The following is a 57,671-nucleotide window of genomic DNA, read 5'->3' as shown; positions in this document are numbered from 1 at the left end:
TTTTTGCTTTGGCGCCGACTCGTCTTGGAAATTCTCTGGTTGAATGATGGTGATTACCCGATCTTGCCCTGTACCAGTACTTTCGGCAATCAGCTCTTGAGCACTGATGTTGTACTTGATTTTATTACCGGTAACCTGGCTACCTGATTGATCAAGTTTGGCGTTGCCAGTCAATGTGAGTGTAGTGGTGGCAAGGTCATAGCTAATTTCGTTAGCACTTGCGGTACCAATTTTACCGTCATCTAATTCTTGTGAAAATGTAGCCGGGGTGCCAGTAGCAATTAATCTCTTACTGGTGGTGTTTTCAGGGGTAAACGCCCGTAACTGATCTGCATTGATATTAATCGTGCCTTGGACAATCGTTACCGGACCATTAAAAACAATTTGATTATTCTTAATGTCGGCAGACTGACTGACTGAAGCGATTTTCAATTCTTGTTTCAGATCCCCTTGTTTCGCTATGGCAGGCAAACTCAATATACAAAGTATGCTACTTAATAACATAACATTGGCGCGAGTGTGGAGACGATTAATGTGGCTCATATGTTCCTTCTACCTGGCTTAGTAGCGATAATTTTTGCGAATTCAAGTCAGCATGTAGGCCTAAACCTTGAATAATAAACCCTTTACCTTTGATGTACACCATCTCTTGTGAGGATCCTATCATAGTGGTTAAATCCACCGTAATAGCTTGGGTACTCAGTGACTGCAGGGGTTCTTCTATATCAATGGCATCAATAATAACATTATTTTCTAATGTGACTTTGCTGGTATTTTTATTCAATTGCCCACGGTCTGCACTTAATTGCCATTGTGCTTTACCGTTTTCAGGGTAAATGAGGTAAATAGGTTTGGTAAAGTGAGTGATGTCACTTGAGGCGTAATGCTCCATGTGTTCGGCGCTGACTCGACTTTCGACGAAACCTAGTTGATTGAATTCTGTAGTGCGTAGGTTATCTGCAACAAAATCTGGGCGCTCAATACCGCGTATTTGTACCGCATCCATTTCACTGCGTTTTACTTGTGCTTGCCAGTACAATATAAAAGCAAGCCCAAAAAAAGCAATAATACCTAGCGTGACTCTACTCATATACTCATACCATGAGCACTGGCAAATTTATCTTGGCTTAATAGTAATAAATCGGTGAGTTCACGCAGTGCGCCGTGGCCACCATTGAGGGTGGTTGTCATATGGCACTGTTGTTTGACAAACGGATGACCATCACCGACACAAACGGCTAGTCCTACGGCTTTCATTACTGGTAGGTCTACCATGTCATCGCCAATGTAAGCCACTTCATCAGCAGTCACATTATAGAGCGACAATAATTGCTCAAAAGGCTCAAATTTATTATCAATACCTTGATAAATATGTGTTACACCTAATGCCGTCATGCGGTTTTCAACAATCTTGGATTTACGTCCTGTTATCACGGCAACATGGATACCACTGGTAAGCAAAGAACGCACACCATAACCGTCACGAGTGTGGAACGCTTTGAGTTCTTCACCTGCATTACTGAGGTAAATACGTCCATCTGAAAATACTCCATCGACATCACAGATTAACAGTTTGATTTTTTGAGCTCGTTGCCAAATATCATTGCTGACAGGGCCGTAAAATCCTTGGTGAAACGAGGTTGATTCTGACATGATTAAATGACTCCAGCTTTAACCATATCGAGCATGTTTAATGCTCCGATCGGTTGATGTTTTTCATTAACGACAATCAGTCCGTTGATGCTCTTTTCATCCATGATTTGCAGTGCTTGTGCGGCTAAAATCCCCGCAGGGCAGGTCACACAATTTTCGGTCATAACCTGGGCAATAGGAGTGATTCGAAGATTCACGTCTGCATCGATAACCCGGCGTAAATCACCATCGGTAAAAATGCCCACAAGTTTATTGGCATGGTCGACTACTGCCGTCATGCCAAGGCCCTTTTTAGATATTTCATAAAGTGCCTCAGTAATACAAATATCATCATTGACGATCGGTAAATCATCGTCTTTATGCATGACATCGTCGACTTTTAGAAGTAATTTTCTTCCAAGAGAGCCACCAGGGTGTGATAAGGCAAAGTCATCACGAGTAAAACCTTTTGCTTGTAATAAAGCAATGGCTAATGCATCGCCCATAGCAAGTGTTGCAGTGGTGCTGGAAGTGGGTGCTAATCCTAATGGACATGCTTCTTCTTGCACTTGAATGCATAAATGGATTTTGGATAAACGCGCCATATTGGAGTCTGGTTTACCGGTCACCGCAATCACTGGTACACCCATACGTTGGATAACAGGCATTAATGTCAGTATTTCGCTTGATTCACCAGAGTTGGAAATGGCGAGTACAATGTCATTTTTGGCTAATGCGCCCAAATCACCATGACTGGCTTCACCAGGGTGAACAAAAAATGCCGGTGTGCCGGTGCTGGCAAAGGTTGCGGATATTTTGTTACCAATATGACCTGATTTGCCCATCCCCATGACAATCACTTTACCTTTACACTGCATGATCAATTGACATGCTTGGTCAAACTCAACCGAGTCTACATATTGATATAAATTATCTAAGGCAGCTTTTTCTATATCAATGACTTTACGACCCCATTGTCGAAATTGAGTGTGATTTACCATACGACTCTCTCTGTTAGCTTAATACTTTACCTTCATGCTCCAATCTAATGCGACTGAAAGACAACAATTTGGTACGCAATAAAGGTGATTAATAATAGTGCGCCATGCCAGCGAGTAAGTTGTTGCTTAGCGCCACTGGATAATACTAAAACGGCTAATGCTGCACTGGTGCCTAATACCATATAGAAGTCTCTTCCACTGGCTGAAGCATCTATTTCACCAGGGGAGATCAATCCTGGTAGTGCCAGTACCGCAAGAATGTTAAACAAGTTAGACCCAACAATGTTACCAATGACAAGGTCGTGTTCTTTTTTTAATACTCCAGCAATACAGGCCGCTAATTCTGGTAGGCTGGTTCCTACTGCGATAATGGTTAAGCCAATCACCAGATCTGACAACCCATAAAACGTTGCAATACCTACAGCGCCATCGACCATCCAACTTGCTGATAGGGGGAGCAATATAATACCGACAACCAGCCAAATGATAGCATGAAAGGTTGGCACATTTTTAGGGATCTCAGATTCAAGTTTATCATCTAAGCTGTCTGGGGTTTTGTCATGAGTAGCTTGCCAAATGAAATATCCCATCAACAACAAAAGTAATGCAATAAGCATGATACCTTCTGTTTGTGTCAACACATTATCATGCAAGGTGTAACCGGCAAATACCGTAGCAGCAAGCATGATAGGTATTTCGCGTTTTAAGGTCTTCGAATCTAAGCTAATGGCACCTAGTAAGGCTGTTAATCCTAAAATTAAGGTAATGTTAGCAATGTTTGAGCCCAATACGTTACCAATGGCGGTATCACGCATGCCATCCATTGATGCGGTGGCCGCAACAAACATTTCAGGTGCAGAGCTACCCATAGCAACAATGGTGAGTCCAATTAACATCGGAGGTAAGCCTAAGTTGCGGGCAAATGCCGCCGCTCCATAGACAAATCTATCCGCACTCCAAACTAAAACAGCAAGGCCAACAACTAACATTAGGATATTAACTAGCATGTGATTCCGATAGTAGTATTTAATTAACGACTATTTTCGCTGGATTTTTATCAAATTGAAAGCATTGCACAGTAATTGCTCCGGTAATGAAGCGTGTTGATATGGATATAGTTGTCGCTTAATCGACAATTACAGTACAATTTGCGCTTCAACTTAAAGCAAGGAAGGCTGTTATCTCCTCAACGCCAATGTCTGATATGAGCAAATCAAGTAATAAACCTTTGGTCGAAGTTAACCATTTAGCGTTTAGCCATGGTTCACATGTGATTTATGAAGATATTTCTTTGTCGATTCCCAAAGGTAAAGTAACCGCTATCATGGGTCCCAGCGGTATCGGTAAAACCACCCTATTAAAATTGATTGGCGGACAGTTAACCCCCAACAGTGGGCAAGTTTTATTCGATGGCCATGATATACATAAGCTTAAACGCAAAGATCTGTTTGAATTGCGTAAGCGCATGAGTATGCTATTTCAAAGTGGTGCAATGTTTACCGACCTTAATGTTTTCGATAATGTCGCGTTTGCATTAAGAGAGCATTCTGGATTACCTGAAGAGATTATCCGCTCCATTGTATTGATGAAGCTGCAAGCTGTCGGACTTCGCGGTGCCGCGTATATGATGCCTAATGAGTTATCTGGTGGTATGCAGCGTCGAGCCGCATTGGCGCGAGCGATTGCACTTGAACCTGAGATGGTGCTGTACGATGAGCCCTTTGCCGGACAAGATCCTATTTCAATGGGCATGCTAGTAAAACTTATTCGTGAGTTGTCGGATTCATTAAAACTCACTTCAGTAGTGGTTTCTCATGATGTAGATGAAGTATTAGGTATTGCAGATTATGTCTATGTGATAGCCGATAAAAAAGTCATTGCACATGGAACACCAGAGCAATTACGTCAATCTGACAATCCACAACTGGTCCAGTTTATCAAAGGCGCGCCAGATGGCCCTGTGCCATTCCATTATCCTGCAGAGGATTATCAAGAGGAGCTACTTCGTGGGCGTAATTGATTATATTGCCGACACCGGCAAATATGCACTGAGATTGGTGCAGGGTTATGGTCGAGCGGGCATCATGTTATGGCGCGCGATTGCGCATTTTCCTAACATCAAAAAAGGTACCCCATTACTGATTAAGCAAGTTTATGTGCTTGGTGTTCGTTCAATGGTCATCATTTTAGTGTCCGGTTTGTTTATTGGCATGGTATTGGCTCTGCAGGGATATAATATTTTAGTTGGGTTTGGCACTGAAGAAAGCTTAGGCCCAATGGTAGCGTTAAGCTTATTACGCGAACTTGGGCCTGTCGTTGCTGCATTATTATTTGCCGGACGAGCAGGTTCAGCGTTAACCGCCGAAATAGGCTTAATGAAATCGACAGAGCAATTGTCGAGTTTAGAGATGATGGCGATAGACCCATTAAGGCAAATCATCGCACCGCGTTTTTGGGCGGGTGTCATTAGCATGCCATTACTGGCGTTAATGTTCAGTCTAGTGGGTATTTTAGGTGGGCACTTAGTCGGTGTTGAATGGAAGGGCATTGATAGTGGTGCGTTTTGGTCTATTCTTCAAGCATCGGTTGAGTGGCGACAAGATATTGTTAACTGTTTGATAAAAAGTGCTATTTTTGGTGTGGTGGTGACATGGATAGCCTTGTACCGAGGTTATGAAGTTCAACCCAATCCAGAAGGCATCAGTCGTGCGACAACCTCAACGGTTGTGCAGGCAAGCTTAGCTGTTTTAGCGCTGGACTTTTTGCTTACGGCAATCATGTTTGGAAATTAAGATTTTTTCATTGTTTAGATTAATTTAAGTGGTTTAATAGTATGTTGACACGGAAAATAGAGTTATTAGTAGGTGTATTTTTATTGTCAGGTTTGTTGGCATTTTGCGTATTAGTATTCAACGTTGCTAATGTGAAAGTAAAATCCAATGCCCAGACTTATACCTTGGTGGCTGAGTTTAATAATATCGGTGGCCTAAAAGTACGTTCGCCGGTAAAAGTTGGCGGAGTCGTTGTCGGACGCGTGACTGATGTTACCCTTGATAGTCATAAATTAGTGCCTGTTGTGACGTTAACAATGGATAAGCGTTTTGATAAATTCCCCGAAACCAGCAGTTTGGCCATTTTGACTTCAGGGTTACTTGGGGAGCAGTTTATTGGTCTAACACCTGGATTTATGGACGATGATATTTCGATGCTTGCCGATGGTGATAAAGTACATGACACGCGTGGTGCATTGATTTTAGAAGATTTAATTGGTCAGCTGTTATACAGCATGTCATCTAAAGATAAATAGGATCCCTATTATGAAAACGTTTTTTAGTCGTGTTATAGCTTTATGCCTAGTGGGCAGCGCTGTTATCAGCCAAGGTGCTACGGCTGCTAATGATGAGGTGAATACTAGTGATCCTTATGAGATGATCAAACAAGTAGCCAATATGACCTTTGATCGGTTTAAATCAGATAAAGAATTAATTAATGCCGATTTAAGTCATTTAAAAGTGATTGTACGTGAAGAGCTTATGCCTTACGTCGATTATAAATACGCTGCGTATAAAGTCATGGGGCAGTATTTAAGTGATACCACCGTAGATCAACGTAATCGTTTTGTTGAGGCTTTCGAAGGCTATTTAGTCGCAACTTATGCTCAAGCATTAACAGAATATACCGATCAAAAAGTGGCCTTTGATCCGCCGAGTGATTTTAGCGACGAAAAAATAGTTGAAGTAAACGTGCAGATTATCGAAAAAGGTCGTCCACCGATTAAAATTCAATTTAAAGCGCGTCGTCTGAAAGACAACACTTGGAAAGCATTTGATTTAGTGGCGGAAGGGGTGAGTTTACTCGCCTCTAAACAGTCTGAAATTTCAAACTTAATCCGTCAGCAAGGTATTGAAGCGGTGATTACAATGTTGAATGATAAAACCCAACAGAATATTGATCGCCAACCAGCAAAAGAAGCAGCAGCTGCGTGATTACCTTTAATCAACAAGAGCAACGTTGCATTGTCAGCGGTCGGTTAACACAAGATGATGTAAAACAATTGTGGCCTAAACGCCATGAATTGTTTACTGCATCTACTCAAGTGGTAGACTTATCAGCATTGGAATACGTCGACAGTGCAGGTGTTGCATTGTTATTAGCGTTTATCAAACTACATGCTTCAAGTAGCCAAGAAACAAGTGTGTCACGTCAATTGGTTAATCCAAGTGATCAGCTCAAGAAAATGATTGAGCTTTATGATTTAGACGCTTTTTTCAGCCAAATATAGTCTCAAATAGTAAAGGTAATTGATTTCATGGAATGCAAGGTTATTGAACAGATTTTAACAGAGGCGTTGTCGCTAACAGAAGCACATGTGACCTCTGATGGCAGCCATTACAAAGTGGTCGCCGTGGGTGAATGCTTCGAAGGCATGAGCCGTGTAAAACAGCAGCAGGCGATTTATACTCCTTTAGCTGAGCAAATTGCCAGTGGTGAATTGCACGCGTTAACGATTAAAACTTTTACGCCTACCCAGTGGAAGCGTGAAAAACTTTTCAATATGTAACAACTGAGACTCACAGTGGATAAATTAACTATTAAAGCCAGCAACCCTTTAGCTGGCGAAGTCGTGATCTCTGGTGCAAAAAACGCAGCATTGCCAATTTTAATGGCTGGCGTATTAGCTGAAACAGATTTTATTGTCTCAAATGTGCCTAACTTACGTGACGTGATCACCAGCTGTGAACTACTACGCTGTTTAGGTGCAGAGGTTGAAGACTTAGGCGGTAGCCGCATTCGTATTTCAACCACCAATTTAAATGAATACTGCGCCCCTTATGATTTAGTCAAAACAATGCGCGCTTCTATTCTTATTTTAGGTCCATTGCTTGCCCGTTATGGTACTGCAGATGTTTCTTTGCCTGGCGGTTGTGCTATTGGCGCACGTCCGGTGAATCTGCATTTACATGGTTTAGAGTTAATGGGAGCTAAGATTGAAGTCAAAGAAGGCTACATCAAAGCGCGCGTAGATGGTCGTTTAAAAGGCGCACATATCTTTATGGATATGGTCAGTGTCGGCGCAACTGAAAACTTGCTTATGGCCGCTGCGTTAGCTGATGGCACCACAGTGATTGAAAATGCTGCCCGTGAGCCTGAAGTCACTGATTTAGCACATTGCTTAATTGCTATGGGTGCAAAGATTACTGGTGTAGGCACTGCGACCTTAAAGATTGAAGGGGTTGAGCGTTTATCGGGTTGCGAATATCGTGTTATGCCTGATCGCATCGAGACCGGTTCCTTCCTGGTTGCCGCAGCTGTAACGCGTGGCAAAATTCGCTGTGTATCTGCAGACCCTAGTGCATTAGAAGCGGTGTTATCAAAGCTTGAAGATGCCGGTGCTGAGATCACGACCGGCGAGGACTGGATTGAGCTTGATATGAAAGGCCAACGTCCAAAATCAGTCAATATTAAAACTGCACCTTATCCTGCGTTTCCAACCGATATGCAAGCGCAATTTTGTGTGTTGAATGCTCTTGCTGAAGGCACTGGCCGTGTTACAGAGACGATTTTCGAGAATCGTTTTATGCATGTACCAGAGCTTAGCCGCATGGGAGCTAATCTAGAGCTTGAAGGCAACACTTGCATTATTCATGGTATTGAACGGTTAAATGGCGCCCAAGTTATGGCGACAGATTTACGTGCATCTGCCAGCTTAGTCATTGCAGGCTTAATGGCTGAAGGAACGACAACAGTAGATCGTATCTACCATTTAGATCGTGGTTACGAGCACATTGAAGCTAAGTTCCAAGGCTTGGGTGCTGAAGTCGTCCGGGTTAAATAACTGGTGTGAAATAGATCAAGTGCAGTCGTCATAAACATTACTGCTGACGCATAAAAAAACCATTCATTTGAATGGTTTTTTTGTCGAAATACATTGTGAATATTTACGTCTGCTACTCTGCGGCAGTGATCTTTTCTGAAATAATCACTGGTAGTGTTTGCTTTTTACCTTCACGAATAATGGTCATGTTGACTTTAGTACCCGGGGTAGTTTCTGCAATTCTGTCCATTAACATTTCAACACCTGGAACATCTTCGTCATTATATTGAGTAATAACATCTCTAGGAGATAAACGAGCACGTGCTGCTGGTCCGCCAGGATCAATACCTGTAACCAACACACCTTTTAAATCAGGTAAGTTGAGTATCTGGGCCATTACGGGATTAAGTGGTTCACCAGAAATGCCTAATGCACCGCGGATAACTCGACCATGCTTAATCAATTTGTCCATGATACTGTGAGCTAACTTTATCGGAATCGCGAAACTAATCCCATTACCCCCATTATCACCACCCACTTGGAATGCGGCAGTATTGATACCAATTAATTCACCACTGGTGTCGATTAATGCTCCACCAGAATTGCCAGCATTAATGGCGGCATCAGTTTGTAGGAAGTCTAAGTAACCTGAACTTAAGCCGTTACGTCCTGTTGCACTAATAATCCCTTGGGTAATGGTTTGGCCAATATTATAAGGATTGCCAATGGCCAATACAACATCGCCTACTTGGGCGAGTTTATTAAGATTAATCGGTACGATAGGTAAAGTGTCACCTTCAATTTTGAGTACTGCTAAATCAGTTTCGGGATCGGAACCAACCACTTCGGCGGTAAATTTACGCCCATCTTGCAGCGCAATCACAATCTCATCGGCTTTTTTTATCACATGGTAATTGGTTAATACATAACCTTCTTTACTCATTATTACTCCAGAGCCGAGACCTTGAAGTGAACTTGAATTGAGTGGGTTATGTTGATCAATACTAAGGCTATAAATATTAGCAACGGCAGGGGCTGCACGGCGGACCGCTTTAGCAAAAGATAATTCTGAGCCATTATTGCTGACATTCGTTAAGCTATGGTTGAGCGAGGAGTTTTGGAGCAAGGAGGTTATGGCTAAAAAAACTGCTGCCATGATCAGACCAAATACCACAGCTTTAGTTATATAGATGCAAGTGTCTTTTAGGTTCATGGCATGAATAATTGTTAAAAAAAATGGCTGTTATATTAACATAGCTCAAAAAATTAAGCATCGACCAAACGGTTGTCGATGCTTAATTCCTTAACTGAAGTCACACTCAATAAACTCATGGTTGTTATCGAGTGCGATTCTAGTAGTTTGACAATATTAACGTAAAACTAGGTAGAGCAAGTTGTTGTCACGTAATATTTTTAGCGCTACAGAGCTTTGATTGTCTTTCAACATTTCTTTTAATGTTTTAAGACTGGTCACTTTGTTGCGGTTAAGTCCCACAATTAAGTCTCCTTTTTGCAAACCGCTCATTGCAGCTGGTGAGCCTTGAGCAATCTCAGTGATCTGGATGCCTTTCTTGCTGTCTTCTAACGTTGCGCCTTGTAACATAGGGTGGACGTTACCCGCTTCAGCTTCGACTTTATCCGCTTCGCCTAAGGTCGCTTTGATGGTCTTTTTATCACCGTCACGAATAATCCCAAACTCTACTTCTGCACCCGCGCCCATAGTGGCAACTTTTGCGCGCAGTTCTTGGAAAGTCTTAATGCTGCGGCCATTCAGGCTGGTAATAATGTCACCCGCTTTTAGTCCGGCTTTGTCAGCTGAACTTTTTGGCATAACTTCATTCACAAAGCCACCATGCTGAGTGTCTAAACCAAAGGCTTTAGCAAGTTCATTGTCAAGGTCTCGTCCTGATACTCCCAGTACGCCACGTCTTACTTCACCGTGTTCAATAATTTGATCAACAAGGTTATTAACCATATTGGCAGGAATCGCGAAGCCAATACCGACGTTACCACCATTAGGGGCCACGATTGCGGTGTTAATTCCGATGAGTTCACCTTTTAAGTTAACTAATGCACCGCCCGAGTTACCACTATTTATAGCGGCATCGGTTTGGATAAAGTTTTCTAGCATTTCAATGCCTAAACCACTGCGGCCTAGTGCGCTGACTATCCCTGACGTGACGGTTTGTCCAAGACCAAATGGGTTACCAATGGCCACAGCAAAATCACCGACGCGAATTTCGTCAGAATCAGTTTGTTTAATAGCAATTAAGTTTTTTGCTTCAATTTGAAGCAGGGCAATGTCTGATTCTTTATCTGCACCGATTAGCTTAGCTGTAACTTCACGACCGTCGTGTAAGCCGATTTGAATGTCGTCAGCGCCATTAATGACATGGTTATTGGTTATGATGTAGCCTTTGTTGGCATCAATAATAACCCCTGAACCTAAACCTCTAAAAGGACGTTCCTGAACTTGTTCTTGTGGTGCATTAGGACCAAAGAAGTAGCGAAACACATCTGGTACGCGTTGCTTGGAAACTTGGGTACCCGATACTGCTACCGACACAACAGCTGGCGTTGTCCGTTCTAACATTGGTGCTAAGCTAGGAATGGCTTGCCCGTCGACAGCTTGTGGAATGGCAGCAAATGATAGCGTGGGTGTCATGGCTAACGATGCAGTTAATAACGCGGCAGAAAGTAAGCTTAATTTGGTTTTCATCTATGGATAGCTCCTGTATGCATTCAAGCTTGATAACATAAAATATGTGGCTTGATGGCATGATTTCAAAGTTAAATATCGTTAATCATTTTTGTTAGTGTGTTGTCGTGAGCTTGTTTAATGATGTTCTACAATGGCGAGCAAGTCAGCACAATGATAAGCAAACAATTAGCAAATTTACGTTAATCAATCAGAGTAACGGTCATCGTGTTAGTTCCATTTTTATTAACAAAGGTTAATTTGATCCGTTGAAGCCATTACTCGTATTTATTATTTAATGTTATTATTCGCAGCAATTATTTGATGCAAGAGAGTCGTAATCGTGTCGCAGTTAACCCCTTGGCAGCATTATCAGCAAGACCTTACCCGAGATGATTTTTCACATGATGCCGCACAAGAACAAGCGGTTAAGTCACTACAGCGAGTCTATGATGAATTGATTGTCGCTGCTAAACCCGCATCTGGCGTCAGTAAATTGTTTAGCGCAATAGGGATTAAGTCTACACCTCCACCAGTAAAAGGTTTGTATCTTTGGGGGGGGGTTGGCCGGGGTAAAACCTATCTAATGGACACCTTTTTTGATGCATTGCCTACAGAGCTAAAATTACGCGCTCATTTCCATCGATTCATGCATCAAATTCACCATGACTTAGGTGAACTCAAAGGCGTACAAGATCCTCTGCTTACTATCGCTAAAAAGATGGCGTCACAATATCAAATTATCTGTTTCGATGAATTCTTTGTGTCGGATATCACCGATGCCATGCTGTTAGGGACGTTATTTCAAGCATTATTTAAAGAAGGGGTTGCCCTCGTGGCAACCTCAAACATCATTCCTGATGAATTATATAAAAATGGCTTACAACGGGTGCGTTTTTTACCTGCCATTGCCTTGATTAATCAGCACTGTGAAGTCTTAAATGTCGATTCTGGAATTGATTACCGTTTGCGAACTTTAGAGCAGGCGGAGATTTATCATTATCCCCTCGATGAACAAGCTGACATCAATCTAATACATTATTTTGACCAACTGGCGCCGGAATCTGAAAAGCTTACCACTTCTATAGAAGTTGATGGGCGTGCAATTCGTATTCGTCAACAGTCACAAGGAGTACTATTAATAAACTTCCGTGATTTATGTGATGGGCCTCGCTCGCAACGTGACTACATGGAAATGGCTTGCCTCTATCATACCGTGCTGGTGAGTGGTTTAGAGCAAATGGGATCGCAGCAAACGGGTGATGATATTGCCAGACGCTTCTTAGCCATGGTAGATGAATTCTACGAAAGAAATGTCAAATTGATTATTTCAGCCCAAGTCGAATTGGAACATATTTATACCGATGGCCAGCTAAATTTTGAGTTCAGACGCTGTCGTTCAAGGCTGATTGAAATGCAATCAAGAGAGTATCTGGCGCTGGAACATTTACCTTAAGCCTGCAAACGGTACTTTTTGAAAACTCGGGCATATTTTGTTCAGCACTCATTGAGTAGTTTATTTGAAATATTATCAGAAAGCAGGTGATCTTTGCTGTGGCTTTGCGTATAATCTGCGACCTGCCCGCGTTAATCCGCCAATTTGGGCGGAAGTTGTAAGCCAATATTCATGTTCGAAGGGGCAAGAATCGGTAATTTTGTGTTGATTGCAACCTGCAGTCAGCATGTGAGACAGAAAATTAACTTTGGGTTTTTGTAATAATGAAGACTTTTACTGCTACACCAGAAACTGTAACTCGTGACTGGTTTGTTGTTGACGCTGAAGGCAAAACTTTAGGCCGTATCGCAACTGAAATCGCAACTCGCTTACGTGGCAAGCATAAGCCAGAATACACTCCACACGTTGACACTGGTGATTATATCATCGTTATCAATGCTGAAAAAGTGACTGTAACTGGTAATAAAGCTGCTGGTAAGATTTACTACTCTCATTCAGGCTTCATTGGTGGCATTAAGCAAATCAGCTTTGAGAAGCTTCAAGCTCATAAGCCTGAAATGATCATCGAGAAAGCAGTTAAGGGTATGTTACCAAAAGGTCCTTTGGGCCGTGCCATGTTCCGTAAGCTTAAAGTTTACGCTGGCACAGAACATAACCACGCTGCACAACAACCACAAGTTCTTGATATCTAAACGGGAGGAGTAAGCAAATGTCTGCAACTCAGTACTACGGCACTGGCCGTCGCAAAACATCTACAGCTCGCGTTTTCGCTAAAGCAGGTAGTGGCAATATCGTTGTAAACCAACGTCCTTTGGATGTATATTTTGGTCGTGAAACTGCTCGTATGGTTGTTCGTCAACCATTAGAATTAGTTGAAATGACTGATAAGTTAGACATCTATGTAACTGTAAAGGGCGGTGGTACTACTGGCCAAGCTGGTGCAATTCGTCACGGTATTACCCGTGCATTATTGCAACTAGATGAAGCTTTACGTCCTACTCTACGTAGCGCTGGTTTTGTTACCCGTGATGCACGTAAAGTTGAACGTAAGAAAGTTGGTCTACGTAAAGCACGTCGTAAGCCACAGTTCTCTAAGCGTTAATTCGTTTTTTGGATTCAAAAAACCCAGCATTTGCTGGGTTTTTTATTGTCTAAAATTTATCGTGTAAAATGTGCTGTGTGGGTTAATGATGTTGTATAGCATCAATGTGAATAGGCCAGAAACATCGGCCGAAAGGTACATAGCCTGAACTTGAGATAACAAACGCCTCGCAAGCAGTCCTTTGTCTTGCTAACTGCGTTATTCTTTATACAAGCAGGCTTGCAATAGGCCAGCTATTGACGCGTCAATTTGCCTTGTTAGTAAAATAAATGACAAGTTTGATAGTGGCTAATGACTAAGCTTTAATTTTTATAATGATGTAACCTCATTTATATGCCGAGTTGAGGTTACATAATTAATGGAATTGGTATCAGTTAAAAAGAGGCTAAAACATGAATTTACCATTGTTAATGACCGCATTTGGCTTAGTTTTAATTATTGAAGGGCTTGGTCCGTTACTTTTTCCTAACAAGTGGCAAAAATATTTATTAGAGCTTTCTACACAAAAGCAAAATGTTCTCAGACGCTTAGGTGGATGTTTAGTTACTGCAGGAATTGTTTTATTGATCATTTTTCAATAAAACACTTGCCTATAACCCCCTAAAATCTGTTAAAATTCTATTTTATACCACAAGACGTTGCAGCTAATAATGGGCAAAAATGTAGTCGTACTCGGCACTCAATGGGGTGACGAAGGCAAAGGTAAGATTGTCGACCTTTTAACAGAACAGGCAAAATACGTAGTTCGTTACCAAGGCGGTCATAATGCCGGTCATACTTTGGTAATTGATGGTGAAAAAACCGTTCTTCATCTTATTCCGTCAGGCATTTTACGTGATAACGTAAAATGTATTATCGGTAATGGTGTGGTTGTTGCTCCTGATGCGTTGATGAAAGAAATCAACATGCTAAAAGGACGCGGCGTACCTGTCGAAGAGCGTTTATTAATTTCTGAAGCATGTCCGCTTATCCTTCCATTCCATTGTGCATTGGATGTTGCTCGCGAGAAAGCTCGCGGTAATAAAGCCATTGGTACAACTGGTCGTGGTATTGGTCCTGCATATGAAGACAAAGTTTCTCGTCGCGGTTTACGCATCGGTGATTTGTTTAATGCAGAACTTTTTGCGACTAAGTTACAAGAAGTGATGAAATATCATAACTTCATGCTAACTGAGTACTACAAAGTTGAAGCCGTTGATTACCAGCAAACACTTGATGATGCATTAGCGATTGCTGATTATCTAAAAAGCATGTGTACTGATGTTAGCGAAATGCTTGATGTTGCGCGTAAAGCGGGTGAGCCAATTCTTTTTGAAGGCGCTCAAGGCACATTATTGGATATCGACCACGGTACTTATCCATTTGTGACTTCATCAAACACGACAGCTGGTGGTGTTGCGACCGGTTCAGGTTTTGGTCCTCGTCATTTAGACTATGTTTTAGGCATCATGAAAGCTTATACGACTCGCGTCGGTGCTGGTCCTTTCCCAACAGAATTAGCCAATGAAATTGGTGATTATATTGGTGAGAAAGGCCAAGAGTTTGGTGCAACAACTGGTCGTAAGCGTCGTCCAGGTTGGTTAGATGCTGTGGCAATGCGCCGCGCAGTTCAAATCAACAGTGTTAGTGGTTTTTGTTTAACTAAATTAGACGTTTTAGACGGCCTAAAAGAAGTTAAAATTTGTGTTGGCTATCAATATGCTGATGGAACAGTTTCAAAGGTTACGCCTTTGGCTGCAGAAGGTTATGATTTAGTTACCCCAATATACGAAACCATGCCTGGTTGGAGTGAAACCACTTTTGGTGCCACAACAATCGAGCAATTGCCTCCAGCGGCAATAAATTATATCAAGCGTATCGAAGAGTTATTAGAAACGCCTATTGATATTATCTCTACAGGGCCGGACAGAAATGAAACCATGATTTTGGTTAGTCCGTTCAAGTAAACCAAAAAGGCCGCGATAAGCGGCCTTTTTAATGGATGCTATTAACGGTTGTAACAGTTTCTATTCAAGAAATACGCTATACTGCCGATGGATAAGTCATGAAAGTGCCATTGAGAATCCTTATGTTGCGTATCTGTTTATTGTTGTTGAGTGTGGTTTCGATCAATGTATTTGCGGTGACAGAAGCCGTCGATATCTATAGCGATCAACAATTGATTTCGCTCATCCGCTCAAATCAATATTTACAACGCGTAAAAGCAGACGACTGTCAGCTGGTTCAAGACATTGAAGCCCGTGCTGAAGTATTACAGCAACCCATGTACCAATTTTTATGGGCTGAAATGCTTAATAACGGTGTTTGTGTCAAGGCTCATCCTTCTCGCGGCATGGCGCTGCTGCAAACCTCAGCTGAGCAGGGTAGCGCTGAAGCGATGGTAAAATTGGCAGATTATTATTATCGCGGTAAACTAGTGGTTAAAGATCCCAATCGTGCAGTGCAATATATATTGCCTGCGGCAGCTAATGGGGATTTAACCGCAAGAATGACACTGGTTCATTTATTTGGTGAAGGCTACGGAAGTCCTGCCGATTATGAACTTGGCTATCATTGGTTATATAACAGTATATTTGATGACGACGCCCAACAGAAAAAGGCCTCGTCTTTACTGCAGATGCTCGCTGCAAAAATGCCCGCCAGTATTGTGGCCAGGGCACAGCAGCCTCAGCTGTACACACGTTAAAGGCTCCAAAATATGGAGCGAATTATTTGGAAATTGAATGATCAACGATCCTCATTTTGAGAGAGAACAAGACAAGTACGACAATCCTATTCCTAGCCGTGAGTATATTTTAGAATACTTGCGCGCCCAAAAGTCTCCTGTTTCCCGCGATAAAATAGCTGAAGCATTATCCATTACAGATGAAGTGCCATTAGAAGCCCTCCGCCGTCGTTTACGTGCAATGGAGCGTGATGGCCAGCTAGTCTTTACCCGCGGACAAAGCTATGGCTTACCTGAACGGATGGATTTATTGTCTGGTACCGTTTTAGGCCATCGCGATGGATTCGGCTTTTTTAAGCCAGATGAAGGCGGTGACGATTTATTTATTAATAATCGCGATATGCTGATGTATTTCCATGGCGATAAAGTGCTTGCTCAAAAAGCAGGTACTGATCGTCGTGGTCGTCGCGAAGCACGAATTGTGCGCTTAGTTCATGAGCGAACAGCTGCATTAGTTGGCCGTTATCACGTCGACGGCGGCATGGGTTTTGTTATTGCTGATGACAGACGCATCACCCAAGAAATATTAATTGCCAGCGAAGATACACTAGGCGCGCGCGCCGGTGATGTTGTCGTGGTTGAGTTAACCCGTCGCCCTGGTCGTTTTGTTAAAGCGGCAGCGAAAGTGACCGAAGTCTTGGGTAAGACAATGGCACCGGGTATGGAAATTGAAATTGCGTTACGTAATTATGATTTACCACATACTTGGTCAGCGATTATTGAGAAAAAACTCAAACGTATTCCTGACGAAGTCACCGAAGAAGATAAATTAGGTCGCGTCGATTTACGTCATTTACCGTTAGTCACTATTGATGGCGAAGATGCCCGTGATTTTGATGACGCGGTGTATGCTGAAGCAAAACCAAGTGGTGGCTGGCGTTTATGGGTAGCAATTGCTGATGTGAGTCATTATGTACGCACTGATTCAGCATTAGATACTGAAGCGCGCTCACGTGGTAACTCGGTATATTTCCCATCGCAAGTTATCCCAATGTTGCCTGAGAAAATATCTAATGGCTTGTGTTCATTAAAGCCAAAAGTCGACCGTCTATGTATGGTCGCTGAAATGACCATTTCTGCAGCGGGTAAGTTATCGGGTACTAAGTTTTATCCCGCGGTAATGCACTCTCATGCACGTTTTACCTACACCCAAGTTGCCGACATGCTAGAAGGTGGTGCAATTGCCCCTGAGCATGAAGCATTATTCCCGCATTTATTGTGTTTGCAGTCGTTATATCTGATCTTAGATGAGCGCCGTGCAGAGCGTGGGGCGATTGCTTTTGAAACGCTAGAAACGCAATTCATTTTTAATGAACAACGTAAAATTGATAAAATTGTCCCTAGAGGTCGCAATCAAGCGCATAAAATCATTGAAGAATGTATGATTTTAGCCAATGTGGCGTCGGCGAAATTTGTTAAAAAGCACAAAGGTGAAGTGTTATATCGTGTTCACGAAGCACCATCAGAGCAAAAACTGGCTAATTTTAAAGAGTTTCTTGCTGAGCGTGGTTTAAGCATGGATGGCGGATTAGAGCCGACCCCGACTGACTATCAAAATCTGATGTTAAAAATTGCTGACCGTCCTGACTTTGAGTTAATTCAAGTGATGTTATTGCGCTCAATGCGCCAGGCCGTTTACAGCCCAGACAACGAAGGTCACTTTGGTTTGGCATTAGAAGCTTATTCGCATTTTACGTCGCCAATTCGTCGTTATCCTGACTTAGTTTTGCACCGAGTGATTAAATATTTACTCGCAAAAGAGCAGGACAATGTTAACGATAAATGGACTCAAGATGGTGGTTATCTCTACCAGATTGAAGAGTTAGATGCATTAGGTGAAGAATGTTCCACCACTGAGCGTCGTGCAGATGAAGCTACCCGTGATGTGAGTGATTGGCTTAAATGTGAATATATGCAAGATCACGTCGGCGACACTTTCGATGCGGTTATTGCCTCAGTCACTAGCTTTGGGTTATTTGTCAGATTAAACGAATTATTTATTGATGGGCTGGTACATATTTCAAGTCTTGCCAGTGACTATTATCAATTTGATCCAATGCGCCAACGGTTAATTGGTGAAAATTCTCGCCAAGTATATCAAGTAGGCGATCCTGTGACGGTTAAAGTTGCGGCGGTGAATCTTGATGATCGTCAAATTGATTTATTGATGGTGGGTGACAACACTAAAGGTGCGGGTAAAACAGCGCGTAAAGGCAGTAAGCCAACAACAGCGCGCCAACGAGTGAATGCTGAAGGCGCTAAGTCAGCACGAGGTAAGTCATCTGCAAAGTCTGATAAACCTAAATCAGATAAGCCTAAGTCTGATAAATCAAAGTCTGACAAACCAAAGTCTGATAAGCCTAAAGCCAGCAAGCGTCGTTCAAGCGGAAAAGCTTCATCTCCAGCAGCAAAACCAGCGACGGTGAAAAAATCTTCTGCAGTTGCACAAAAAACGGATGCAGCAAAACCAGATTCTAGCGTTAAGAAAAACCCTGCCAAGCGCAGCAAGAGAAAGTAATTAAATGAAAAAACAAGATACCATTTTTGGCATTCACGCCGTTCAAGCTTTGTTAGATAACAGCCCTGAACGTGTCATTGAACTTTGGCTACTACAAGGCCGTGATGACGAACGCTTAACCCCGTTAATTAATCTAGCGTCAACCTTTGGTACAACACTACAACGTGCAGCACGTAAAGTGTTAGATGATAAAGCGGGTAGCTCACAACACCAAGGTATTGTGGCTCGCGTTAAGGCTGTTAAGCCGTTGACTGAAAAAGATTTAGATGAGTTACTTGATAAAACTGCAGTGCCTTTCTTATTAATTTTAGACGGTGTAACTGATCCACATAACCTTGGCGCATGTTTACGTAATGCTGATGCTGCTGGGGTACATGCGGTTATCGTACCAAAAGATAACTCAGTAGGGTTAACCTCAACCGTAAGCAAAGTTGCTTGTGGCGCAGCAGAAACCATACCGTTATTTCAAGTGACTAACCTTGCTCGTACTATGCGTCACTTGCAAGATAAAGGTGTTTGGATTGTAGGTACTGCAGGCGAAGCCGAAGGTAATGTATACCAAGCAGACCTCAAAGGGCCGCTAGCGATTGCTATGGGCGCGGAAGATAAAGGTTTACGTCGTTTATCACGCGAAGGTTGTGATTCACTTGTATCGATTCCAATGTCTGGAAGCGTGTCGAGTCTCAACGTGTCTGTTGCCACTGGTGTTTGCTTATTTGAAGCGGTTAGACAGCGTTTAGGTTAATCACCTATCCATTAGCGTTGTTGCTAGCGAAAATAGCAAAGAATGCGATCAAAAAACGGCGATATTAATCGCCGTTTTTTATTATCTCGAGCTCAGGATATTGAGTGTTTTACATACTGCTTTAACGTTTTTATTAATTCAAAACGGCTAATGCGCTCAGTTTAAACAAGTGCACTTTAAATAAATACACTTTATATATGCAATTTATGACATCAATTAACGTCTACCGATCTCATTATCGACATCTTCGTCATCCAATTCCTCATGCCCCAAACTATCATCGTTTACTACGCTAGCATAAGCAGTATTATAACCGGCTTGCTCATCGGCATCTTCAAGCTCATCGTCGGTTGAATCTGGCACGCTATCAAATGCATCCTCGGCAGGATTGATCATTTGCTCGTTGACCATTTCTATATCCACACGTGGATCGAATGATGCTGCCAACGGCGAGCTGACTAAATCACCACCTGCCATTATGTAATCTCCAGTGGCAGTTTGTTCGGCTTTTTGGCGTAAATTAATCCACAGTAGTCTTACTAATAAGGTAAACGAACAGATTGCCATAAACCCATACAGCATTTGGTCACCTAAGACCTGCATTAAACCAGAAGCAACTAAGGGGCCAATACTTGCTCCGATACCGAAGGTCACTAATATAGTGGCAGACAGTCCAACTCGTTCGTGTTGGTCTACGCGTGAGTTTGCTAAGGCAGTTGCTAATGGGTATAAGGTGAACGCTAAAATACCAAATAAACCGGTTAATATTAATGAATACACTGAATGGAATGGAACGACCGTAATAATTAATACGATAACCCCCAATAACGTACAGTTAATGCGAATTAATAAGCTACGAGAAATAATGTCAGATAATTTACCCATTGGCCATTGGGCTAACAACCCGGCAAAAATGGTACAAGACATGTAGAGTGCAACATGTTCAGGATCAATACCTTTGGCAGTCGCATAAGATGGCGCTAAACCATAAAAACAACCTACAATCATGCTTCCTAACGCTATTGTCGTTAAGGCTTGAGGGGCTCGTTTCCAATACAGACCCATTTGTAATGGTGCCGGCGTTAACGGTTCTGGGTGAATTCTTCGAGTGATTGAAATAGGCACAATGCATAATGCAAAACATATGGCGATTAACAGCAGTGGTTCTATGCCCAAATCAGGATATAAGCTAATGGCTCCCTGGCCAGCCATTAACCCTAAATAAGATACAATCATGTAACTGGCAAATACGGTGCCGCGTTGATTATTTTCGGCCTGTTCATTGAGCCAGCTTTCTAACACCATATATTGGCACATCATTCCCATACCAACGGCAAGGCGCAATACTAACCATATGGTTAAGTTGTCGATGAGAGCATGACCCAGTGCTGATGCGGTGACGATTCCAGCACAGGCAACAAAAGCACGAATATGGCCAACTTGAGCGATAAGTTTATGGCCAACTTTGGAACCGCACACAAGACCAATATAGTAGGCAGACATCATGCCACCAATCCATATTTGTGGCACTTGCATGGTGGTCAGGCTTAAGCCCAGGTAGGTTGTCAGTAGACCTGCAGCAAGTACCATTAAAAAAGTGGTGCTATATAAGGATGCAAAACTGCGAAGCGGGCTGTCCATAACTGCGCCTTTATTGGTTCAGTAAGGCTACGTTAGCCCTACTGATTGATTGTCTTGTTACGCTTCATTTACGATCAATAATTATTGAAACGTGTACAACAAGTTGAATGTGGTGACTGTATCGGTGTTTTTACTTTCATCAGGCACCACTTCAGTGTACTTGATGTTCATACCGATTTTAAATGCCCAATCTTGAATAAATGTATTTTTATAACTCATATCAAGGGTTAACGTGTTGTTGTCTAAACCTGTTTCGGCTGTTACGTCGGCGTTGAAGCTAGTATATTCTTGCAATTTTACCGTATATTTAGCCGCTGAACGTAATATTACATCACGATTTTCATCAGGGTTTGGTTCAGCAATACTGGCTTGCGGTTGGTCGTAACGATAACCAGGGCCGGCTTCAAGGCTCAATTTGGTTTTATAGTTTTTAATTAAGTCAAAACCGTAACCAGTAGAAATAGTAGAAATACGGGTATAAGAACCAAACTCGTTCCAGGTAAATTCGCCACGACCAAATACATAACCACGCTCTAATTTATAGTTAGACTGTAAAAACAATTCGTACTTTTCCGCAGTAGACTCATTTCCATCAGAGGCATAATAAGCCTTTAATGTCGCTTCTTGTTTGGTGCTCGGCGAGTCGTAAGTTAAATAAGTACGGCCGTTAAAGTTTTTAGTTTCGTTGTTACCACTGTTTAGCTGTAAACCAGCTTCAACTTCAGCATTAAAATTACTAGGCGGTTCTTGATAATCTGGTGGTACTAACGCCCATGCCGGAGCAGACAATAAAAAGAGGCAGCATGTTGTGACTATGTTTTTCATGGTTATCATTAGACTGTTTTATTCTTGACGGCGTAAACGCGGTATTTTGGACTGTCGCCATCATACCTGTATTCAAGATTGCTGAAAAGAGTGAGTTAGTGCTTGAGTTTATAGCGCACTTTATGTATCATCGCGCGCTCAAATCAGTCACTTTAATTCGTTCCTTGCCTCCACATTGGTCTGACTGAGCCAGAAAAGAGGCTACTTAACCGTAAGGAGCAATAAATGCGTCATTATGAAATCGTATTTATGGTTCACCCAGATCAAAGTGAACAAGTCCCTGGTATGATTGAGCGTTACACCGGTGTTATCACCGCTGCTAATGGTACAGTCCACCGTTTAGAAGATTGGGGCCGTCGTCAATTGGCTTACCCGATCCAAGACCTACATAAAGCTCACTATGTTCTTTTGAACGTAGAAGCATCTGCAGAGTCTATCGAAGAACTAGAAACAGCTTTCCGTTTCAACGACGCTGTTCTGCGTAACATGGTAATGCGCACTAAAGCTGCAGTTACTGAAGCTTCTCCTATGGCAAAAGCAAGAGACGAACGTGATTCACGTCGTTCACCTTCTGATGACCGTAATGTAGAAGAAAGCGCTGAAGAAAACGCTGAATAATTTTTTGTGAATAATCACTTAATGTTGTCTGGAACGATAACTCGTTCAAGACGATTAGATAGCCCTAGCGGTATAGCCCATGTGGTCATAACGGTAGAGCATAAATCACAAAGACAAGAAGTAGAAATGTTGAGAAACGTCTACTGTTTGATTCAAGTGGTATTAAGTGGTCCGCGCTTTGATAGCGTAGCAAATAAATTACAAGCAGGTGTGCAAGTTGATGTTGAAGGGTTTCTTTCACTACAACAAGGGCGAAATGGACAAAACCGTTTAGTCTTGCATGCTGAAAATGTCGAATTGAAAACTTAGGAGACTGTCAAAATGGCACGTTATTTCCGTCGTCGCAAGTTCTGTCGCTTCACCGCTGAAGGTGTTGTCGAGATTGATTACAAAGATATCGTTACTTTAAAGAACTACATCACTGAAAGCGGCAAGATTGTTCCTAGCCGTATCACTGGTACCAGTGCTAGATATCAACGCCAACTAGCTCGCGCTATCAAGCGTGCTCGTTATCTTTCTCTACTGCCATATACTGATTTACATCAGTAATATTGCAGTATTAATTATTCCTAACAGAATATTGAGGATTTGATAATGAACGTTATTTTGCTAGATAAAGTTGCAAACTTAGGTAGCTTAGGCGACCAAGTTTCTGTTAAAGCTGGTTATGCTCGTAACTTCCTTTTACCTTATGGTAAAGCAGTTGTAGCAAACACAGCAAACACTGAAGTATTTGAAGCTCGTCGTGCTGAATTAGAAGCTAAATTAGCTGCTGAATTAGCTACTGCGACAGCTCGCGCTGATAAATTAACTGCATTAGAAGCTGTTGTTATTGCTTCTAAAGCAGGTGATGAAGGTAAATTATTCGGATCAATTGGCAACCGTGATATCGCTGATGCAGTTACTGCAGCTGGCGTAACACTTGCTAAATCTGAAGTTCGTTTACCTTTAGGTGCTTTACGCACTACTGGTAGCTTCGAAATTGAAGTTCAAGTACACGCTGAAGTTAAAGCTGTAGTTAAGATTGCTATTGTAGCAGAAGCTTAATTACTGTTTAGCTCCATAAAAAACACCGCCTCCGGGCGGTGTTTTTTTATGTCTGCGATTTAATCACTAGCCTTGTTAACACCATCTGTTTAGGCCGCATGGCCAGCTGTTTAGGATCTTTCAATGCCAGAGAATATTCCAGTGAACCTCTATTTGATGGTCACTGGAATATTGTTTACTAGGGCTAGTTTAGTTCTTTTTTAGTCGCTGCTTCAGGCGCTACTACAACAGTCGCTTTGGCCGGTGCTTTGGTTGCAACTTCGGCAGCTGCTTCAGGGGCTACTACAACTGCCGTTTTGGCTTGTACTTTGGTTGTAATTTCTGCAGGGGCTTCTGGTACTACTACAACTCCGGCTTTAGCAGATGCTTTGGTTGCAACTTCGGCAGCTGCTTCAGGGGCTACTACAACTGCTGGTTTGACTGGTATTTCTGTTGTAACTTCGGCAGCTGCCTCAGGGGCTACTACAACTGCCGCTTTGGCTTGTACTTTGGTTGCAACTTCTGCAGCGGCTTCTGGTACGACTACAACTCCGGCTTTAGCAGATGCTTTGGTTGTAACTTCGGGGGCTAGTTCAGGCGTTACTGCAACTACTGGTTTGGCTGGTATTTCTGTTGTAACTTCGGCAGCTGCTTCTGGTGTTACTGCAACCACAGCATTGGTAGGAACTTCAGTCGCTGCTTTTATTGCAACATCGGGTGCAACATCGGGTGCAACTTCAATTGCCGCTTCTGCAGGTATTTCAGTTGCAGTTTCTATTGCAACATCAGGCGCTACTTCAGTTGCCACTTTGGCTGGTGCCTCAGTTGCCGCTTTGGCTGGTGTCTCAGTTGCCACTTTGGTTGGTGTCTCAGTTGCCACTTCGGGTGTGACGACTGTTACTGCTTCAGTTGCAATTTCAGGCAATATTTCGGTTGTTGCTATGGCAGTAACTTCAGTTGCTACCTTTGCTTCTCCTTCAACCTTGGTCACTAAGGTTAACTCTTTTATCAAATTATCAGCGTGATCGACCTTGTCCATCATCCACAAAATGTAGCGAATATCGACATGTACGGCACGGGTAATCGTTGGGTTAAAGAACCAGTCTTTAGTGATGGCTTCATAAGTTGAGTCGAAGTTAAGACCAACTAACTCACCTTTACCATTTAACACTGGTGAGCCTGAGTTACCACCAGTAGTGTCAGCACTTGATAAAAAGTTAACCGGTACAGAGTTAAAATCGGCGGGCTTGTCTAAACAAGACATAAATTGACAACTGCTTTGCTGCTTATATACCGATGTGACGCGATGTTTACCTAAGTCGTCAGCTTTAATTGCCGCTAACAGTTTCGCGGGAGCATTATACGGTGCTTCACCGGTGTTTTTGGCTAGGATGCCAGCTAAGCGAGTAAATGGCTGCTTGTATAATGCATCTTTAGATTGATAGCCATCAACCATACCGTAGGTAATACGTAATGTACGGTTAGCATCAGGGTATACAGGCCAGTTATTTGATTTGTAATAATCAATAATCGCCTTCATATATTCAGGACGAACAGATGATAATTTACCTGCAAGTAGCTTTTCGCTCTTTTCCAATGCCATATTGGTGTCATGAATGGCCACCGCTAAACGAATAAATGGGTCATCGCTAATCTCAAAATCTTCAGCTCTTTTACTCATCCACGCTAGGCGTTTAGCTTGGTCGGTGAGCTCTGTTAATGCATACAAACCTTCCACTTTAGACTCTAGCTGTTCAAAATTGTCTGAGCTGCTTAAGGCGTTATCAAACACTTCAGTTTTTAACGGTTGTCTTACATAGGCTTGTAAGTCTTGTAACCATAAAATTTTATCGACCACGGGATCGAAGCTGCTATCGATACGTTTAAGTGCTGCTTTAAACATTTTCATATCACGCAGCTGAAACCCTGACTCACGTTGGTCATTGGGTTTCTTCCTTTCTTTAGCTAAACGGTACAGTTTGCTAGCAGCCTGAAGCATTTCGCTTGATTGGGCATTTTTAAAGAAATAATTGGTTTGCATTTGCTGATGTTTTTCAGCAAGTAGTGCTTCAAGATCACTGATGAGATTTTGGTTAGCACCAGGATCTTTTTTAAGCCAAGCGAGAAAGTCATTCTCACGTTGCTGTTTAATACCAACAATATCAGTGGCGTTAAAGCCATCTAATAAGCCATTAAGCTTTTTCATCCGGTTAGCCATTGAGGCCATAGTGCCGGCATATTTAAGCGCGATATCTTTATCTACATCGCCCATTAAGGTAATGGTATCAATTTGCAACTGGTAGCGTTTTGCGTAGGTTGGATATATCCAATCACTGGCAAACTGTAACTCACTGGTTAAGTTGTAACGGCTGGTAGAACCTGGATAACCGGCCACAAAAATACCATCGCCTGCTTTTACACCGTCTGCGTTCACTTTTAAGTAGCTTTTAGGCTGATATGGCACATTGCCTTTTTTAAACGTTGCAGGCTTACCGTCTTTACCCACATAGGCGCGTAAAAAGGTAAAATCGCCAGAATGACGAGGGTATTCATAATTGTCGATATCGCCGCCAAAGCCGCCAATACTTTTAGGTGGCGCATACACCAAGCGTACATCTCGAATGATTAACTGTTTCGTCAGATAATATTCTAAGCCGTGGTGAAAACTGTTAACTGAGCAACGGTAGTTGTCATCTGATTCGCAGATTTTAATTAATGCTTTTTTATTCGCTTGGATATCTTCAAAGCGTACCAAAGGTTCGGTGCTTAAGTTAGCCATAACGCTATCGGTCACGTTGGTAACTTCCTCGGTAATGTATAAGCGTTCGTTTGGCCCAGCAGAAGGTTCTTCCGCTTGGGTGTTTGCTAAAAAGCCATCTGCGAGGTAATTATGTTCTTTTTTGCTGTTATATTGTATGCCGCGATAAGCACAATGATGGTTTGTGACAACTAGGCCTTGGGGGGATACAAAACTGGCGGTACAATACCCCAAACTGACGACAGCATTCATTGGGTACTGTCCCAAATCTGCCAGTTGTGATGCGGGAATATCAATACCACGTTGCAGGAGTTTGTCGGCAATGGATGGCATTTGATACGGTTGCCACTGGCCTTCATCGGCACAGGCAAAACCAGATGTCAGCACAAGTGCTGCAACAAGTGCTATACGCATGTATTTTCCTTAAATAATTATTTTATTTCCGTTTGACGGAGCTGTTATTCTAATCGGTCATGACGGCAAATTAAGCTAGACCACGGTGTTATACCATATTTTATAAAGTCGTTGGAAATTGGGAGTGTTAATGTCACAGCAAGGTGCTTTTAAAGCAAGAAACAGGCAAAGAGACGTAGAAGTTAATGCATTAAAATTGCCTCCTCATTCAATAGAAGCAGAACAATCCGTTTTAGGTGGATTGATGCTAGATGCTGAAGCGTGGGATCGTGTTTCTGAAGCGGTTGTGCCAGAAGATTTTTATTCTCGTTCTCATCGAATGATTTTCACGGCTATGCAACGTTTAATGGAATCGGGCCAACCGCTGGATTTAATTACCGTATCCGAACAGCTCGAAATTGAAGATCAATTAGACGATGCTGGCGGCTTTGCTTACTTAGGCGAAATTGCCAAAAATACCCCCAGCGCCGGTAATATTTTATCTTACGCAGACATTGTGCGTGAACGTGCCGTAGTACGTGACATGATTGCCGTTGCCCACGAAATTGCCGATGCGGGTTATAACCCAGAAGGCCGTGATTCAAGTGCATTATTAGATTTGGCTGAAACCAAAGTCTTTAAAATCGCAGAAATGCGTACCAATGCCAATGAAGGCCCGGAAAACATTAAAAGCATTCTTGAAAAAACCGTCGATAGAATTGAGCAGCTTTATAACAATCCCCATAACGGTGTGACAGGTGTTTCAAGTGGTTTTAATGATTTAGATAAAATGACCGCAGGTTTTCAGTCTGGCGACTTAATTATTGTAGCCGCGCGTCCTTCTATGGGTAAAACCACCTTCGCGATGAACTTGTGTGAACAAGCCGCCATGAATGAAGACAAGCCAGTACTTATTTTCAGTCTCGAGATGCCGTCAGAACAGATTATGATGCGTATGTTAGCCTCGCTTGGCCGTGTAGACCAAACCAAAATTCGTACAGGTCAATTAGACGATGAAGATTGGGCGCGCGTGTCTTCAACCATGGGTATTATGCTTGAACAAGGTAAAATGTACATCGATGATGGCTCAGGGTTAACCCCAACCGAAGTGCGCAGTCGTGCCAGACGTATTGCGCGTGAGCATGGCGGGTTATCAATGATCATGATCGATTACCTGCAATTAATGCAGGTACCGTCGTTAAAAGATAATCGTACCTTAGAAATTTCAGAGATCTCTCGTTCATTAAAAGCCTTAGCCAAAGAATTAGAAGTACCTGTTATTGCATTGTCGCAGCTTAACCGCTCGCTAGAGCAACGAGCCGATAAACGCCCAATTAACTCTGACTTACGTGAATCGGGTGCGATTGAGCAGGATGCCGATTTAATTATGTTCATCTATCGCGACGAAGTGTATAACGACAGCTCCGAAGATAAAGGCACCGCAGAAATCATTATCGGTAAGCAACGTAACGGACCTATTGGGCGTATTCGTCTGGTATTCCAAGGTCAATTCTCTCGCTTTGATAACTATGCTGGGCCGCAATTTGAAGAAGATTAATCATTGATTAGACTGTATTTGTGTTTTTAGTATCGTTATTTATGATATTAGTTTATCTCTGTTAATGAGGTTGCATTCATGGCCCTAAACCTCTTAACAGACAGCAAGCCGCGCCATGTTATTTATTGTTAATTAAGGCAACCTATTGAAACCTTTTCCTCGTGCAGAAATCAGTCGTTACGCATTGCAAAGTAACTTGGCACAATTGCGCCTTATTGCACCCAATAGCAAAATTATGGCAGTGGTTAAAGCCAATGGTTATGGCCATGGGTTATTAAATGTGGCTGAAAGTGTCGGCTTATTAAATTATGTAGAAAGCGTCGGCAAGTATCATGGCGGCGCAGATGGGTTTGGTTTGGCAAGGCTTGAAGAAGCATTGCAACTCAGAGAAGGCGGCGTAAAAGGTAAGCTTTTATTATTAGAGGGTTTTTTCCGTCAGTCAGATTTACCCACACTAGTTAGTCATAATATCGATACTGTGGTTCATCATGAATCGCAATTGCAAATGCTTGAAACTATCACGCTAGATAAGCCTGTCACCGTATGGATAAAAATTGATACTGGCATGCATCGTATTGGCTTTAGTCTTGAGCAGTTCGACAGTATTTATCAGCGTTTGCTGGCTTGTCCGCAAGTGGCTAAGCCGATTCATTTAATGACTCACTTTGCCTGCGCCGACGAACCCGATAATATCCTTACTCAAACGCAAATGAATGCCTTTGAGCAATTGATTAGTGGATTAGAAGGCGATCGCACCTTAGCAAATTCTGCAGGTACCTTATTTTGGCCAACAAGCCAAGCCGACTGGATAAGACCCGGCATTGCGCTTTATGGTGTATCTCCGGTGGTGGGTGATAGGGGCGTTAATCATCGATTAATTCCGGCGATGGAATTAGTATCCAATCTGATAGCTGTGCGCGAACATAAAGCCGGCGATAGTGTCGGCTACGGTGCAACTTGGACCGCTAAAAAAGACACTCGCTTAGGGGTTGTTGCCATTGGTTATGGTGATGGTTACCCACGTAATGCCCCAGAAGGCACACCGGTATGGATTAACGGCCGCCGAGTACCGATAGTCGGTCGAGTGTCTATGGACATGTTAACCGTAGACCTAGGTGCCGATGCACAAGATAACGTCGGCGATAGTGTTCAGCTGTGGGGTAAAGCGCTTGCAGTAGAAGAAGTGGCCGAACACATTGGTACCATTGCTTATGAATTAGTCACTAAGCTTACGCCACGAGTGTTGGTTGAACTGCTCGATTGAGCATGAGATTGATATAAACAATGCCCAATACGTAGATAATGTGTTGGGCATTGTTGTTTTAGATACTTTTTTAGGTGCTGTAGTTTTGAGGCTCTGTTTTTTTAAGAATTGGGTGCCAGCGTTAGATTCAGTTTTTCACTTTGGCGTTAACTTCTAATGTTTGATTAAGAATCTTCAAAGCAAATTTCAATAAAAGCGTTACCGAATTCGTGGCTAAAAGGCATCATGATTTTTTTACCGCGCGCTTTATGAGAAATAGTATGGTTTTTACCAGACACCACAGCCGGTGTTGCCATATCAAAGTCGTAACCTTTTTCGCTGAGTAAGTTTTTGGCACCGCCAGTCACCATGTTAGTTATTTCACCCACTAAATCAGTTACTTCATCATTAATAACCCCCGGTTTTTCACCAAGCATTTTATTCATAATTTCAAGGATAAGTGATTGCTCAAAAGTAATCGACAGCGAACCGCGAGTTTTAGGACCCACCATACCAATCAAGCCAGATACGTCACCTTTTGCAAGGTCATGGTTTTTTAATTGAGGTTTACCAGGCTTAAGATCCATTGTTGCCATGGTAGAGATTACATTGATTAAAGACACAAGAAATGGGTTGATGAATTCAACGTTCATAGGCAAAGCAATCCTTCTACATTTTAAAGGGTGGCATAGTATATAGAGAGGGCATAAAGAGTGCGTAACGCTACACGGCCCTATCATTATAGTAGCTGACTAACACAAATACTGACTATATCAGCAAAGTGAAATACAGGTTTAAGCTTAGAGCACAAAAAGGAAATTGATAGTGGCATTAACGGTAAAAATATTTTTATACAGTTAATTCATGTAACAAAAATCTAGAATGAGCCATTAATTTACTATGGTAGGTCTAACGCTACAAGGGCTGAGCTGAGCATCAATTGATTGCGCTACTGACTAAGGTGGTTTCTAGTTGGAGCGAGTATTGATTACCCATGGACTTAAAGCAATTAGCGCGACAGCGAAGACTGCAAACGTTGATTATCCAATGATGATAAATTCGGTTAATGCCACATCAAAGCGAGGCTCACCAACGGATAAGCACAGCAATAGCTATGCTCGTGCGCTTCTTTTCCATTATACCGATGTTGGATAGTTCATTATGTTAAGTCGCTGACTGTAATTGTAATGATTCAGTTTGGAATTTCTATTAGCTAGTTCATGTTTTTAACGCTGTGTTGGCTACCTGAAAAGCTAAGATGATTTAATCGCTTTACATCAATAAGATGGCAAATGTAGGATAAATCAATAATGCAATGACTAAACGTCATGTACCACAAGGATCGAGCAAGTGTCGAAATCTGTAGCAATCACAATAAATGATCAATTTTCACGAGTTGATTTTCTGAAACATAGAACGCCAGAAACCACTAATGAACAAGCAAAAAATGCTTTTGCGCTATTATCTGAATATAGAGACGGTGGAATATATATCGCTCATTATTCCGGTTTTAGTGAGTGGGAGAAACACCCAAAAGGTGATGAGTTCGTTCAGATTTTAGGTGGAGAAACGACATTAGTCCTTCTAGTTGATAACGTAGAGCAACGTTACCTTTTATCGACGGGGCAAATGTTGGTTATCCCCCAAGATGTTTGGCACCGTTTTGAATCACCAGAAGGTGTTAAAATTATGACAATAACACCGCAACCAACAGAGCATAGTATCGAGAAGCCAAACGGAACATAACAAATAACGATAGGTCGGCTGAAGCCGTATTAAGTACCCATTAGCGCGAGCAGCCCGATTCGGTTAAGCAAAAATGCTGTCGTGAAATGTGCCGTTGTGCAATGTGCCGTTGTGAAAGGTAGTAAGAAGATAAACCTTGGATTACTCTGCATATTTAAACTTTAAGCTATTGTTTTAGATTGTTTTTTAATTTCATGAGAAATCATATCGTTGTACAATAAAAATAACTAAATAAGAGGTGTTCTATGGATGGAAAATCATTAATCGTTATTTTAATAATGGTGTCAGCTTCAGCTTCAGCTTCTGCAGAAGTCTATAAGTGTGCAGATGGTAAGTATCAAGCAGACCCGTGCGACAACCAAAGCGAACTGTTAGATTTAAGTAATGTAGGCAGCGTGGTTGCACCATCGAGAGGTTACCCTGAAAGCCTAACTAACGAGACCATAGATGCAAGGCAGCTGGATAGTGCTGTTAATGCGCGTGATAAAAAAGCTGAAATCGCTCAATACTTACGTAAACAAAAAATTGAACGTGACATTAGAAACCTCGAAAAAGAAAGGAAAAAAGCGTTCAAAGATCGTGATGATAAAATCGATCAATTGCGTACCACTGGTAAGCGAGCTAACAATAATTTAGCGGGTGCAACTTGGCAGCAAAGTCTAGCGCAAGAAATGACTGCAGTTATGCAACAGGGAAGTACAGAAGTCGAATCAATTGATCGTCAAATATCTGCACTCAGGTCTGAATTAAAACAACTGTAAACCAAACAAACTAATCAATAACCGTAGCTACCAATTGGTGGCCTTTCTTTACGCGAATTAAGCAACGGTACTTACATGCACCATCAGCTTTATCATGTTTATGAATGCTATAAGACGCCATAATTTTGGTTCCCCACTTTCATTTGCCCAATGCATTATGGTTCCCCTGGCCTCTAAAAACGTCTTAAAATGTGTGAAAAACTCAAAAACGTGAGAGGTGTTAATTCAGTGAATACAACGTCAAAGCTAGCCATACCAACGTATACACTCTATCGCACCGTGATCTTTCCCTAAATCAGTAGACACTTGCTTCTCGATGATGGGTTAATGATATAATTAGACATTACTTAGGGCAGCCCAGTTGTTTTAGCCTAATTTATGACTTTTTTACTGGCTCCTTGTGCAAAAACTATTACCTAAAATACACCTAAAAAGGTGCATCAATACCGCAAATTATGAGTATAAAGAATTCAGTGAATACAACACCAAAGCTAGTCATACCAACAGATACGCTTGATCGCACCTTTTCCATTGCGCCGATGCTGGATTGGACTGACCGCCACTATCGCTACTTTGCACGCCTTATGTCGAGCAAAGCCTTGTTGTATACCGAGATGATCACCACGGGTGCTATATTACAAGGTAAGGGCGACTATTTAGCTTATAACGAGCAAGAGCATCCTGTAGCGTTACAGTTGGGTGGTTCTAACGCTGTGGATTTAGCGGCGTGTGCCAAATTGGCTGCTGAGCGCGGTTATGATGAAGTGAACCTCAATGTAGGGTGTCCGTCTGATAGAGTGCAGAATGGTCGCTTTGGTGCGTGTTTAATGGCTGAACCTGCGTTAGTAGCGCAATGTGTTGATGCGATGAAGCAGGTAACCGATATTCCGATCACGGTAAAAACCCGTATTGGGATTGATGAGCAAGACAGTTATCAGTTTTTAACGGATTTTATTGAAACCGTGAACGCTCAAGGTTGTAGTGCATTTACTATTCATGCGCGTAAAGCCTGGTTACAAGGGTTAAGCCCGAAAGAAAACCGTGAAATTCCGCCGCTAGATTATGATCGGGTTTACCAGTTAAAGCGTGATTATCCACACTTGAACATCAGCATTAACGGTGGCATTAAAACCCTTGAAGAATCTAAGCTGCATCTAACCCAGCTAGATGGAGTGATGGTGGGGCGTGAAGCTTATCAAAACCCCTATATATTGGCGCAAGTTGATCAGCAATTGTGTGGACTCGATACAGTGGTGATTACTCGTCAGCAAGTGATTGAGCAAATGTTGCCGTATATTGAGGCTCATTTAGCCCAAGGCGGTCGGTTAAACCACATTACTCGTCATATGATTGGTTTATTTCAAGGATTGCCGGGTTCACGTGGCTGGCGTCGTCATTTAAGTGAGAATGCTCATAAGCCTAATGCTGATATTGGGGTAGTGCTTAAAGCCGCTGAGTTTGTTGATGCCGAAGCATTGGCCAGTGACGAATCGACTTTGATATAACACTTTATATTAATAGGTTATATCGAGAAGTTATATCGCGAGGTATTTCAATAGAATACGTTGTCAAATAAACGCCCAGACGGTTATATTAACAATAGCCGTTAGCAGATCAAAAGCGTCTTTTATTAGGCGCTTTTTGATTTTTAACTCGCTTGTAAAATCAGCTCGAGAATCCATAAAGCCTGCTAGACAAAAGTGGCCAAGACAATTACCTATGATAAGACCTAGAAAGACTAGACCGTCACTGACTATTGTCAGTAACGATTGTCACGAATCCAGTTACTAAACCTGTCACTCACGCTGTCGTTTTTTCAATTATTATCTCACCCATTATCTCAATCATTAACTCTGTCAGCGTAACCATCACATTCATCAACTATTAATCTCGCCGTTAATTTAACCTCTACTTCAGCCACTCATCTAAGCACTTACTTCGCTGTAGCTTTTCGGTGGGTGGTAATATTGGGCTATTTCTGACGACGTTTTAGTCTTGCTAAGATGCTTAATAAAAATCACTGGTCATTTTCACTAACTATATGGTTAATTTTACTACCTGTTGGTTTTTTGCTCACGACTTTAGTTCAGTTATATAAACGATAATTAATTTATTTATTTTATAAATTAAGTGGTTAGAGTGGTTTTTAAAAGTTGGCACGCAGCTTGTAATACCTATTGTGTAATCAACTAGACGGGTGTTTAGTTGCCATTAACCAACACAAGAAAGGATGCCATTATGTCTACATTAACTTCAACCAACGTGATTCGCCGTAGTGTTCAACTATCAATTGCTGCAGCATTATTGGTTACCGCCAGTGTTTCGGCACAAGCAGATGAAATTTCAATTTCTAATACAGTCGCTGCGCTAGAACAGAATATGACGCAAGCGAGCCAAGAGATGATTTCAAATGTGAAGCAAGAGTTAATGCTGTCGTTGCAAACTCAAATTGCTGAACAAGTTTTTGAAATTAATTCAGCTTTAGAGTTTGCTAGCTTTGAACAACCACAAGTGAGTACCGCTGTAGCTGCTGAGAATAAGTAATGGATGGGGCGATGAATATAGGCTTGGTGCTGCCATTAATGTCGTTATTGTTATTGCCAGTTATCAGTTTTGCATTGTGTGCGATGTTAGTCAGCTGGCTGTTTTGGCCAAGCATTAATGACCAAGCTTAATCTTAACTCATTGCTTTTAGAATAAACCTTATTAAGTACGAGAGGATAATATGAACCGTTTAATCAATAGATTACAAGATGAAACTCGAATTGTATGTGGCGTATCTGCGAAGTTAGCAAAACAATATGGCTGGTCATTACTTTGGACTCGTATTGTGACAGTAGGATTAGTGCTAACCAATCCAAGTATTAGTTTACTTGCGTACTTTGTGATTGCAGTGGTGATGAGTCAAAAAACATCTCGATTTTAAGGCTTGCCCAGTAATGAGTAAGCGGGGGAAGTTTGATTACCCCGCAGATAGGTTATGTATTGATGTATGTGGTTATTTTTTTAAGAAAGCTTGGAAGCGTTGTTTTGCTTCGTCACTTTGTAAGCGTTCAGCAAACTCAACTAATTCTAATTTCATCTGAGCTTTAACTTCTGCCTGGTTATGACGTAAAAGCCGTTTTGATGCTTGCATAGATAATGGTGGCAGAGCTGCCAATTTTTTTGCTTGCGCTAGACTGAAGCTAATGAGCTCGTCTTGCGCAACCACGCGGTTAATAATGGTTAATTTTTCAGCCGTCTCTGCATCAAAGGCTTCGCCCAGTAAAATCAGTTCAGCCGCTTTTTGTTGGCCAACAATTAAGGGTAACAAGATGCTTGAGGCTGCTTCTGGTACTAGCGCTAAATTGACAAATGGCATTTGGAATTTAGCCTGATTGTCGGCGTACACTAAGTCGCAATGCAATAGTAGAGTTGTTCCTATTCCCACAGCCGCTCCGGTTACCGCTGCAACCACAGGCTTTTTAAGATCTAACAAACAAAACAAGAATTTAACGGTTGGATGATTGTCATCTAAGGCACCACTTTGCAGAAAATCGACGATATCATTGCCAGAGGTAAAACAGTTTTCGGTACCATGGAACAGAAAGGCACGAATATCATTGTCGGCTTCACCTTGGATCAGGTATTCTGTGAATTGCTGATACATTTCTAGATTAAAGGCATTGCGCTTTTCTGGACGATTAAAACTGATGATACGCACGCCTTGATCATCTCTTACCTGAATATGACTCATTCGTAGCTTCCTGTTGTGAACGCGAGTGGGATTACATGGAGTTTAAGACATTGAAAGCAATATTCAAACATCTGTTTAACTTTTTAGTGTTATCATCATTATCATTCGCCGCCACTGCTAACGTTGTCCTGGTCGATGGACATGTTAGAGCTATGCCTGCGAGTGTGCCTAATACCGCCGCTTATTTTACGTTAGAAAATCATAACAACAGCGATGTTAAGTTAGTTGAAGTGAAGACCAGTGCGGCAAAAGTAGCGCAGTTACATACAATTTTAGAAGAAGATGGCATGGTTAAAATGCGTCAAGTCGAAGGGTTTACTATACCGTCTCACGGTTCGTTAACACTTCAACCTACTGGCGACCATGTGATGTTGTTGTCGTTAACTGCGCCATTGGTTATTGATGATAAAGTGCCTTTAGAATTAATTTTTGAAGATGGTCAACATCTTATGATTGAGCTTACAGTGCTTAAACAGACCGCGGCTCAACATGATGAACATGTCGAGCATCATCACCATCATTAAGGAGCAATATTGATGCAAGTAACAAGGAATAAAATTTTAGCCGTTGTTGGTGTGCTGGGTTTAGTACTTTACTTTGTTAGCGTGTGGTGGAGCGTTGAGCCGGATCCCATTAAGCCGGTCTCGTCGCAAACCGATAACGGTAAGTTAATTGTGGGTTATGCCACAACGACTGCATTAATTGATACCATGGAAACCTTGCTGGATAAACCAGGTGGTTGGCTATCTAATGATATTATGCCTCCGTCGGTAATGATGGATAACATGCCTGCATTTGAATTTGGTGCATTAGAGCAAGTGCGTGATTTAGCATTGACTATGCGTAAAGAGTTTAGTCGTTCGCAGTCGCAGTCGACGGCGGACACTGATTTGTTAGCCGCTCATTCGAAGTTAAACATTGGTCATACTAGTTGGTTAGTGCCAAGTGCTGAAGGTGAGTATCGTGATGCGATCAAATTATTGAAACTTTACCGTGCTAAAATCAACGACGCTGATAACAATAATGCTCAGTTTTATGCTCGTGCAGATAATCTCAATGAATGGTTGAAAGAAGTTCAGAAACGCTTAGGCAGTATGTCGCAACACTTATCTGCCAGTGTGGGCCAAGAACGCTTAAATACTGATTTAGCAGGTGATAAGTCTGCGCGTCAATCTACACCGGGTTTATCGAGTAATGAAATTAAAACCAGCTGGTGGAAAATTGATGATGTATTTTATGAAAGCCGTGGTTCAGCCTGGGCATTATTGAATTTTATGCGGGCTATTGAAGTTGATTTTGCCGATGTGTTAGAAAAGAAAAATGCTGAGGTCAGTTTACGTCAAATTATTCGTGAACTTGAAGCAACTCAGCAAACAGTTTGGAGCCCTTTGGTTCTTAATGGAAATGGTTTTGGTTTAGTGGCTAATCACTCGTTGGTGATGGCTAATTATATTTCGCGTGCAAATGCCGCGGTAATTGATTTAACTAATTTACTCTCACAAGGATAATGATGAAAAAGACTCTTCTTGCCACAGTTGTAGTGGGCCTTTTAAGTGTGTCATCGGCTCATGCGGCAACTGTATTGGGTTTTAAAGTAGGCGCCGATTATTGGCAGGCAGACACCACAAATGCATTTAATGATGATAGTGGTGTTGCTCACAGCTTTAATGATGATTCTTCACAAGGTAGTGTGTGGATTGCTGTTGAGCATCCATTGCCGTTTGTGCCTAATGTTAAAATTCGTGAAAACCGTCTTGAGTCGAGCACGAGTCTTGCTAATGCCGACTTTAACTTTAACGGTCACAATTTTACTGGCGAAACCTCAGTGACTAATGACTTAAGTAATACTGACTTTGTATTGTATTACGAAATTCTCGATAACGACTTAGTGTCTGTTGATTTAGGTGCGGCATACAAGTTAATGAGTGGTTCATTACGTGTTGCTGATGCCGGTCACCCAGAAGAGGTGGATATCGATAGCGGTATCGTGATGGGATACGCCAGTGCACAAGTCGGCATGATTGGTTTAGGTTTGTTTGGCTTTGCTGATGTAATGATCGGTGTAGATGAATCTAATGTATATGACTATGGTGCAGGTTTAGGATGGCAGTTTGACGGATTAGCTGTCGATACTTCTATCCGTGTTGGTTACCGCGAGTTCAATTTTGATGTAAGCAACTTCTCTGGTGTTTCTCAGAATACTGACTTTAGTGGTGCATTTGCTGGTGTTGAATTAGTTTTCTAATTCGGTATCGAGCTTAACGATTATATAAATAATTGTAATGCCTATAAAAAAACCGCCAATTGGCGGTTTTTTTGTGGGAGCTTATTTTTGTGTAAGCTTAGTGCTTAGTGCTTAGTGCTTAGTGCTTAGTGCTTAGTGCTTATTGAGCAATAAGTCCGCTGTTAATCGAGATAACATCATCTTCATTCAACGTACCCGCAGCCTGTTTAAGCGCTAATATAGAGTTAATATAACCATAACGAGCTTCAGATAGTTGACGCTTTGAATCATATAAGTCACGTGTACGGTTTAGCACATCAACAATTGTACGCGTACCCACTTCAAAACCAGCTTGGGTTGCTTTTAGCGCGCTTTCAGATGAAATAACTGATTGCTCATACGCTTTGATTGAACTGATAGACGCATTCACGTTGTTAAAGTTATTACGCACGTTTTTGGTAACGCTACGATGAGTTTGTTCTAATTTCTCGCTAGCTTCCACATATCGGAATTGCGCTTGCTTCACTTGAGAGGTGACTTTAAAGCCTTCAAAAATTGGAATGCTTAACGTGATACCAACATTGCTGTTGTCATAATCTGGACCAGGCGTTTGATCAACGCCTTTGTTGTAACCAGCATTGAAGTTCAATGAAGGCATATGGCCAGCTTTGTACAATTTAATGGTTTCATTGGCGATATCTTTAGCGATACGTTGAGTCATTAAATCGATACTATTGGTTTCGGCCATTTTTAACCAAGCAGCAGACGATGCAGGGGCAGGTGTAACGGCTGAAAAACGGTTAGTATCAAGAATATCAATTGATTTATGATCTATACCAGTAATTTCACGTAATGTTTCGTAGCTATTGTCTAGGGTATTTTGAGCCAAAATTTCTAATGCTGATGCTAAGTCATATTGTGCTTGAGCTTCATGTACATCAGTAATTGCGGTTAGGCCGACTGCAAAACGTTGCTTAGTTTGTTCAAGCTGACGTTCAATGGCGGCTTTTTCTGCACCTTGGAACTCGTAGTTATCTTTAGCCGTTAATACGTCAAAGTACGCTTTAGTTACGCGAGTGATTAACGATTGTAATGACGATGCATAAGTTGAGTCGGCTTGAGATGCTGCCATTTCAGCAAGATCTAAACCAACCCATGCACTATGATCGTAGATAACTTGAGTTAAGCTAACACCACCCGTTAAACCGTCGGTGTCTGCTAAAGGATCGTTCCACGCTTTGGCATAACCAACGTTTGCACTGATGGTTGGCAATAACGGTGCACGGTTTTCTTGAATACTCTCGTATAACGCATCACGTTGTGCTTTGGCTTGTAAAACGATAGGGTCGCTAGTGAGTGCTTGCTGATATATTTGAAGTAAATCGTCAGCTTGTACTGCTGGTGCTGCAATAGCAAATGCTAATGCTGCGTATAATGAACCAATTTTGAATTTCATTTGCTGCCCTTTTTAGACAATTCCTCGGTAATTTGAGGTGTTGATTAACTTATAATTTGGTCATGCTCTTGGTTAATTGAATGATTTATCATCATTTAATCTTAACGCGGCAATCAGTGTTAACTCACTTGCTTAATGAATATGCACAATAATTTACAGATGATAGCGTCGTTCAATGTCGACATATCATCGTTGATTACATATTGCTCACAATATATCGATTATGTCATGTCGATTACTACATATTGTGCACTACTTAATAGTAGTGATTTTTTCATTTTCAAGTCAAATTTGAAGTGTAACAGATTTTATTTTAATTAGACCCGTTTTTGCTTTTTCAAGCTCAAATGCTTAGTTCTTAATTATGTTAATTTAAACTGTTAAAATGACCCGTTAGTTTATGTTTTGATAGACAAGGATAAATATGTCTGAGCAATCGGTGTTAACAACCTTTGACGCAGAGTCAGGTTTTAGTTTGATATCTAAAAAAGTGTTGTATAAAGGTTTCTTCCAGTTGGACGAATACACCTTTAAGCATAAGTTGTTTAAAGGTGGCTGGAGTGGTGAGATTACCCGTGAGGTTTTTGAGCGCGGTAATGCGGTGGTTGTACTGCCTTATGACCCCGTTCGTGATGAAATTGTATTAATCGAACAAATTAGGGTACCTGCATTAGCAACTACTAAATCAATCTGGCTTCTTGAGTTAGTGGCAGGTATGATTGAGCCCGGCGAATTTCCAGAACAAGTTGCAGAGCGAGAATTGGCCGAAGAAGCTGGATTAAGTCTATTAGGTTTAACACGCATAAACAGTTACTTAGTCAGTCCTGGTGGCACTTCTGAGCGTTTTCATTTGTTTTGGGGGCAGGTTGATACGACCAAAGCTGGCGGAATACACGGACTTGAACATGAAAATGAAGATATTCGTGTGCATGTTGTTAGCCGTGAACAAGCCTATGAATGGATTAATAATGGTCGCATTGACAATGCATCGACGGTATTAGGCATCCAATGGTTGATGCTAAACTACCAACAGATTCGTGACGCACTTTAGTTTATTGAACATGGTGATAAGCAAGATAGGAATGATTGAGTGGCAGAGTTTAACCAGCGAAACAAGCAAAAATATCAACCCAATATCAGCGCGTTTTTAGCGGTATGTGGTCGAAATTATGCACATATTTTAAAATGGTTACCCGATCAAATTACGGTCAATGTGCCTTGGCAGGTTGAAGGTGAGTTTGGCCAGTTGTCGATCAATCTTCTTGAGAATACTAAATATACTCAGTTAATCGAAATATCGCGCCCTATACCAAATGGACATTTTTTTAAATCTCCAAACGCAATTGTTCGTGTCTATCATGATGCTCAATTAGCAGAAGTGTTAACTAGCCAACAGATTTATCGCTTAAAGCCAGTGTATGATTACCCGAATATACATATGCATCATAGCGATGAAAAATTTCAGGTGAATGCATTCCTTGAGGAGCTGTTGAAGATTGGGTCTCTGAGAGTGACTTGCCAATCGTAGCTTTTTTCTTCTTTTTACCATGTTAGGAATATTTTGTGCTTAAAGACGCAGTGCATTATTCTGTTGCTGAAAATGAGCCTGTGCGATTAGTACAAGTGACGGATCCGCATCTTTTTGCTGATCCCGAAGGTCAATTGCTTGGTGTTAATACGGCACAAAGTCTTCAAGCCGTGTTGAATACGTTTATTGCAACCCAATATCCCGCCAATATTTTATTGGCTACGGGAGATATTAGCCAAGATTATTCACCTGAGTCTTATCAGCACTTTGTGCAGAAGATTGAGATGTTAGATCTGCCTTGTCATTACTTACCCGGAAACCACGATGATCCTCGCTTAATGAGTCTGCGTATGCAGGGTGAAAAAGTGTTTGGTCAACAACGGATAATTATTGGTAACTGGCTAATATTAATGCTTGATTCAACTGTTCGTGGTAAGCCTGGTGGCTATATGGGCGAACAGCAGTTTGCATTGATCGAGGCTTCAATTAAGGCGACACCAGATAAACATGTGTTATTAGTGATGCACCATAATCCTATTTTAATGCAGTGCGCTTGGTTAGATCAGCATTGCATGATGAATGGCGAAGACTTTTTGCAACGAACAAGTCGCTACCCGCAAGTGAAAGGCGTTCTTTGGGGGCACGTACACCAACAAGTCGATAATATTCATCGTGGACCGCATGGTCCTATTCCACTAATGGCGACACCATCGACGTGTATTCAGTTTAAACCATTATCCTCCTATTTCGCCTTAGATCATCGTCAACCGGGTTATCGTTTGCTGGAGTTGGCAGGCGATGGTAGCATTCGTACTAATGTGTATCGCGTGCCTGGAAATCGATTTGCACCCGATAATGAGGCCAGCGGATACTAGTTTAGTGCGTCATCTTATGTTACTAAGGGACGTTAAGTATTGATTAACCGTCTCGCGAGGGAATATGCTGCTTTATATACATGGTTTTAATAGTTCTCCTCAGTCGGATAAGGCCGTTCAAACCGCACACTATATTCAGCAACATTATCCACAAGTCGACTTTCACCAACCACAATTACCTTCATCACCCTCTGCTGCTATGGCTTTATTGTGCAACATCGCTGAGCAAGCGAAACGGCAAGGGCAGATATTGCGCTTTATTGGCTCGTCGTTAGGTGGCTATTTTGCCAGTTATTTAACCGAAACGTATGGTGGCAGAGCTGTTTTGATTAATCCGGCGGTAAAACCGTTCGAATTATTTGAAGAGTTTATCGGGCCTCAATATAATCCTTATACCAATGAGCATTATCAAGTGTTGCCGCAGCATCAAGATGATGTCGCCCTGTACAATACTCACGTGATCCGGCACCCGGATCGTTTTCTGGTGCTGTTGCAAACTGGTGACGAAGTGTTAGATTATCGACAAGCATTACATAAGTACCATAGCTGTGAATTACATTTAGAGCCTAATGGCGATCACAGTTTTGTCGGCTATGAACAACAATTAGACAAAATATGTAAATTTATTCAGTTGTAACTTTCTACCGTTACAAACAACGATCAATTTGAGCTAACTTTGGCTCTATTTAACTCCAAATGTGTGGATTATGAGCAACCAATATACTTCTGACGCTATTGAGGTCCTTAATGGACTTGACCCGGTAAAACGCCGTCCAGGTATGTATACCGACACCTCTAGACCAAATCATCTTGGGCAAGAAGTCATTGATAACAGTGTTGATGAAGCTCTGGCAGGACATGCGACTAAAATTGAAGTTGTACTCCATACTGATAATTCCCTTGAAGTGACCGATGATGGCCGCGGTATGCCGGTGGATATTCACGCTGAAGAAGGCATTCCTGGGGTTGAACTGATCCTAACTAAATTGCACGCTGGCGGTAAGTTTTCCAATAAAAACTACCAATTTTCGGGCGGTTTACACGGGGTTGGTATTTCTGTTGTTAACGCCTTATCCACCCGAGTTGAAATCAGCGTTCGCCGTGATGCACAAATATACGAAATGGCCTTTGAGAATGGTTTTAAGGTCGAAGAGTTGGTGGTGACGGGTACTTGTGGACGTCGCAATACCGGGACCCGAGTGCATTTTTGGCCCGATGTAAGTTATTTTGATTCACCTAATTTCTCGGTCAGTAAATTAATTTATATTCTGCGAGCTAAAGCGGTATTGTGTCCTGGTTTGCGGATTAAATTCACCAATAAACAAAATGGTGATGTGCATGAATGGTTTTATGAAAGTGGCTTAACTGATTACCTCAAAGAAGCGATAAAAGACTCGGTTTTATTACCTGAAGAGCCTTTTGTTGGCAGCTTTAAAGGCAAATTAGAAGCTGCTGAGTGGGCTATTACATGGTTACCAGAAGGTGGCGAAAGTTTAAGTGAAAGCTACGTTAACTTAATTCCGACACCATTAGGTGGTACTCATGTGAATGGGTTTAGACAAGGTTTGCTTGAGTCTATGCGTGAGTTTTGTGAATTTCGCAATCTTGTTCCTCGGGGAATTAAGTTGTCGCCCGAAGACATTTGGGACCGTGCGGCGTTTATTTTATCGATAAAAATGCAAGATCCACAATTTGCTGGGCAAACCAAAGAAAAATTATCGAGCCGTCAAAGCTCTGCATTTGTTTCTGGTATTGCTCGTGATGCCTTTTCGTTGTGGTTAAATTCTAATACTGAGTTAGCAGAGCAGTTGGCAGAATTGTGTATTGGCAATGCATTGCGGCGCTTAAAGGCAGCCAAAAAAGTCGCGCGTAAAAAAGTCACTTCTGGACCTGCGTTACCGGGCAAGTTAACCGATTGTAGCGGCCAAGACCCAATGCGAGGAGAGTTGTTTTTAGTAGAGGGTGATTCTGCTGGTGGTAGCGCCAAACAAGCACGAGACCGCGAGTTTCAAGCGATTATGCCGCTAAGAGGTAAGATTTTAAATACCTGGGAAGTTGATTCCGGACAAGTGTTAGCGTCGCAAGAGGTACATAATATTTCGATTGCGATTGGTTGCGATCCTGACAGTGATGATATTTCAGAATTACGTTATGGTAAAATTTGTATCTTAGCCGATGCGGATTCTGATGGGCTGCATATTGCGACATTGTTGTGTGCGTTGTTTTTAAAGCATTATCGTGTATTAGTTAACAATGGTCATGTGTATATTGCAATGCCACCGTTATTTCGTATTGATATCGGTAAAGAGGTTTTTTACGCTTTGGATGAAGCGGAAAAAACCGGTATTTTAGACCGTATAGCGGCAGAAAATAAAAAAGGTAAAGTGCAAGTGACTCGTTTTAAAGGTCTGGGTGAAATGAACCCGTTGCAGCTACGTGAAACCACTATGGATCCCAATACTAGACGCTTAGTGCAATTAACCATTGATGATGCCGATGAGACCGTGGCATTAATGGATATGTTACTTGCCAAAAAGCGTGCACCGGATCGTAAAAGTTGGTTAGAAACCAAAGGTGACCTAGCGTTACTTTAGCCGTGTTTCTTAGTGCCAATAATAATGTATAACATAAGGCAAAAGATAATTAGCATGCAATATATTAGATTACGATCTTACGTAAATTTGGGCGGTAAATTCGCCTTCATGGGGGTTATGTTTTTAGCCCTGACGCCTATTTTAGCCTCTGCTGCGCAATCGGTGATGATTACCGTTACCAAAGGTTTTGGATTAAGTTTATATGCTTCCGATTTAGGTGATATTAAGCAATTAACTGTAGGCGATGAGGGTACTCTTTTTGTAGGCTCTCAAAAAAGTGGCACTGTTTATGCGCTAGTTGATAGCGATCAAAATGGCCAAGTTGATAAACGTTATCTTATTGCCAGAGGCCTAGATTATCCTGAAGCGTTAGCCTTTCATGATGGTTCATTATACGTCACTGAAGACGATCGCATTATCCGTTTTGAAGAGATTGAGTCTCGCTTGCGTCGCCCTAGCCGTGCGCGTGAAGTGTATTCAAATTTACCAAGCTTAGACAAAAAGTATTCGCGTTCGATGCATTTTGGACCCGACGGACGTTTATACATTGCCATCGGATCGCCTTGTAATGTGTGCGAGGCTGCTTCGCCATTTGGCAGTATATTAGCGATTAATGTCGATACCGGTGCCAGTGAGCAAGTAGCTTCTGGGCTTCGCAGTGTTATTGGCTTTGATTGGTCACCCGATACTAACAAGTTGTGGTTTGCTGATTTAGGCCGAGATTGGATGGGCGATAATATTCCCGCTGATGAGATAAACCGTTTAGACGTTAAAGGCAGCCATTTTGGCTTTCCTTATTTGCACGGTAAAAATGTTATTGAACCCGCCTATGATAAACCGGAAAATTTAAACATCACCCTGCCCGAATTTGAATTACCAGCCCATGTTGCTGCAACGGGATTAAGCTTTTACCGAGGCGAGCAATTTCCTGAACGTTATCGCAAACAGATTTTTGTGGCTGAAAACGGTTCGTGGAACCGTTCAAGTAAAGTTGGTTATCAAATTGTGATGCTTGAAATGGAAGATAACAAAATTATTAAACGTGAAACCGTGGTGAGTTTTCTGGATGGAGAATTTCCGGTAGCACGTCCATTTGATGTGATTAATGCGCCTGATGGTGCAATGTACATTTCAGATGATCTAAAAGGTAATATTTACCGCTTGTTTTATAATGCACCCGAACAATCACAGGAAACGAATAATGAGTGATGCGATTGAATTAAGCCTTGATGGTGTAGAGCAAATGCCGCTGAGGCGCTTTACCGAAGGGGCTTATTTAAATTATTCCATGTACGTGATTATGGATCGCGCCCTACCGCACATTGGTGATGGCCTAAAACCTGTCCAACGCCGCATTATCTATGCAATGAGCGAATTAGGCTTATCAGCGCAATCTAAACACAAAAAATCAGCCCGTACTGTCGGCGACGTGTTAGGTAAATATCACCCGCACGGTGATAGTGCGTGTTACGAAGCTATGGTGTTAATGGCGCAACCATTTTCCTATCGATATCCGCTGGTTGACGGCCAAGGTAACTGGGGTGCGCCAGATGACCCTAAGTCATTTGCTGCAATGCGTTATACCGAAGCTAGATTATCAAAGTTTTCTGAAGTGTTATTGTCGGAATTAGGGCAGGGTACCGTAGATTGGAGCCCTAACTTTGATGGCACCATGAAAGAGCCTGTAACCTTACCAGCACGATTACCGCATATATTATTGAATGGTATTACCGGTATCGCAGTGGGCATGGCAACGGATATTCCGCCGCATAATGTGCGTGAATTAGTAGGCGCCTGTATAGAGCTAATCGATAATCCTAAAGCTGATTTAGCCCGCCTAATGGAGTTTGTTCCTGGTCCTGATTATCCAACAGAAGCCGAAATTATTACTCCTAGAGCTGATATTGAGCGGATTTATGAAACTGGTAAAGGCTCAATCAGAGCGCGTGCAGTTTACAGTGAAGAGCAGGGCGAGATTGTCATTACGTCATTACCGCATCAAGCCAGTAGCGGTAAAATTTTAGAACAAATCGCCAATCAAATGCAGGCTAAAAAGCTGCCGATGGTGTCTGATTTACGTGATGAATCTGATCATGAAAACCCAGTGCGATTAGTGATTGTACCTCGTTCAAATCGCATTGATTGTGATCAGCTAATGACCCATTTATTTGCGACTACAGATCTTGAAAAAAGCTTTCGAGTTAACCTAAATGTGTTGGGACTGGACGGTCGTCCGAAAGTAAAAGGCCTGAAACAACTGTTAACTGAGTGGTTGGAGTTCCGCCTTACAACGGTCACTCGCCGCTTGCAATATCGACTTGATAAAGTATTAGCACGGTTACATATTTTAGAAGCGTTAATGATTGCGTTTTTAAACATTGATGAAGTGATCGAAATTATTCGTTATAACGACGAACCTAAAGCTGAGTTGATGGCACGCTTTAACTTGTCAGATAAACAAGCTGAATCAATTTTAGAGTTAAAATTACGTCATTTAGCCAAGCTTGAAGAATTTAAAATTAAAGGTGAGCAAGATGATCTTGCGGCAGAGCGTGACAAATTAGAGTTATTGTTAAGCTCAGAACGTCGCATGAAAACCTTAGTGAAAAAAGAATTAATCCAAGATGGTGAGACTTATGGTGATAATCGTCGTTCGCCTATTATTGAACGTGTAGATGCCAAAGCGCTGACTGAGCAAGAGTTAACGCCAACTGAGTCTGTCACAGTTGTATTGTCTGACAAAGGCTGGGTACGTTGTGCTAAAGGCCATGATGTCGATGTAGAAGGCTTATCGTATAAGTCTGGTGACAGTTATCTTTGTAGCGTGATGGGCAAGAGTAACCAAGCTGCGGTGTTTATAGATTCGACTGGACGTGCATTTGCCACAGACAGTCATACGTTGCCTTCGGCGCGCAGCCAAGGCGAGCCAATTACCACACGCTTTAATATGGCTCCTGGCGCGACGATGCAACATGTACTCATGGGCGAAGATGAACAGTTCTTCTTGTTGGCAACCGATGCTGGTTATGGCTTTATTTGTGCTTACCCAGATTTGGTTAGCCGCAATAAAGCCGGTAAGGCACTACTCAGTCTGCCAACCAATGCGTTAGCTCTACAGCCAAAGTTAATCAATAAAACGGCAGAGCAATCGTTGTTAGCCATTACCTCTGAAGGCCGTATGTTGATGTTTAGCTTAGATGCCTTGCCACAGCTATCAAAAGGTAAAGGCAATAAGATTATTGGTATTCCAACCGATCGCGCTAAAAATCGTGAAGAGTTACTTTTGCACTTAAATGTAGTGCCGCACAATACCGCGGTAACCTTGTGGGCCGGTAAGCGCAAGCTAACCTTGAAACCAAGCGATTTAGAGCACTATCGTGGTGAGCGAGGTCGACGTGGTGCTAAGTTACCAAGAGGATTACAACGCGTAGACAGTGTTGATGTCGAAATGGGACCATTGGCAGAAGACGGCTTGCAAGACGATAATCTGGATATAAACGAGTAAGATTGCTGGATTGTAGAATAAAAAAATGCTGCTCATATGAGCAGCATTTTTTTATGGAAGCAGAGTCGACTTATATATTAATGCGACTAGGCAACTTCATAGAAATTAGGTTCGTACTCAAGCTGTGTTTGAATGATTTGACTAGCCATGCGGGCACATTTGCCGCATTGGTCTGCAACGCCAAGACGTTTCTTTACATCGGCCAACGAACTGTCACCTAAGCTAACAGCCGCTTTTATTTGAGTGTCGGTAATGGCATGACAAAGACAAACGAACATAGGGAAAGCCTCTTCATTCAAAAAAATAGGTCTGGGCTAGAAAGTAATCTAATTCTAAATGAAAACGGTTATCATTGGCAATAACTATTTTACTTATGTAGCGATCATTTTTAATACAGTTTGATCTGGCTCACCTTTTTCCGATAAACCAGCACCGCGATATTAGTCCCGGCATAAACCGGTTGTTAATTAACGTATTGATATAAATGAATTTAGTGAGGTGAGTGAAAAGGACTGTGAAAGTGATTAATGTTAGATGCTAGCTGGATTAGATTAAGTACATGTTTGATGTTATACACCAAAGTGATCAAAACCTCCGCTGGCCTTCCCTGTTAATACTAAGTTGATTGCAGCTTTAGTAACCTTGATTAACGTCGACCACATACTGTAATGGTTTGGATTGTTGCCATAGTTGATAGTTGTGGCTGAAAATTTTTGTTACTTGCTCAGGGAAGCTTGGTGCAGCGATATGCGGTGTGATAGTGACGTTATGGTAATGCCATAGTGGATCATCAGCAGGTAAGGGCTCTTGTTCGAATACATCTAATATGGCTTGACGTTGTGGTTGTAAGGTTAATTCAGCTTGTAACGCATCTAATTCAATGGCGTTACCTCGGCCAATATTAAATAACATGGCATCTGCTTTTAATAACGACAGATTAGCCGCATTTAATATGTGCTTGGTTTGAGGTGTATTGGGCAATACGCTAACAATCACATCTGCTAGAGGCAAATAGTCGGCTAATTTATCAATGGTGTCGATGTTATCAAAGCCACTAACAGGAGCACCTTTTCGATTAAGCCCGCTGACAGTCATACCAAAATGATGGGCTGTTTTTGCAAGGTGCTGTGCGATAGAGCCAGTGCCTAATATTAATAGTTTGACTCCTTGTAAAGTACCATAACTACCCGGTAACCAACGCTGCTGTTGTTGCTGTTGAGTGTACGCATTATGCTGGCGATAATGGCTTAGCAGGTAACCAAAAACATATTCACTCATAAGCGGGCCAAATACACCGCGAATGTTGGTGAGTAAATAATCATGTGGTAACGATGGATGCATTAATGCATCGACACCGGCAAAGGTAGATTGTAACCATTTTGGTGCTGTTGCATGCGGCAATAATGAAGCCGCTAGATGAGGTTCTGCTAACCAAATATCGGCATCGTTAATATTGCCGCCGGTGTAATGGCCAGAATCATCAACCATCAGATCGTCAACAATTTCGAGGTTCGGCAGGCAAAGTTTTGTTAATAGTTGCCTATATTGATCGTTTTCTCTGGTGAGTAATAACAGTTTATGTGCCACATTAACCTCATTGTCGAACGTTGGATAACTAGATTATTCAAACCAAGCGCTATAATCGGTTGTTATCGGCATCATTGCAGCAGCGATGGCTTTATCTGGGTAATTACTGAATATACCGTCCACGCCCATCGCTTTTAACGCTTGAATATCTTGTGGGTTATCAACCGTATAAACAAACACTTTGCCGCCTCGCTGGTGGGCATCATCAACAATGGCTTGATTAATAAAACCAACATCAAGGTTGATTGAATAGGCATTAAGTGTGGTCATTATTGTAGCTAGATCGAGCGGAATGCCTGCTAATAATGGTGCGATCACCGCGTGCGGAAAAGACTGTTTTATCTGCGCCAAATAAGGATGGTTAAAGGATGATATTAACAGTTGTTCTGGGGTGAAACTAAGTTGCTCTAAGGCTTGAGGATATAAGGCAATAAACGGTTGTACGCAGCCAATGCCTTTTAATTCGATGTTAATAGTACACGAGCCTTTGCCGCTAACACTGACTCGTTCGAGTACTTGCCACAATGTGGGGATTGCTTGTCCGCCAACCGTAAATTGAGCCAATGCTGCCTTGGTGGTTAAATGGATTAGCCCTGTTCCGGTTGATTTACCTTCTAAGCGGCGATCATGAAACACCACTAATTCACCTTCAACGCAATGCACATCCAGTTCAATGGCATTAACACCCAAGTCGAGCGCTTTGTCCATCGCGGCTAAGGTGTTTTCAGGAGCATAACCGCTGGCGCCGCGGTGAGCAAAAACGAGCATAGGTGTCCTTAATCAATACTTAGCTTAGCCCTTGTATAATCCTGTGGATTCTTTAGGCGCATGATTAATATGAACTTCCATCTGAGGGTAGGCAAGTTCAACATTATTGTCTTTCAATTTTTTACTAATACGCTTATGTAAATTATGGCGCAGCGGCCAACGATCAGACATGTCTTTAGCATACGAACGTACTTCATAATCTTGTGTGTGTTGACCAAAACCAGCAAACCACACTTCGGGTTCTGGGCTAGTTAATGATAAATCACATTCGCGCACCGCTTGATGCAATAACATTTCTACTTTGGTTGGATCTGAATCACGAGACACCGATACCGTGACGATAACGCGGGTAATTGGATCTGATAAAGACCAGTTGACCAATTGCTCGGTGATAAAGGCTTTGTTAGGCACGATAATTTCTTTACGGTCCCAATCGACAATTGTGGTTGCTCGAATCTGGATTTTACTGACAGTACCAGTGAGATCTCTAATGGTGACGGTATCGCCAATACGGATCGGTTTTTCAAATAGAATGATAATACCGGAAATAAAGTTGGCAAAAATTTCCTGGAGGCCAAAACCTAAGCCCACTGATAATGCGGCAACTAACCACTGTAATTTTGACCATTCCATGCCCAAGGTTGAAAAACCGAACAACGTGCCAAAAAATACCACAAGGTAGCTACTTACCGTGGTAATCGCAAAACCTGTGCCTGGTGATAAATCGAGTCTTTGTAAGAGCATTAATTCAAGTAAACCGGGTAGATTCTTCGCAATAACGACTGAGAACCCGACTAACATGATGCCAAATAAAATCGACTTTAATGTAATGGGCACTTGTTGCTCAATACCATTTACATTGCTATTGGTGGTCCATAAGGTAATGCCATCTAAAAATGAGAATACCGCGGTATGCGTTTGCGCCAAAATGCCTAATAAGCTGGCAAAAAAAGCTAAGATTAGGATCGATCTTACTAAGCCTAACGATTGGCTAGAGATGGTTTCTAAATCAACGACGGGTTCTTCGTAGGTTTCTATCGGCTCATTATTCATTTCGCCTCTTTCACGCTGTGCAAGACGCTCTGCACGTTTAGCTTTGGCACGGTCAAAGGCTATTAAGCGACGCTCGATTAACATCCAACGTTTAATGAGCTGATAGGTGAGTAAGAAACCTAAGCCTAACAGTACCGATATTTGTAGCTGTAATAGCAGCTGGAAAGCCGTGAAGTAGTAACCTATTCCCGCTAAGATAGCGCTAAAAATTGGCGTGACAACTAGAAGTGCCCATACCGCTTTTTGAATCAACTCCATGTTAGTGGCGTTAGGCTTATTTTTACGATATTGGCCAATAAGTAACATGATATCTTTATACAACAGGCATAACACAATACAGAAAACGATAAATGCCCCGCGGCCAAGGCTGTTGCGTACTAATGAAGTATCTAGTGCTTCGGTGAAACCCATTAAGCCGATTAATGGTGCCGATACCATAACAAATGAAGCCATGGTTTGTTGTGCTTGTTTAACAATTTTTTTGGGCCGTCTGAAGTGGCTAATCAAAATGCCTTTATCAACGGTTAATAAGTAAAAGAATTGATAAATGAGATAACAGACACCAATGGCTAAGATGCCCACTCCGACGGCATACACCATGTTTTGCTCTGATCGCGAGAATATAAACCCAGCCATGATCACCGGTAAGGGTTTTATTAGGGCATACACTAAGCTGATGATTAAGGTTTTGATGGTGTATTTAAATTTATCTTGAGTCACATTACCGACAAAGATGGCATAGCGCCCAATCGCTTTATTGAACTTAGGTGTCAGCATGTCTTGTGCCATTAAACAGCACAATAATAAAATTCCCCACCAAGCCCAATAATTACTTTGTTCGGACCACGCTTGTTGTAATGACTGCCACTGACTCGGTTGCAGCAACCAAACGCTACTGTGGCTTAAATCAATTAGCCATAACGCGCCAATGCTAGGGGCGTTAGGTACCCAAAACAAATGCTCATTAAGAGTGTTTTTTAATGTGTTATGCAGTTGATTTAACTGTTCATACCCAATGCGCAATTTTGCAAATTCAGCTAAATATCGATCATAGCTTTGCAGTAGCTGCTCTATCAATACTTGCTGTGATTGCAATAATTTGACTTGGGTTTCATTAAACATTTCGCTGTCATCGAGTTGCTGACTATTTAACGCTTGTTGTTGTTCTAATTGGTAGCGCTCTAGCCGTGTGTCAGCTAATTCAGTTTGCAATTTGTCGAGATTGGGCGGTTTCGGCAATGATTGCAGCATTTGTAAAAAACGATCGCCAAATGCAGAATTAGTTTTAACCCAGGTAATTTGCTCAAGCACGTTTGATAGCTGTGCATTTTGCGATTGATAGCGTTTTTCAATGCGTTGCTGTTTCTCTATCGCAGATTTTATATTGCTAGTAAGTTTTTGTAATTGTTCTGCATAGTGTTGATTCAATTTGCTTAAATCTTGAGACAATGGGTCGGCTAGCTCTTGGGCATCAATTAAGTTGTTGGCTATGGTGTCTGCGGTTTGCTGCTGACGATACTCAATATTATGTTTGTTGATAAGCTCGATAAAGGTTTCTTGTTGGCTTAACGATAAACGATTGAGCTGTTGTTGTAGTTGGGTGATCTCTAATTGCTTAGGGTTAGCTAAACGTTCCGATTCTAAGGTCGCAATATGCTGCGTTAGCAGTTCTGCTTGAAGTTTGTTACGTTGACCTAACGGAGTTTCAATCGGGACTTGGAGGGTTTTATTATGTTGAGTTAAGGCATTTTGTGCCTGAACGATTAAGTCTGGTAATAATGTCTGACGTTGTGAAATTAGGCGCAACTTATCATTAAGGCTCGACTCAGTCTCTTTTAATTCCGATAAGTGAAAGTAGGCCATTGAAGCTTGCTGATCAAGGTCTATATCCGCATCTAGACTCAATTCTATTTGCGCTTCACGTAGCTGCCCTGTAAGTGATAGTTTGGTTTCGTTGTTAGATTGTTCAATATTGGTATAGGTTTGTTGTTCTATTTGCAGCTTTTCAATGCTGCTTTGCAGTTCTGCAATTTGAGATGTGATATCAAGCGGCTGATTTTCGGCTTGGCTATTGAGCCCCAAGCGCTTATCTAGGGTTAGGGGAGTATTGGCGAATACAGAAACCGACAGTGTATTAACTATAAGGAAACACAAGAATAAACACGCTAAACGTAACATAATACTTTGCTCAGGTTGGAGTAAGGCCATGGTAGCAAATTTGCGTGATTATGCTCTACTTTTTTGATGACTTTGTTGGGTTTCAAATAAAGCCGTTGCCACAATAATGGTTCCGCCGATAAGGGTTGGTGTTGTGAGTTGTTCGTCTAAAACCAATAATGCGAGCACTGCACCATAAAACGGTTGTAAACACGACACTAACCCCACTGTTTTAGCGCTTAAAAAACGCAGTGCTGTAGTAAATAACGCATGAGGTAAGGCGGTGAACACTATGCCAAGTAACAGAATCAATCCCCAAGTGGTTTGGCTAATTTACTGTGCAGGGACATCTTGCCAAGGACTCAATAGAATTAACGTTATCAGTGTCTGATAAAACATAGCATGCGGACCGCTATATTGCGAAAATACTCGTTTATGAAGCAAATTTCTGCAGGTAAATAAAGCTGCTGAAATAACGCCAACGACAATGCCTAAGGTGGTGTCGTTATTCAGATTTGCCTCAGGGATCAGCATTATTACGCCTGCTAATACCGCGATACCGGATATTACATCGACAAGTTTGAGCTGCGTTTTATTGATTAATGGTTCGATTAATACCGTCATGACGGGATAAGTAAAAAATGCAATCATGCCAATGGCGACAGATGACAACTGCATAGCTGCAAAATAGGTTACCCAATGCAGACACACTAAAGTGCCTAGCGCTAAGGCCGCCCAATAATCTTGTTGGCGTTGTAATCTAAGTGGGCGTTTGGTCGTTTTAATCATTGCAGCGAGTACTATTGCGGCGATGATACAGCGCAAAAAGGTAATGTTAAGTGCGCTAAGGGGAATGAGTTTAGAAAATAAAGCCGTACCACCAAAGAGCAGTACGGCTATATGTAACTCAACTAAGCCAGAGTGTGGTTTAGTTGTTGTCATGTTGGTTACTGCTGTGTGAGTTTAGCGAACGGCTGACCCATACGAGTTGTTGCACCTGGTTCAACACCATCTGCAAATGTTTCAATAGCATCTTGGGCAAATAACATCACCACAGTACTGCCTAGTTTAAAGCGGCCCATTTCAGCGCCTTTTTCTAAGGTGACCGCTTCTGGACCCGTGGTTGGATAGTCCCAGCTAAATACTTGCTTACCGCCTGGCGGTGTTACTGTGCCAGACCATATGGTTTCAATACTGGCAACAATGGTTGCACCAACTAGTACCATTGCTAGTGGACCTACTTCGGTTTCAAATATAGCTACAACACGTTCATTACGGGCAAACAGTCCTGGCACGTTTTGAGCGGTAAGTGGATTAACCGAGAATAAATCACCTGGCACGTAAGTCATTTTTGATAATGTACCTGTAATAGGCATATGCAGGCGATGGTAATCTTTTGGGGCCAAATAAATGGTGGCAAAATCCCCACCATCAAAGCGTGCAGCATCGGCCTTATTGCCACCTAACAATGCTTCAGAGGTATAAGTGTGGCCTTTAGCCTGGAAAATATTGCCCGCTTCAATGGGTCCACATTGGCTTACCGCACCGTCAACAGGGTGCGCCATCATATTACTTTCTGTGCAGATAGGTCTGAGTTCAGGCTTTAATGCACGGGTAAAAAATGCATTAAACGTTTTATAGGCTTCGGGCTCAGGTTGCTGTGCTTCAGACATATCAATTTTGTATTGTTTGATAAACCATTTAATTCCTGCCGTGGTGATAGCGCCTGCTTCCGCAGCAGCAAACTTACCCACTAAACGCGACAGAAAATGTTTTGGTAGCATGTATTGCAAAGCAATTTTAATTGAGTCCAATGTATTTTCCTTTTCTCTAATCTGGTTGAACCATAAAATATTATTCTATTGAGTATTATTCATCAATAGCACGAAAATGTCGTGCATGACGTTGCTCGTCTAAACTGGCAATAATACGTTGGTAATTACTAAAGCGGTCTTGAGTTATCTTTCCATCAGCTAAAGCCTGCTGTAAAGCACAACCTGGGTCGTCGCCATGTTTACAATCGCGGAACTTACACGATCCTAAAAAGTCTCTAAACTCAACAAAACACCAGCCCACTCTGATGGCATCCAAATGCCACAAGGCAAATTCGCGAACACCAGGTGAGTCGATTAAATCACCGCCGCTGACAAAGTGCAGTAATTTGGCTGTGGTTGTAGTGTGCTGTCCTAAACCTGAGTTGCCAGAGACATCTCCGATCAACAATTCAGCATCAGGCATTAATGCATTGATTAAAGAAGACTTGCCAACACCAGACTGACCAGCAAAAACACTGACGCTGTTATTGAGTAATTCTTTAAGGTCTTCAACGCCTTCACCGGTGTGACTACTGACGCGGAAAACCTGATAACCAATATTTTGGTAACGCGTTAATGCCGTTTCTATTTCATCACGATTAGTGTCATCCAATAAATCAATTTTATTGAGAATGATGATCGGTGTGATATCTGTATCTTCTGAAGCCACTAAGTATCGGTCAATAATTTGAGTGGTAAAGCTGGGTAATACCGATGACACAATTAAGATTTGATCGATGTTGGCGGCAATAATTTTTACGCCATCGTATAAATCTGGTCGAGTTAAAGAAGATTTTCGAGGGTGAACGGCGATAACAATACCACCGATACTGGAGCCAGATTGGACTTCTGTCGCTAATCGGACCACCACTTTATCACCAGTAACTAAACTGGTCACTGCGCGGCGAATATTACATCGCGATACAGTACCGTCAGCTGTTTCGATGTCGGCATGCTGACCAAAGCGCGAAATAACCACTCCAGCTTGCTCAGGGCCTAAGAGGTTATCCTGTAACTCAGCTTGTTGAGTGTCATCGTCACCGCGCTTTAATCGCTTGGTTTGATTCGCTCGCATTCGGCGTAATTGGCCTTGGCTTAGGGGTTTCTTTTTACTCACTGGCTTATCTTCATTAAATAGGTGTTTTTTTGTGTGTCAAAAAAACAGTATGATACACACTCTTTTATAAAAATGCCTGAATTTAGGCGACAGATAACATAAGGCGGCATAAATGGCTGTTGATGCGAATAATCTAATTTGGGTTGATTTGGAAATGACAGGCTTAGAACCAGATGTCGATCGAGTCATTGAAATTGCAACTTTAGTGACCGACCAAGAACTCAATATCATTGCTCAAGGCCCTGTTCTAGCCATTTATCAGACCGATGAAGTACTAGCAGGCATGGATGATTGGAACCAAAAACATCACGGAGAGTCTGGATTAGTTGACCGTGTGCGTGCCAGTAAATGTTCTGAACAAGATGCGATAACACAAACGATTGATTTTTTAGCTCAGTACGTGCCTAAAGGCGCATCGCCAATGTGCGGTAATAGTATTGGTCAAGATCGTCGCTTCTTGAATAAGTACATGTTGGAACTTGAAGAGTTCTTTCATTATCGCAACATTGATGTCAGCACAGTTAAAGAATTGGTTCGTCGTTGGAGTCCTGAAACAATGAATGGCTTCAGCAAGAAAAATACTCACCAAGCATTAGAAGATATTAAGGAATCTATTGCTGAAATGCAGTTTTATCGCAAAGAAGTATTTAAAATTTAACCAATCGAACAATTTTTTTTAAAAAGGGGGTTGCAGCATAGTAAAATTTACCTATAATGCGGCCTCAACTTTCTACAGAGCGCCAAACTCTGAGTCATAGAAAGTTGTAATGAAATTTGAAAGTATGCGACGTTAGCTCAGTTGACATAGGTTGAAAGACGATACCTTGTTGATTGTTACAATGAAGCAACCAGTACGCGACATTAGCTCAGTTGGCATAGGTTGAAAGACGATACCTTGTTGATTGTTACAATGAAGCAAATAGTACGCGACATTAGCTCAGTTGGTAGAGCGATACCTTGCCAAGGTATAGGTCATCAGTTCGAACCTGATATGTC

Annotated in this window: 55 protein-coding genes and 2 pseudogenes (1 of these 57 running past the window's edge); 37 read left to right on the top strand and 20 right to left on the bottom strand. The window is 41.9% G+C overall.

Features of this window, described 5'->3' with window-relative positions:
- The 5 genes in view from lptA to AAEY99_RS16525 are tightly spaced (at most 44 nt apart) and all read right to left on the bottom strand, a layout consistent with a single transcriptional unit that may run on beyond the window.
- Nucleotides 1-543, bottom strand: the 5' portion of a protein-coding gene (gene lptA, locus AAEY99_RS16545; RefSeq protein WP_101085184.1) for a lipopolysaccharide transport periplasmic protein LptA. 39 nt of this gene lie to the left of the window's left edge; only the first 543 of its 582 coding nucleotides appear in the window; its start codon is at nucleotides 541-543; the stop codon falls past the left edge of the window.
- Nucleotides 530-1,090, bottom strand: coding sequence for an LPS export ABC transporter periplasmic protein LptC (gene lptC / locus AAEY99_RS16540; protein WP_101085185.1), 561 nt, complete (start codon nucleotides 1,088-1,090; stop codon nucleotides 530-532). Before lptC ends, lptA begins: the two co-directional genes overlap by 14 nt.
- Nucleotides 1,087-1,653 (bottom strand): 3-deoxy-manno-octulosonate-8-phosphatase KdsC, encoded by a 567-nt coding sequence (gene kdsC, locus AAEY99_RS16535; RefSeq protein WP_162023893.1) that lies wholly within the window; start codon nucleotides 1,651-1,653, stop codon nucleotides 1,087-1,089. Before kdsC ends, lptC begins: the two co-directional genes overlap by 4 nt.
- Before the next feature lie 2 nt (nucleotides 1,654-1,655).
- Complete coding sequence (locus AAEY99_RS16530) at nucleotides 1,656-2,633, bottom strand: KpsF/GutQ family sugar-phosphate isomerase (protein ID WP_101085187.1); 978 nt, start codon at nucleotides 2,631-2,633, stop codon at nucleotides 1,656-1,658.
- A 44-nt stretch (nucleotides 2,634-2,677) separates the two neighbouring features.
- The gene (locus AAEY99_RS16525) at nucleotides 2,678-3,640 is read right to left on the bottom strand and encodes a calcium/sodium antiporter (RefSeq protein WP_182743139.1); all 963 of its coding nucleotides are present in this window, start codon (nucleotides 3,638-3,640) and stop codon (nucleotides 2,678-2,680) included.
- A 188-nt stretch (nucleotides 3,641-3,828) separates the two neighbouring features.
- Here AAEY99_RS16525 and AAEY99_RS16520 point away from each other — a divergent pair, with 188 nt between their 5' ends.
- The 7 genes from AAEY99_RS16520 to murA are packed head-to-tail and all read left to right on the top strand — an operon-like array spanning nucleotide 3,829 to nucleotide 8,469.
- Nucleotides 3,829-4,653: an ATP-binding cassette domain-containing protein gene (locus tag AAEY99_RS16520; RefSeq protein ID WP_350979554.1), complete on the top strand. Its 825-nt coding sequence runs from the start codon at nucleotides 3,829-3,831 to the stop codon at nucleotides 4,651-4,653.
- Nucleotides 4,640-5,425 carry a lipid asymmetry maintenance ABC transporter permease subunit MlaE gene (gene mlaE, locus AAEY99_RS16515; protein ID WP_101085190.1) on the top strand — a complete coding sequence of 262 codons (786 nt, stop codon included), beginning with the start codon at nucleotides 4,640-4,642 and terminating at the stop codon, nucleotides 5,423-5,425. Before AAEY99_RS16520 ends, mlaE begins: the two co-directional genes overlap by 14 nt.
- Before the next feature lie 41 nt (nucleotides 5,426-5,466).
- Complete coding sequence (mlaD, locus tag AAEY99_RS16510) at nucleotides 5,467-5,940, top strand: outer membrane lipid asymmetry maintenance protein MlaD (RefSeq protein ID WP_101085191.1); 474 nt, start codon at nucleotides 5,467-5,469, stop codon at nucleotides 5,938-5,940.
- Between the two features lie 10 nt (nucleotides 5,941-5,950).
- Nucleotides 5,951-6,619: an MlaC/ttg2D family ABC transporter substrate-binding protein gene (locus tag AAEY99_RS16505; RefSeq protein WP_194956034.1), complete on the top strand. Its 669-nt coding sequence runs from the start codon at nucleotides 5,951-5,953 to the stop codon at nucleotides 6,617-6,619.
- Nucleotides 6,616-6,915: an STAS domain-containing protein gene (locus AAEY99_RS16500; protein ID WP_101085192.1), complete on the top strand. Its 300-nt coding sequence runs from the start codon at nucleotides 6,616-6,618 to the stop codon at nucleotides 6,913-6,915. The genes AAEY99_RS16505 and AAEY99_RS16500 overlap by 4 nt, the downstream gene beginning before the upstream one ends.
- A gap of 27 nt (nucleotides 6,916-6,942) precedes the next feature.
- On the top strand, nucleotides 6,943-7,194 hold the full coding sequence (locus AAEY99_RS16495; protein WP_011638802.1) for a BolA family protein: 252 nt from the start codon (nucleotides 6,943-6,945) through the stop codon (nucleotides 7,192-7,194).
- 15 nt (nucleotides 7,195-7,209) lie between these two features.
- Nucleotides 7,210-8,469: a UDP-N-acetylglucosamine 1-carboxyvinyltransferase gene (gene murA / locus AAEY99_RS16490; protein ID WP_192114194.1), complete on the top strand. Its 1,260-nt coding sequence runs from the start codon at nucleotides 7,210-7,212 to the stop codon at nucleotides 8,467-8,469.
- Between the two features lie 112 nt (nucleotides 8,470-8,581).
- Here murA and degS read toward each other — a convergent pair whose 3' ends face one another.
- Together degS and degQ are read right to left on the bottom strand one after the other, a co-directional pair.
- Nucleotides 8,582-9,661, bottom strand: coding sequence for an outer membrane-stress sensor serine endopeptidase DegS (gene degS, locus AAEY99_RS16485; protein WP_182743140.1), 1,080 nt, complete (start codon nucleotides 9,659-9,661; stop codon nucleotides 8,582-8,584).
- Nucleotides 9,662-9,817: 156 nt separating this feature from the next.
- Nucleotides 9,818-11,167 carry a Do family serine endopeptidase DegQ gene (gene degQ / locus AAEY99_RS16480; RefSeq protein WP_351011247.1) on the bottom strand — a complete coding sequence of 450 codons (1,350 nt, stop codon included), beginning with the start codon at nucleotides 11,165-11,167 and terminating at the stop codon, nucleotides 9,818-9,820.
- Between the two features lie 322 nt (nucleotides 11,168-11,489).
- Between degQ and zapE the strand changes: the two genes are divergently transcribed.
- From zapE to rlmB, 8 genes are all read left to right on the top strand, one after another.
- A complete protein-coding gene (gene zapE / locus AAEY99_RS16475) occupies nucleotides 11,490-12,602 on the top strand; it encodes a cell division protein ZapE (protein WP_162023888.1) in 1,113 nt (370 codons plus the stop codon).
- A gap of 263 nt (nucleotides 12,603-12,865) precedes the next feature.
- Complete coding sequence (rplM, locus tag AAEY99_RS16470; protein WP_011638797.1) at nucleotides 12,866-13,294, top strand: 50S ribosomal protein L13; 429 nt, start codon at nucleotides 12,866-12,868, stop codon at nucleotides 13,292-13,294.
- Nucleotides 13,295-13,311: 17 nt separating this feature from the next.
- Entirely contained in the window at nucleotides 13,312-13,704 is a 393-nt protein-coding gene (gene rpsI / locus AAEY99_RS16465; protein WP_011494965.1) for a 30S ribosomal protein S9, read from the top strand.
- 392 nt (nucleotides 13,705-14,096) lie between these two features.
- Complete coding sequence (locus AAEY99_RS16460) at nucleotides 14,097-14,285, top strand: DUF2065 domain-containing protein (RefSeq protein ID WP_011638796.1); 189 nt, start codon at nucleotides 14,097-14,099, stop codon at nucleotides 14,283-14,285.
- A 69-nt stretch (nucleotides 14,286-14,354) separates the two neighbouring features.
- Nucleotides 14,355-15,650 (top strand): adenylosuccinate synthase, encoded by a 1,296-nt coding sequence (locus tag AAEY99_RS16455; RefSeq protein ID WP_101085197.1) that lies wholly within the window; start codon nucleotides 14,355-14,357, stop codon nucleotides 15,648-15,650.
- Nucleotides 15,651-15,772: 122 nt separating this feature from the next.
- Nucleotides 15,773-16,390: a tetratricopeptide repeat protein gene (locus AAEY99_RS16450; protein ID WP_502959475.1), complete on the top strand. Its 618-nt coding sequence runs from the start codon at nucleotides 15,773-15,775 to the stop codon at nucleotides 16,388-16,390.
- A 37-nt stretch (nucleotides 16,391-16,427) separates the two neighbouring features.
- Nucleotides 16,428-18,947 carry a ribonuclease R gene (gene rnr, locus AAEY99_RS16445; RefSeq protein ID WP_351011245.1) on the top strand — a complete coding sequence of 840 codons (2,520 nt, stop codon included), beginning with the start codon at nucleotides 16,428-16,430 and terminating at the stop codon, nucleotides 18,945-18,947.
- A gap of 4 nt (nucleotides 18,948-18,951) precedes the next feature.
- Nucleotides 18,952-19,692, top strand: a complete 741-nt coding sequence (rlmB, locus tag AAEY99_RS16440) for a 23S rRNA (guanosine(2251)-2'-O)-methyltransferase RlmB (protein ID WP_011638792.1) — start codon at nucleotides 18,952-18,954, stop codon at nucleotides 19,690-19,692.
- Nucleotides 19,693-19,908: 216 nt separating this feature from the next.
- Here rlmB and AAEY99_RS16435 read toward each other — a convergent pair whose 3' ends face one another.
- On the bottom strand, nucleotides 19,909-21,333 hold the full coding sequence (locus AAEY99_RS16435) for an MFS transporter (RefSeq protein WP_162023885.1): 1,425 nt from the start codon (nucleotides 21,331-21,333) through the stop codon (nucleotides 19,909-19,911).
- Nucleotides 21,334-21,414: 81 nt separating this feature from the next.
- Entirely contained in the window at nucleotides 21,415-22,167 is a 753-nt protein-coding gene (locus AAEY99_RS16430) for a DUF481 domain-containing protein (RefSeq protein WP_174839655.1), read from the bottom strand.
- Nucleotides 22,168-22,383: 216 nt separating this feature from the next.
- Here AAEY99_RS16430 and rpsF point away from each other — a divergent pair, with 216 nt between their 5' ends.
- Genes rpsF through rplI form a run of 4 tightly spaced genes read left to right on the top strand, consistent with a single transcriptional unit; the run spans nucleotide 22,384 to nucleotide 23,823 of the window.
- Nucleotides 22,384-22,776 carry a 30S ribosomal protein S6 gene (gene rpsF, locus AAEY99_RS16425; protein ID WP_011638789.1) on the top strand — a complete coding sequence of 131 codons (393 nt, stop codon included), beginning with the start codon at nucleotides 22,384-22,386 and terminating at the stop codon, nucleotides 22,774-22,776.
- A 21-nt stretch (nucleotides 22,777-22,797) separates the two neighbouring features.
- The gene (gene priB, locus AAEY99_RS16420) at nucleotides 22,798-23,085 is read left to right on the top strand and encodes a primosomal replication protein N (RefSeq protein ID WP_011638788.1); all 288 of its coding nucleotides are present in this window, start codon (nucleotides 22,798-22,800) and stop codon (nucleotides 23,083-23,085) included.
- Nucleotides 23,086-23,097: 12 nt separating this feature from the next.
- Nucleotides 23,098-23,325 (top strand): 30S ribosomal protein S18, encoded by a 228-nt coding sequence (gene rpsR / locus AAEY99_RS16415; protein ID WP_101085203.1) that lies wholly within the window; start codon nucleotides 23,098-23,100, stop codon nucleotides 23,323-23,325.
- 45 nt (nucleotides 23,326-23,370) lie between these two features.
- On the top strand, nucleotides 23,371-23,823 hold the full coding sequence (gene rplI, locus AAEY99_RS16410; protein WP_101085204.1) for a 50S ribosomal protein L9: 453 nt from the start codon (nucleotides 23,371-23,373) through the stop codon (nucleotides 23,821-23,823).
- Between the two features lie 961 nt (nucleotides 23,824-24,784).
- Here the strand turns inward: rplI and AAEY99_RS16405 are convergent.
- A pseudogene (locus AAEY99_RS16405) lies at nucleotides 24,785-26,974 on the bottom strand (S46 family peptidase); the annotation flags it as partial.
- Nucleotides 26,975-27,104: 130 nt separating this feature from the next.
- On the opposite strand from AAEY99_RS16405, the gene dnaB reads away from it, so the two are divergent.
- On the top strand, nucleotides 27,105-28,511 hold the full coding sequence (gene dnaB / locus AAEY99_RS16400) for a replicative DNA helicase (RefSeq protein ID WP_101085206.1): 1,407 nt from the start codon (nucleotides 27,105-27,107) through the stop codon (nucleotides 28,509-28,511).
- A gap of 145 nt (nucleotides 28,512-28,656) precedes the next feature.
- On the top strand, nucleotides 28,657-29,775 hold the full coding sequence (gene alr / locus AAEY99_RS16395; protein ID WP_101085207.1) for an alanine racemase: 1,119 nt from the start codon (nucleotides 28,657-28,659) through the stop codon (nucleotides 29,773-29,775).
- A gap of 164 nt (nucleotides 29,776-29,939) precedes the next feature.
- On the opposite strand, the gene AAEY99_RS16390 is transcribed toward alr, so the two are convergent.
- Nucleotides 29,940-30,407 carry a chemotaxis protein CheX gene (locus AAEY99_RS16390; RefSeq protein ID WP_101085209.1) on the bottom strand — a complete coding sequence of 156 codons (468 nt, stop codon included), beginning with the start codon at nucleotides 30,405-30,407 and terminating at the stop codon, nucleotides 29,940-29,942.
- 697 nt (nucleotides 30,408-31,104) lie between these two features.
- On the opposite strand from AAEY99_RS16390, the gene AAEY99_RS16385 reads away from it, so the two are divergent.
- From AAEY99_RS16385 to AAEY99_RS16365, 5 genes are all read left to right on the top strand, one after another.
- Nucleotides 31,105-31,500, top strand: coding sequence for a cupin domain-containing protein (locus AAEY99_RS16385; RefSeq protein ID WP_351011242.1), 396 nt, complete (start codon nucleotides 31,105-31,107; stop codon nucleotides 31,498-31,500).
- 245 nt (nucleotides 31,501-31,745) lie between these two features.
- The gene (locus AAEY99_RS16380; protein WP_351011240.1) at nucleotides 31,746-32,261 is read left to right on the top strand and encodes a hypothetical protein; all 516 of its coding nucleotides are present in this window, start codon (nucleotides 31,746-31,748) and stop codon (nucleotides 32,259-32,261) included.
- A gap of 455 nt (nucleotides 32,262-32,716) precedes the next feature.
- A complete protein-coding gene (gene dusA / locus AAEY99_RS16375) occupies nucleotides 32,717-33,766 on the top strand; it encodes a tRNA dihydrouridine(20/20a) synthase DusA (protein WP_351011238.1) in 1,050 nt (349 codons plus the stop codon).
- A gap of 733 nt (nucleotides 33,767-34,499) precedes the next feature.
- Nucleotides 34,500-34,805, top strand: coding sequence for a hypothetical protein (locus AAEY99_RS16370; protein ID WP_059744650.1), 306 nt, complete (start codon nucleotides 34,500-34,502; stop codon nucleotides 34,803-34,805).
- 181 nt (nucleotides 34,806-34,986) lie between these two features.
- A complete protein-coding gene (locus AAEY99_RS16365; RefSeq protein ID WP_011638776.1) occupies nucleotides 34,987-35,187 on the top strand; it encodes a PspC domain-containing protein in 201 nt (66 codons plus the stop codon).
- Nucleotides 35,188-35,259: 72 nt separating this feature from the next.
- On the opposite strand, the gene AAEY99_RS16360 is transcribed toward AAEY99_RS16365, so the two are convergent.
- Complete coding sequence (locus AAEY99_RS16360) at nucleotides 35,260-35,997, bottom strand: enoyl-CoA hydratase-related protein (RefSeq protein ID WP_182743153.1); 738 nt, start codon at nucleotides 35,995-35,997, stop codon at nucleotides 35,260-35,262.
- Between the two features lie 35 nt (nucleotides 35,998-36,032).
- On the opposite strand from AAEY99_RS16360, the gene AAEY99_RS16355 reads away from it, so the two are divergent.
- From AAEY99_RS16355 to AAEY99_RS16345, 3 genes are read left to right on the top strand one after another with little or no spacing between them, the layout of a single operon-like run.
- Entirely contained in the window at nucleotides 36,033-36,521 is a 489-nt protein-coding gene (locus AAEY99_RS16355) for a copper chaperone PCu(A)C (RefSeq protein WP_182743155.1), read from the top strand.
- Between the two features lie 12 nt (nucleotides 36,522-36,533).
- On the top strand, nucleotides 36,534-37,505 hold the full coding sequence (locus tag AAEY99_RS16350; protein WP_101085216.1) for a DUF2333 family protein: 972 nt from the start codon (nucleotides 36,534-36,536) through the stop codon (nucleotides 37,503-37,505).
- Nucleotides 37,506-37,507: 2 nt separating this feature from the next.
- Complete coding sequence (locus AAEY99_RS16345) at nucleotides 37,508-38,242, top strand: TIGR04219 family outer membrane beta-barrel protein (protein WP_351011236.1); 735 nt, start codon at nucleotides 37,508-37,510, stop codon at nucleotides 38,240-38,242.
- Between the two features lie 139 nt (nucleotides 38,243-38,381).
- Here the strand turns inward: AAEY99_RS16345 and tolC are convergent, their stop codons facing one another.
- Nucleotides 38,382-39,677 carry an outer membrane channel protein TolC gene (gene tolC / locus AAEY99_RS16340; RefSeq protein ID WP_162023878.1) on the bottom strand — a complete coding sequence of 432 codons (1,296 nt, stop codon included), beginning with the start codon at nucleotides 39,675-39,677 and terminating at the stop codon, nucleotides 38,382-38,384.
- A gap of 424 nt (nucleotides 39,678-40,101) precedes the next feature.
- Between tolC and nudF the strand changes: the two genes are divergently transcribed.
- The 7 genes from nudF (at nucleotide 40,102) to parC (ending at nucleotide 48,179) form a co-directional block, all read left to right on the top strand.
- Nucleotides 40,102-40,728, top strand: a complete 627-nt coding sequence (gene nudF, locus AAEY99_RS16335; RefSeq protein WP_101085219.1) for an ADP-ribose diphosphatase — start codon at nucleotides 40,102-40,104, stop codon at nucleotides 40,726-40,728.
- Between the two features lie 39 nt (nucleotides 40,729-40,767).
- Complete coding sequence (locus tag AAEY99_RS16330; RefSeq protein ID WP_162023877.1) at nucleotides 40,768-41,205, top strand: DUF1249 domain-containing protein; 438 nt, start codon at nucleotides 40,768-40,770, stop codon at nucleotides 41,203-41,205.
- 35 nt (nucleotides 41,206-41,240) lie between these two features.
- On the top strand, nucleotides 41,241-42,080 hold the full coding sequence (cpdA, locus tag AAEY99_RS16325) for a 3',5'-cyclic-AMP phosphodiesterase (protein WP_101085221.1): 840 nt from the start codon (nucleotides 41,241-41,243) through the stop codon (nucleotides 42,078-42,080).
- Between the two features lie 64 nt (nucleotides 42,081-42,144).
- Nucleotides 42,145-42,717, top strand: coding sequence for a YqiA/YcfP family alpha/beta fold hydrolase (locus AAEY99_RS16320; RefSeq protein ID WP_162023876.1), 573 nt, complete (start codon nucleotides 42,145-42,147; stop codon nucleotides 42,715-42,717).
- A gap of 70 nt (nucleotides 42,718-42,787) precedes the next feature.
- On the top strand, nucleotides 42,788-44,674 hold the full coding sequence (parE, locus tag AAEY99_RS16315) for a DNA topoisomerase IV subunit B (protein WP_101085223.1): 1,887 nt from the start codon (nucleotides 42,788-42,790) through the stop codon (nucleotides 44,672-44,674).
- A gap of 108 nt (nucleotides 44,675-44,782) precedes the next feature.
- The gene (locus AAEY99_RS16310) at nucleotides 44,783-45,883 is read left to right on the top strand and encodes a PQQ-dependent sugar dehydrogenase (protein WP_351011252.1); all 1,101 of its coding nucleotides are present in this window, start codon (nucleotides 44,783-44,785) and stop codon (nucleotides 45,881-45,883) included.
- Entirely contained in the window at nucleotides 45,876-48,179 is a 2,304-nt protein-coding gene (gene parC / locus AAEY99_RS16305; protein ID WP_351011234.1) for a DNA topoisomerase IV subunit A, read from the top strand. The genes AAEY99_RS16310 and parC overlap by 8 nt, the downstream gene beginning before the upstream one ends.
- Nucleotides 48,180-48,265: 86 nt before the next feature.
- Here the strand turns inward: parC and AAEY99_RS16300 are convergent, their stop codons facing one another.
- The 7 genes and pseudogenes from AAEY99_RS16300 to rsgA form a co-directional block, all read right to left on the bottom strand.
- Nucleotides 48,266-48,457 carry a bacterioferritin-associated ferredoxin gene (locus AAEY99_RS16300; protein WP_011638763.1) on the bottom strand — a complete coding sequence of 64 codons (192 nt, stop codon included), beginning with the start codon at nucleotides 48,455-48,457 and terminating at the stop codon, nucleotides 48,266-48,268.
- 355 nt (nucleotides 48,458-48,812) lie between these two features.
- Complete coding sequence (locus tag AAEY99_RS16295) at nucleotides 48,813-49,766, bottom strand: D-2-hydroxyacid dehydrogenase (protein ID WP_351011233.1); 954 nt, start codon at nucleotides 49,764-49,766, stop codon at nucleotides 48,813-48,815.
- 33 nt (nucleotides 49,767-49,799) lie between these two features.
- Nucleotides 49,800-50,534, bottom strand: coding sequence for a glycerophosphodiester phosphodiesterase (locus tag AAEY99_RS16290; protein ID WP_162023872.1), 735 nt, complete (start codon nucleotides 50,532-50,534; stop codon nucleotides 49,800-49,802).
- Between the two features lie 24 nt (nucleotides 50,535-50,558).
- A complete protein-coding gene (locus tag AAEY99_RS16285) occupies nucleotides 50,559-53,795 on the bottom strand; it encodes a mechanosensitive ion channel domain-containing protein (RefSeq protein WP_502959506.1) in 3,237 nt (1,078 codons plus the stop codon).
- A gap of 18 nt (nucleotides 53,796-53,813) precedes the next feature.
- Nucleotides 53,814-54,686: pseudogene (locus tag AAEY99_RS16280) on the bottom strand (DMT family transporter).
- A 5-nt stretch (nucleotides 54,687-54,691) separates the two neighbouring features.
- Nucleotides 54,692-55,558 carry an archaetidylserine decarboxylase gene (asd, locus tag AAEY99_RS16275; protein WP_101085230.1) on the bottom strand — a complete coding sequence of 289 codons (867 nt, stop codon included), beginning with the start codon at nucleotides 55,556-55,558 and terminating at the stop codon, nucleotides 54,692-54,694.
- Nucleotides 55,559-55,613: 55 nt separating this feature from the next.
- A complete protein-coding gene (gene rsgA, locus AAEY99_RS16270) occupies nucleotides 55,614-56,675 on the bottom strand; it encodes a small ribosomal subunit biogenesis GTPase RsgA (RefSeq protein WP_101085231.1) in 1,062 nt (353 codons plus the stop codon).
- A gap of 112 nt (nucleotides 56,676-56,787) precedes the next feature.
- On the opposite strand from rsgA, the gene orn reads away from it, so the two are divergent.
- Nucleotides 56,788-57,333: an oligoribonuclease gene (gene orn, locus AAEY99_RS16265; protein ID WP_351000892.1), complete on the top strand. Its 546-nt coding sequence runs from the start codon at nucleotides 56,788-56,790 to the stop codon at nucleotides 57,331-57,333.
- Nucleotides 57,334-57,671: the final 338 nt, after the last annotated feature.

The sequence above is a fragment of the Shewanella sp. S1-58-MNA-CIBAN-0166 genome (genome assembly GCF_040310085.1).
Taxonomy (GTDB): Bacteria; Pseudomonadota; Gammaproteobacteria; order Enterobacterales; family Shewanellaceae; genus Shewanella.
This window is presented reverse-complemented; position numbering and strand designations above follow the sequence as displayed.

Excerpts from the sequence above, each read along its gene's own strand:
- lptC (WP_101085185.1), bottom strand. The coding sequence starts at position 1,090 with ATGAGTAGAGTCACGCTAGGTATTATTGCTTTTTTTGGGCTTGCTTTT.
- kdsC (WP_162023893.1), bottom strand. The coding sequence starts at position 1,653 with ATGTCAGAATCAACCTCGTTTCACCAAGGATTTTACGGCCCTGTCAGC.
- AAEY99_RS16530 (WP_101085187.1), bottom strand. The coding sequence starts at position 2,633 with ATGGTAAATCACACTCAATTTCGACAATGGGGTCGTAAAGTCATTGAT.
- AAEY99_RS16525 (WP_182743139.1), bottom strand. The coding sequence starts at position 3,640 with ATGCTAGTTAATATCCTAATGTTAGTTGTTGGCCTTGCTGTTTTAGTT.
- AAEY99_RS16520 (WP_350979554.1), top strand. The coding sequence starts at position 3,829 with ATGTCTGATATGAGCAAATCAAGTAATAAACCTTTGGTCGAAGTTAAC.
- mlaD (WP_101085191.1), top strand. The coding sequence starts at position 5,467 with ATGTTGACACGGAAAATAGAGTTATTAGTAGGTGTATTTTTATTGTCA.
- AAEY99_RS16505 (WP_194956034.1), top strand. The coding sequence starts at position 5,951 with ATGAAAACGTTTTTTAGTCGTGTTATAGCTTTATGCCTAGTGGGCAGC.
- AAEY99_RS16495 (WP_011638802.1), top strand. The coding sequence starts at position 6,943 with ATGGAATGCAAGGTTATTGAACAGATTTTAACAGAGGCGTTGTCGCTA.
- degS (WP_182743140.1), bottom strand. The coding sequence starts at position 9,661 with ATGAACCTAAAAGACACTTGCATCTATATAACTAAAGCTGTGGTATTT.
- degQ (WP_351011247.1), bottom strand. The coding sequence starts at position 11,167 with ATGAAAACCAAATTAAGCTTACTTTCTGCCGCGTTATTAACTGCATCG.
- rplM (WP_011638797.1), top strand. The coding sequence starts at position 12,866 with ATGAAGACTTTTACTGCTACACCAGAAACTGTAACTCGTGACTGGTTT.
- rpsI (WP_011494965.1), top strand. The coding sequence starts at position 13,312 with ATGTCTGCAACTCAGTACTACGGCACTGGCCGTCGCAAAACATCTACA.
- AAEY99_RS16460 (WP_011638796.1), top strand. The coding sequence starts at position 14,097 with ATGAATTTACCATTGTTAATGACCGCATTTGGCTTAGTTTTAATTATT.
- AAEY99_RS16455 (WP_101085197.1), top strand. The coding sequence starts at position 14,355 with ATGGGCAAAAATGTAGTCGTACTCGGCACTCAATGGGGTGACGAAGGC.
- AAEY99_RS16450 (WP_502959475.1), top strand. The coding sequence starts at position 15,773 with ATGTTGCGTATCTGTTTATTGTTGTTGAGTGTGGTTTCGATCAATGTA.
- rnr (WP_351011245.1), top strand. The coding sequence starts at position 16,428 with ATGATCAACGATCCTCATTTTGAGAGAGAACAAGACAAGTACGACAAT.
- rlmB (WP_011638792.1), top strand. The coding sequence starts at position 18,952 with ATGAAAAAACAAGATACCATTTTTGGCATTCACGCCGTTCAAGCTTTG.
- AAEY99_RS16435 (WP_162023885.1), bottom strand. The coding sequence starts at position 21,333 with ATGGACAGCCCGCTTCGCAGTTTTGCATCCTTATATAGCACCACTTTT.
- AAEY99_RS16430 (WP_174839655.1), bottom strand. The coding sequence starts at position 22,167 with ATGATAACCATGAAAAACATAGTCACAACATGCTGCCTCTTTTTATTG.
- rpsF (WP_011638789.1), top strand. The coding sequence starts at position 22,384 with ATGCGTCATTATGAAATCGTATTTATGGTTCACCCAGATCAAAGTGAA.
- priB (WP_011638788.1), top strand. The coding sequence starts at position 22,798 with ATGTTGTCTGGAACGATAACTCGTTCAAGACGATTAGATAGCCCTAGC.
- rpsR (WP_101085203.1), top strand. The coding sequence starts at position 23,098 with ATGGCACGTTATTTCCGTCGTCGCAAGTTCTGTCGCTTCACCGCTGAA.
- rplI (WP_101085204.1), top strand. The coding sequence starts at position 23,371 with ATGAACGTTATTTTGCTAGATAAAGTTGCAAACTTAGGTAGCTTAGGC.
- dnaB (WP_101085206.1), top strand. The coding sequence starts at position 27,105 with ATGTCACAGCAAGGTGCTTTTAAAGCAAGAAACAGGCAAAGAGACGTA.
- AAEY99_RS16390 (WP_101085209.1), bottom strand. The coding sequence starts at position 30,407 with ATGAACGTTGAATTCATCAACCCATTTCTTGTGTCTTTAATCAATGTA.
- AAEY99_RS16380 (WP_351011240.1), top strand. The coding sequence starts at position 31,746 with ATGGATGGAAAATCATTAATCGTTATTTTAATAATGGTGTCAGCTTCA.
- dusA (WP_351011238.1), top strand. The coding sequence starts at position 32,717 with ATGAGTATAAAGAATTCAGTGAATACAACACCAAAGCTAGTCATACCA.
- AAEY99_RS16370 (WP_059744650.1), top strand. The coding sequence starts at position 34,500 with ATGTCTACATTAACTTCAACCAACGTGATTCGCCGTAGTGTTCAACTA.
- AAEY99_RS16365 (WP_011638776.1), top strand. The coding sequence starts at position 34,987 with ATGAACCGTTTAATCAATAGATTACAAGATGAAACTCGAATTGTATGT.
- AAEY99_RS16360 (WP_182743153.1), bottom strand. The coding sequence starts at position 35,997 with ATGAGTCATATTCAGGTAAGAGATGATCAAGGCGTGCGTATCATCAGT.
- AAEY99_RS16355 (WP_182743155.1), top strand. The coding sequence starts at position 36,033 with ATGGAGTTTAAGACATTGAAAGCAATATTCAAACATCTGTTTAACTTT.
- AAEY99_RS16350 (WP_101085216.1), top strand. The coding sequence starts at position 36,534 with ATGCAAGTAACAAGGAATAAAATTTTAGCCGTTGTTGGTGTGCTGGGT.
- AAEY99_RS16345 (WP_351011236.1), top strand. The coding sequence starts at position 37,508 with ATGAAAAAGACTCTTCTTGCCACAGTTGTAGTGGGCCTTTTAAGTGTG.
- tolC (WP_162023878.1), bottom strand. The coding sequence starts at position 39,677 with ATGAAATTCAAAATTGGTTCATTATACGCAGCATTAGCATTTGCTATT.
- nudF (WP_101085219.1), top strand. The coding sequence starts at position 40,102 with ATGTCTGAGCAATCGGTGTTAACAACCTTTGACGCAGAGTCAGGTTTT.
- AAEY99_RS16320 (WP_162023876.1), top strand. The coding sequence starts at position 42,145 with ATGCTGCTTTATATACATGGTTTTAATAGTTCTCCTCAGTCGGATAAG.
- parE (WP_101085223.1), top strand. The coding sequence starts at position 42,788 with ATGAGCAACCAATATACTTCTGACGCTATTGAGGTCCTTAATGGACTT.
- AAEY99_RS16310 (WP_351011252.1), top strand. The coding sequence starts at position 44,783 with ATGGGGGTTATGTTTTTAGCCCTGACGCCTATTTTAGCCTCTGCTGCG.
- parC (WP_351011234.1), top strand. The coding sequence starts at position 45,876 with ATGAGTGATGCGATTGAATTAAGCCTTGATGGTGTAGAGCAAATGCCG.
- AAEY99_RS16300 (WP_011638763.1), bottom strand. The coding sequence starts at position 48,457 with ATGTTCGTTTGTCTTTGTCATGCCATTACCGACACTCAAATAAAAGCG.
- AAEY99_RS16290 (WP_162023872.1), bottom strand. The coding sequence starts at position 50,534 with ATGCTCGTTTTTGCTCACCGCGGCGCCAGCGGTTATGCTCCTGAAAAC.
- AAEY99_RS16285 (WP_502959506.1), bottom strand. The coding sequence starts at position 53,795 with ATGGCCTTACTCCAACCTGAGCAAAGTATTATGTTACGTTTAGCGTGT.
- orn (WP_351000892.1), top strand. The coding sequence starts at position 56,788 with ATGGCTGTTGATGCGAATAATCTAATTTGGGTTGATTTGGAAATGACA.